Raw genomic sequence first — 56129 nt, forward strand, 5'->3', positions numbered from 1 at the left:
GCATCCAGCGCGCTCAATGACTCCGGGCCACCAACAGAAGGGAACCAAGCACATGAACACGCCAGCAATCGACGTCCGCGGGCTGCGGAAGTCCTACGGCGCAAAGGCCGTGCTCGACGACGTCGACCTCACCGTGGACGCGGGCACAGTCACCGCGCTGCTCGGCCCGAACGGCGCCGGCAAGACGACGACCGTGCACATCCTGTCCACCCTGGTGCGGCCCGACGGCGGCACGGCACTGGTGAACGGATGCGACGTCGTGCGCGACCCTGACGGCGTCCGCGCCGCGATCGGCCTCACCGGCCAGTTCTCCGCGGTGGACAAGCTGCTCACCGGCGAGGAGAACCTGCTGCTGATGGCCCGGCTGCGCCATCTTGGAGCGAAGCGCTCGAAGGCCCGGGTGGCCGAGCTGCTTGAGCAGTTCGACCTCGTGGAGGCCGCCCGTAAGCCGCTCGCCACCTACTCGGGTGGGATGCAGCGCCGCCTCGACCTCGCCATGACCCTCGTCTCGGCGCCCAGCGTCATCTTCCTGGACGAGCCCACCACGGGCCTGGACCCGCGCAGCCGCCACACCATGTGGGACATTGTCCGCAGCCTGGTCGCGGACGGCACCACCGTGCTGCTCACCACCCAGTACCTGGACGAGGCGGACGAACTCGCGGACCGCATTGCGGTGCTCGACGGCGGCCGGCTCGTCGCCGAGGGGACGCCGGACGAGCTCAAGCGCCTGGTGCCCGGCGGACATATCCGGCTCCGGTTCGCCGACGCCGGGCGGCTCGACGCCGCCTCCCGCCTGCTCGGCGAGTCCGCCCGCGACGACGCCGGGCTCTCGCTCACGGTGCCGAGCGACGGCGGTGTCGGCGCGCTGCGCACCGTGCTGGACCGCCTCGACACGGCCAACCTGGAGGTCGACGACCTCAGCATCCACACCCCGGACCTCGATGACGTGTTTTTCGCGCTCACCGGCCGGGTCGAGACGAAGGGAACCGAATCATGACCACCATCGCCGCCAAGCGCCGGACGGCCCCGGGCACCCGCCAGCAAGCGCACGTCATTGCCGACTCGGTGACGATGCTGCGCCGCAACCTGCTGCACATGCTGCGCTATCCGGGCCTGTCGGTGTTCACCATCGTGGGGCCGGTAGTCCTGCTGCTGTTTTTCGTGTTCGTGTTCGGCGGCACGCTCGGGGCCGGCCTGCCCGGCGCGGATCCGGCCGGCGGGCGCGAGGCGTATGTCGCCTACGTCATGCCGGGCATCCTGCTGTTGACCATCGCCGGCAGCGCAGGCGGCATCGCGACGACCGTGTCGATGGACATGACCGAGGGCATCACCGCGCGGTTCCGGACGATGGCGATCTCGCGGGCCGCGGTGCTCGCCGGGCACGTGCTTGGCAATACCATCCAGGCGATTATCGCCGTCGTGCTTGTGCTCGGCGTCGGCCTCCTGATTGGCTTCCGCCCGACCGCCGGGTTTGTCGAATGGATCTCCGCCGCAGGTCTGATCGTGCTCATCGCGTACGCGATCAGCTGGCTCGGGGTGGCCATGGGCATGCAGGCGAAGTCGGCCGAGACCGCCAGCAACCTGCCCCTCGTGCTGACCTTCCTGCCCTTCCTCAGCAGCGGCTTTGTGCCGACCGAGTCGATGCCGGAATGGCTGCAGTGGTTCGCGCAGTACCAGCCGTTCACGCCGTTCATCGAGGCCATCCGCGGGCTGCTGCTCGGTACCCCGCTCGGCTGGAGCCCGGTGCTGGCAATCGGGTGGTGCGTCGTGATTGTGGTCGCCGGGTACGCCTGGTCGATGGCGATCTACGAGCGCAAGTCGGTGCGCTGAGCCCAGGGTGCACCCGGTTTCTGCGGGCGGTCGCGAGCGCATCGCGGCCGCCCGTCCTGTGCTTCAGCCGAGGTGGCGTTCGGTAGTCCGGTCTCCTCGGCACACTCGGCATGGAGATCGAACACCCGGCGGATCCGCGGTGGCCATTCCAGGGCAGGCCAATAGGGCTCGACGACGAGCTGTCTCCGTACACCCCAAGTCGCAAAGTCATTCCAGGAACGTACCACCCCTCGCTTTACGTCTTTGGCGGCGGCACGGCCCGAAGCCCAGGCTGCGAACCGGCGAGCAAGCTGGGCCGGCAGTCGGGGCGGTGGCGCAATCGAAGTCGGCCGGGAATTTGGTCCAGGTCCGCATCGGCGAGAAGGCGATGGGGACTGCGGAGGCGCCAGCGAGCAGGGCCCAGATCCAGAGCACGGGTTGGACGCCAATCCATGTGGCCAGGGCGCCCCCGGTGAGGCTGGCGACCGGCATGACTCCGAGGGTAAAAAGTCTGTTGCTGGCCATGACTGTTCCGAGTCTGTGCGGCGGAGCGATGCGGGGGATGATGCCAGCCCCCGCAATGGAGATGACCACGATGAGGAAAGCCCAGCCGAATACGGACACGCCGAGCCAGAGAGCCGGGGACCAAGGCAGGACCGTGGCGAGAGGGTATATCGCGTCGGCCGCCACGCAGGCGATGCTGGCGAGAATTCTGGTCTTTCCGATGCCGAGCTGCGTCAGGATGGCCGGTGCCGCGACGGAGGCGACAAACCCTCCCGCCGCGGCGAAGCTGCTCAGGAGCGCAAAGACGGCGGGGCTGAGTCCCAGAACGTTGAGGGCGTACACGGCTGTGGCGGCGCTGCCGAACATGGTGGCTGCGTTGAGAATCATCCCGGAGAGGAAGAGACCCTTGAGCACCGGGTGGTGAATGGTGAAGGACAGCCCGGCCCGTGCTGCCGGCCAGAATCCCTCGTGCTCCAGGGGTGGCTTGATGTCTTCGCTGACGTTGATGCTCTTGAGGGTCAGTGCAGACACGGAGTAGGAGATTCCGGCTGTCAACAAGGCGAACGGCGCGGCCATGGCGCTGAGGAGCGCCCCCGTCAGGGCGGGGGAGCCGACGGCGACCGTGCTGGCGGCCGTTTGCAGCCGGGCGTGCGCATCACTAATCCGTTCCCGTCCGACGACGGACGGGACGAAAGCTCCGTGGGCGGTGGTGAACACGACGTCGGCGACGCCGATCAGCGCCACGCAGACCAGCAGGTGTCCCATCGTCATCGCGCCGGCGATGAAGGCCGCCGGAACGCTCAGGACCGCCAAAGCGCGGATCACGTCCGCGGTGATCATCAGCCGGCGCCGCCGCAGCCGGTCCACCCAGACGCCGATCGGGAGGCCCAGGACAAGGAACGCGCTCATGCCGATCGCATTTATGGCCCCCACTTCCAGAGTGCCGGCACCGAGCATCGAAACGGCAACGATCGGGATCACGACCCGGCTTGCTTCGTCGCCGATGCCCTCGAATGCGCTGGCAACCCACAGCTTCCGGAACGCCGCCAGCCGCCTCAGCGGCGTTTTGGTGGGTGGCCGGGCTCCGGTATCAGCCATTCGTTGTAAGGTCACGCCTGACAACCTGTCAGGATTCACCTGACAAGTCAACTATGCTGAACTCTGTCAACTGTTAGCCGCCAGGAGGATGCCGTGGAACTGGAACCGCCGTTGACCGGCCCGATGATGTGCAGCTTCTGCGCGAGACCAGCCAGGATCTCGGGGCATCTCGTGGCAGGTCCCGGCGTTGCCATTTGTCAGGACTGTGCCGAGGCGTCCATGAGGCTGTTCAGCAGTTCGGACGGCTCACGGAGCGAAACGCCTTGGTTGCAGATGACTGATGATGAGCTCCTGGCCCACCTGCCGGAAATCGCCGCCGTCGCCTCCCAGGTCGAAGAGCGACTGACCGCCTGGGTGGGGACCGCGCGTCAACGGCGCATCAGCTGGGCGCGCATTGGCGCGGCTCTGGGCATGACCCGGCAATCGGCGTGGGAACGCTTTCAGCCCCCGCCGCCCATTCCCCCCGGCGGCTGACGCACCTGAGGGTGAGGCCGCGTGCCAGCATCTCTTTCGCTCTGACCTGGTGGCTTCCGCCGCGTTGTTGTGGGATCGATGCCGTCCGAAATGGACCTCAGGTGCACACAGCGGTCCCGCAGTAGAGCGTCGACACCGCCGAAATTAACCGCGACTGCAGTGCCCGGGGAATCTGTCACGAGGGGTCAGCGCCAGCCGAGCTGCGGCGCCACATACTTCAGGATCGACTCGATGACGTGGGCGTTGTAGTCGACACCGAGCTGGTTCGGGACCGTGAGGAGCAGGGTGTCTGCCGCGGCGATCGCCTCGTCCTCGGCCAGCTTCGCGGCCAGCTCGTCCGGGGCACCGGCATAGGAGCGGCCAAAGACCGCGCGCGTCTTCTCGTCGATGTTGCCCACCTGGTCGGAGCTGTGGCGGTCGCGGGCGAAGTATTGCCAGTCGCGCTCGTCCGTTAGCGCGAAGATGCTGCGGCTGACCGAGACGCGCGGCTCCCGCTCGTGCCCCGCCTCCTTCCAGGCCTGCCGGTAGAGCTCGATCTGCTCGGCCTGCTGGACGTGGAAGGGCTTGCCGCTCTCATCATCCTTGAGCGTGGAGCTCTGCAGGTTCATGCCGAGCTTCGCCGCCCAGATGGCCGTGGCGTTCGAGCCGGAGCCCCACCAGATGCGCTCGCGCAGGCCCCTCGAGTGCGGCTCCACGCGCAGCAGGCCCGGAGGGTTCGGGAACATCGGGCGGGGGTTCGGCGCCGCAAAGCCCTTGCCAGTGAGCACCTCGAGCAGACGCTCGGCGTGCCTGCGGCCCATGTCGGCGTCCGACTCGCCCTCGGCGGGGGCGAAGCCGAAGTAACGCCATCCGTCGATGACCTGCTCGGGTGAACCCCTGCTGATGCCCAGCTGCAGCCGGCCGCCCGCGATCAGGTCGGCCGCGCCAGCGTCTTCCGCCATGTAGAGCGGGTTCTCGTAGCGCATGTCGATCACGCCGGTGCCGATCTCGATGCGGCTTGTCCGGGCCCCGATCGCGGCGAGCAGAGGGAACGGGGAGGCGTATTGCTGCGCGAAGTGGTGGACTCGGAAGTAGGCGCCGTCCGCACCCAGCTCCTCGGCCGCGACCGCGAGGTCGATCGCCTGCAACAGCGCGTCCGACGCGGTGCGCGTGCCGGAATCCGGGTGGTCGGTCCAATGGCCGAAGGACAGGAATCCGATGTTCTTCACACCGGAAACGAACATGGTGGCGGCGGTTCTTATTCCCACTTGATCGTGTCAGGTATTTCTGGCCCCCGGAAGGGCATGGCCTCATCCCGACAGGCGCCTGTGTGCGGTGTGGCCGTCAAGGACGAAGCGGATGAACGTCGCAATCTGGCCGGAGCCTGGCGCCCCTTAGGCGGGACCGGGGGATCAGCCGGCCGAGTAGGGGGTCCGGAAGAGGGTGATTCCCCATTCCGGGTTGTGCAGCACGATTCCAGTCTCCCGCTGTGCAAACTGAAACGGAGCCTGAAGGTATCGTTTCATCCGCGCCTGTTCCTGGTCCCACGGGAAGTTGCACGTGCCCAGGGAACTTTCCAGTGTCCCCACATCCGGCGTGATCGTTTCGCCGGCAATGCTGACCGTGACCGCATACGAAGCGCAGGGGATACGCACGGTCATCAACGTGCGGCCGCCAACGCTGCCGAACCGTATCGCGTAGTCGCCGGAGCTCATTCCCGGATCACGGGGCACAGAAGCCGGCGTAATGGAACCGGATGTGAAGTACTGGCACTCCAGCGCTCCATTGCCTACGACTTTCTCTGCACGCTGTGGCAGGCATTCATCTATACCGTGCCCGGGGGTAGGCGGAATCGGCGGAGCCGGGGTGAGGGTCATGCCTGGTGACAGTCCGGCGCCCGTCGATGGTGCGGCCGTGGCGGCGGGCGGTTTGGTGACCGTTTGCTCGCCGGCCGACGTGCTGAGTGGGGGAGTTGACGCGCAGGCCGCGGTTAGCGCGACGACGGCGAGGCATACTACGGACAGCAGTGTCGGCGTCGTGTGCATTCCATAACGAGCGGGTCCCCCGGGCGCGGCCATGATCCGAACCCTAGGGGTTCGGGGCTTGTCCGTGCAACAACCCCCAGGCTAGGGGACCGGGGCCGGTGAGCTCTGCTGCACGTGCTGGTCCAGGACGTCCCGGGCGGTGGTCCACCTCCGGCTCCCGTACCGGTCGTTGCTGACGTAGTTCAGGGTCGCGTCGCCGCTGAACATGCTGGCGAAGTACTGCATGCCCTGCCACGGCGGGAACGGCTTGTCAGAGGCCGGCATGAGGGCTTTGACGGCCCGGCTCATAGCAGTCAAGGAGCCGACGCTGCCCGCGTAGAGGAGCCCGAATTGCGTTCCGGTCAGGTCGGACATGGTGGCTGCCAGGGTCCTTGCCGTGACCTGGTCTCCGGCGATCTGAAGGACGCGGGGCGCCCGCTCGTCGAGGGCGGCGGCGGCGGCGTAGGAGGCAGTGTCATCCTTCGTGGTGAAGTCGAGCACCTGGTCGGCGTCGGACCAGAAGAGCACACGACGCCGGGAGAACAGGATCATGGGAGCCTGCCCGGAGAGCATGTCGGTGAAGGCGCCATTGAGGATGGAAGTGGCCCGGATTTCGGTGGCATCCAGCCGCTGTGCGAAGTCTCGGCGGAACTGCAAGTTCCGGTTGCTTCGGGGGCGGATTCCGCGGTAATCGATGGAGTAATCGGAAGGGATGAAACGCGGTACGCCCACCGCGGCCGCCGCCTCCAGCAAGCGCGATTGGGCGTCGAAAATTGCGCTGTCCACGCCGTTGATCGCGGAGACTACGCAGTCAACATCCGCGCAGGCCCTTCGGAGGGCCATCGGATCGTCGTAGCCCGCCTGGATCACGTCGACGCCTTGGGCGCGGAGCTGCGCAATGCGCTCCGTGCTGGTCCCAGGCCGTGTCAGGACCCGAACGGTGGCCCCCAGGGCGACCAAATTCTGCAGGATACGCCCGCCGAGATCGCCGGTGGCGCCGGCCAGAAGGACAGTGCCCGGAGTGGGAGTCGTCGGGATCATGGTTCGCACCTCAAGTGTCGGGCGGAAAGGGATGGTGGGCTAAAGACTACCAACGGCAGGGCAGCTGCGATTCCCGCGTGTGACTCAATGCATCCCGGGCCGGACTGATCAGCGGAACCGTTGGACGTCGGTTCGCGGGTCGGCCTCTACTGCCAGCGGTGGGATTCCAGCGCGCGAAACAGGGGAGCGCGGCCGCTTTTCAGATGGTCAACGGGGCGGGACCCGCCGAGTTCCCGGCAGGGTGTAACCATCCAGGCCGTGAAGTAGTTGTGCGGAACCTTCAGTTCTATGGCGCGCTGGAAGAGGTCGACGACGGTCGGGTGGAGGTGGCCGCCGGCGACGAATTGGAATCCCGGGCAGAACGTGCCGTCGTCGATGAAGACGCGGACGAGCTGCTGCATTACAGGGTCGGGGTCGTCCATCAGTTCGGCGAGGCGGCGGCGGACCTGTTCCAGGGCGGGCAGCGTGAATTCTTCCCTGATCCCCGCCCAGATCTGGTCGTTGATCGGCTGACGGTTCAGTGTCACCGTTGCCTAGCCGCCGTCGCTGATGTCGTCCAGGAGCCACTGGACGGAGCGTGGATTCCGGCGCAGCGTGAAGGTGCGCAGCGCTGAATTAGCCCCCAGCCGGGCCTCGACGCGCCAGTATTCGGTACCGGCCGGGTTGGCGCCAGCGGCGGCCGTGCATCGGGTGCCCCGCCCGGCGTCACCGTCGATCCAGTGCCGGGATTCGGTGGCCGGATCGACAAGCCAGATCCGTCCGTCGTGCCGGATGGCAAGGGGCTTGCCTGCCGGGTCGAGCCGGACTTGAAGGTCAAGGGTTCGTGTGGGGTTTTCGGTGCTGAGGGTCATGGGTGTGGTCTTTCGTGGTGCGGTGCTGCGGGGGCGTGTTGGCGTTAGGCGGCTTTGACGAGGGGGAGTTCGTCCCAATGGGTGGTGTAGCGGGGGGAGAGCATGTCCCGTTTCATGGTCCAGTCCGGCCCGCCCCGTATGCCGGCGTGGCCGAGGCCGATGGAGCCGCGCCCGTATCGGCGGGTCACATCTTCCAGGAGGGTTCCGATGTGGCGTTCCTCGTGCGGATTTTGGAACAGGGCCAGCGGTGCCTGGTTGCCGGTGGGCCGCAGGTCGGTGACCATGATGCCGGCCCGGGCGTATTTGATGCCTTCCTGGATGTGGGGCAGGAGGGCGTGGGCGGCCCGGGTGAGCAGGACGGGATCGGCGGTGGGCATCGGCAGCGGCACGCACACCGAGGGGTAGGAGGTGTCGTTCGGGTTGAAGTGCGAGGTGCCGGCGAAGGCGGTGAGGACCTTGGCCTGGAGGCTGTATTTGGCCAGCCGTGCCGATGCCTGCTGGCCGTAGACGGACAGGACCTGCCGCATGCCGGCGGCGGTGGTGATGGGGGTGGCGAAGGAGCGCGAGAAGATGAGCTGGTCCCGGCCGATCCGTTCTTCCTGCATCGGGATGCACGGCGTGCCCTGCAGCTCCAGGACGGTGCGCATCATGACCACGGAGAAGCGGTCCCGGATCATCACCGGGTCGGCCCGGGACAGGTCAAGGATGGACTGAAGCCCTAAGGCGTTGAGGCGTTTGGTCAGGCGCGTCGCGACGCCCCAGATTTCGATCACAGACAGCCGGCCCATCAGCGCTTCTCTGGTGGCGGCGGGCACGGAGTCCCAGTGGCAGACCCCGTCGAAGGCCGGGTTGTGCTTTGCCCATTTGTTGGCCAGTTTCGCGAGGGTCTTGGTCCCGGCGATCCCGACGCAGACCGGAACCCCCACGTTGCGCCGCACGGCTGCCTTCATGGTCTGGCCCAGGACCAACAGGTCCTCCGGCGCGCCTTTGACGCCCAGGAAGGCCTCGTCGATGCTGTAAACCTCCAACCAAGCGCTGTAGCGGCCCAGCAGTTCCATCACCCGGGCGCTGATGTCCCCGTAAAGCTCGTAGTTGCTCGAGAGGGCAACAAGTCCCCACTCTTTGGCCCGCGGGGCGAGTTTGAACCATGGTTCACCGAGGCCGATGCCGAGAGCCTTGGCTTCCGGGGACCGGGTGACGGCGCACCCGTCGTTGTTGGACAGTACGACGACGGGCCGGCCTTCGAGGGACGGGTCGAATGCCCGCTCGGCCGAGGCGTAGAAGCAGTTCACATCCACGTGCGCGATCTGCGGCATCCGCCGCATCGGGGAGGGCTTAGACATGGTGTGCCTCAAACATGGTGCAGGCAGCGGGTCGCGACGCCCCAGATGACCAGATCCGACAGGGACGGAACGCGGATGTCCGGGTAGGACGGATTCTCCGCCTGCAGCACGACGCCGGCGGCCGTGATCCGCAGCCGCTTGATGGTCAATTCTCCGTCCAGGACGGCTATGACTACGGACCCGTCCTTGGGTTCCACGGCCCGGTTGACGATCAGTTCATCCCCGTCGCTGATGCCGGCGCGTTCCATCGAGTCTCCGGAGACCCGCACGACGTACGTGCTGGTGATGTCCTTGATCAGATGCTCGTTCAGGTCAATCCGCCCATCAAAGTAGTCCTGCGCCGGCGATGGATACCCGGCCGCGACGGGGACCGGAGAGATCAGCACCGACAGCAACGACATGCCCGCGTCTATCACGCGGGGACCGACAACAACGCCCACAACACACCCTTATTCGAATATATGTTCGATACATTCAGTGTAGCCGGATGGGCCGACAAAAGTTGGACTCTGCCCATATCCCTCGGCTGCGTGGGCAGCGCGGTTTCTCCTCAACATCGCAACACCTGACTGAAGGGGTGCTGTATATGGGACGCTCGGCGCGTCGTCTGCGGAAGGTGGGGCCTGCGGGCTTGGTTGAGCGTAGGCGCTGTTATCGGCGTTTGGGCAGCCAACTTTTGACAGTTGAGCCGTGATTCCCTTAGAACAGCGGCCAGGGCACCGCCGACATCTCACCGCTCGGAGCCGGAAACCGCCCGGCCAAGCGCAACCGTGCGCAGCGCGCGGCGAGCGATGCGATTTCTTCGGCGCTGAGCAAGTCCGCCAGGTTTCGGCCCAGCCCACCGTGCAGTCCTTCGCTGACACGATCGATGCCGTCGCGTTCCTCGGCGGTCAGAGCGTCTCCCAGCCATCCCCACAGCACCGTGCGCAGCTTGTGGTCACGGTGAAAGGTGAGCCCATGGTCCACGCCGTGCCGGTGTCCGTCCGTCATGGCAAGAATGTGGTCGCCTTTGCGGTCGGCGTTGTTGACGACCATGTCGAACACCGCCATGCGTCTGAGCGCCGGCGAGTCTTCGTGCACGAGGGCGACCATCCTTCCGTTCTCATCCCGTCCCTCGAGAACGTGTTTCCAGCCCGTCTCCGGAACCTGGTCCGTCGCGACCAGGTTCACGGCGCTTTGGGCGGGGTCTTGCTCCTGCCAGAGCTGCACCATTCCTTCGCCCAAAGGACCATCGCGCAGCCAGGTGCGCGGCACCACGTCCCAGCCTAAGACTTGCGAGACCAGGTAGGCGGCCACCTCCCGGTGAGCCAGGGTGCCGTGGGGAAAATCCCACAGCGGACTTTCGCCTGCTATGGGCTTATAGACGACCACCACGTCGCCGATGCTGCCCAGAAATGTAGCGTTTGAAGCCGTCGTGATACGGCCGGTGAGCGTCAGCTCGGCGGTCACTAGGTCCGGCGCTGGCATCAGACCTCGGGAAGGGTGCAGATGTGCCCGTCGGCGTCTATGGGGTAACCGCAGAGCGGGCACGTCGGACGCCCGGCGCCGACGATCTCACGGGTGCGCTTGGCGAATGCGCGGGCGGTGCCGACCGGCATTCGCACCAGCAGCATTTCGGACTCGTTAGCGCCGCCCTCATCAAGCGGTTCCTCGTTGTCATCAGCATCGACATCGGCGATGGGGTAGGCCTCTATTACGACCTGGGCCGTGGTTGGGTCCCAACCTAAGCTCATGGCGCCGGTGCGAAACTGCTCCTGAACGGCCTCGAGCTGGTCATTGTCGACAAGTTCAATGGGAGTGCTCGTGGGAACGCTGAAGGGGTTGCCCTCGACGGTGATGAGCTGGTCGAGAATTTCGTCGATCTTCTCCGCGAGCAGAGCCGACTGCTGCTTCTCCAGGGCAATACTCACGATCTGCGTCCCTGCGCGCACCTGCAGGTAGAACGTGCGCGCCCCTGGAAGGCCAATGGTGCCGACGACGATTCGATCAGGCCAGGCAAACTCGTGAACACGTGTAGGCATGTCAGTATTTTAGGCACATGAGGTTCATGGCGCCTTTTGCCCTGCACCGCCGCCCACCGGCACATCGCCAGAGTGGATGCCGTTCGACAGCCACGACAGGTCACCCGCGTCGGTGTTGGTCGCGTAGACGCTCGGCCGACTAGCGCCGTAGCGCACGATCGATACGGAGGCGGGGCCTACGTTAATACGCTGGAACAGGTCAAGGTGCATGCCGAGCGCGTCGGCGAGGATTGACTTGATGATGTCACCGTGACTCACCGCCACCCACACGGCCCCTGGCCCGTACTCGGCTTCGAAGGCTGCATCGTGGCGTCGAATCGCTGCCACCGACCGAGCCTGCATCGCGGCCATGGATTCACCGCCGGGAAAGACGACGGCGGACGGTTGCGACTGCACAACCGGCCACAAATCCTCGGTCGCGAGATCACTGAGCGTGCGGCCCTGCCACTGGCCGTAATCGCACTCGGTGAGATCGAGATCGACCGGCGCGTACGGCGTGCCAGCCTGGCGATCGAGGATGAGCTGGGCGGTCTGCTGACAACGCTCAAGAGGGCTCGACACCACCCCGACTACGGGCACGGCCGCGAGCCGGTCTCCGGTCAGAGTCGCCTGGTCGCGCCCGATCTGGTCCAGGCTGACGCCGACGGCCCGACCGGCCAGCAGTCCAGTGGCATTGGCTGTGGTGCGGCCGTGCCGCACGAGAATAACTGTCGCCATCCACCCAGCCTAACCACCCGATCGACGGCGGTGTGCACCGTACCGGGTCGCGCGCCGAACAGGCAGATAAAGCCCTGGCGGAACTCTTCAGGCGCGCCGACGCGCTCAAAGCCGCCCAGACGGACTCGGCACGCAGTGAACAGCTCATGGCCGACGCAGCAAAACCGGCAGAACCGGGACAGCCAGAACCCCCGGCCGAAACCGCCCCCCGCATGGAGGACGTCCGGTACCCGCTCCGCGCCGGATCCAGTAGTTCCCGCCCTCTCAGAGTGGTTGCGCCAAGTAATTCTGGCCCCGGTAGGACGGTTATCGCTGGCCCCACTTCGTGCATGGAAAGACAGTTCCGGCAACGTCAAGTAGCGCGGTCAGATGGTTCGCGGTTCGACGGGGATGCTTCGTTGTCCGGACAGAATGCCGATCGTCAAATTTTGATGAGAAGCAGTCCTGGGACCATGGTGGCGCTTTGGTCAGGCCCACTTGGACAGGAGGGCCGCATTGGCTTCTCGCAGGAAGATTAGATCCTCTTGTGGTGGGGCTTGCGGAGGGGCTGCCCACCACTCGGTGAGGTTGTCCGCAGTCACTAGCCTCCGCCCAGCATCGAGAGGAGTTACACGCCAGCGGTCGGTGGGCTGGAGGTCTGGGTGGTCGGGTCCGAGGACCTGAATCGCGAAGATGCCGGGCACGGAGCTCTTCACGAATCCGTGGTCGGCGCTGAGCTCCAGGTCTCCGGGGCCGGGGACGAGTAGCGCGTGGTGACCGCGGATGTAATTGTCCGGTAGGTCGGGGCCCGGGGTTGCCCTTTGGAGCATCACACTCCCAGGGGTGACTAGTCCGAAGATGATTGGGGACATTTGGGCGTAGTCGTACAGAGAGGCCGAGTCGGCGAGGAGCCGCATCAGGGACGCCCCGGCGTCGTCCTTGCCCTTCTTGATCTCGGTGCCGGCGAGGATCCAACCTTCACCGGTGAACCGGACGTACCAGTCCCCGTTGACTGTGGGGAAGATCAGGTCCGCCCATCCGATGTCCTCGCAGCAGCGGGTCAAGACGCCGGCGACCTGGTGTGGTTCGCATTGGGTCATCGTGAAGTGGATTCCCGCGAGGATCGGTGCGGTCGCGTTGGCTGCTGCCCAGCCGGCGATCTGGTCAACAATGTTCTGGAAGGCGGGGCTGTCCACGGCCCATCGGTCCAGGTTCTTCTTCACGGGTCGAAAGAAGAGGGGCGTCTCGTTGTTGTCCAAGGCTGCGTCGACGGAGCAGATCGCGGCGCACAGTACGCGTAGCGCCCTGTGCGGGGTCTGGGGCCGGGGCGGTCGGCGCATGCCGTGATGGTTCCGGTGAATCCGAGGGGCGCGATTGCGTCGGCGATCATGGTCGCAATCTCTACGGCGTGTTTGGGCGTCATAACGGGGTGCACGTAGATTGCCGTCCCCTTGCTCACTTCAACCGCATGGAACCGTTGATCGAGGTGCTCCGGCATTCTGATTCCGGTGATAGCGCCGTCGATGTCATCAGCTGATGGCTGGTCCGATCCGCCGTCAGGCTTGCAGAGGAATCCCTGGGTGAACAGTGCGTCGGTGTTCACCCTGCGGATCTTGACCTCGTCGATGGTGATGCCTGTGCGATCACCCATTGAGAGCCCCCTTCAAGCTGTGTAGGCGCAGTAATCCTCGGAGACCTTGGCCCCGCTCGCGACCGAGGTGAGCTGCCTGGCTAGACCTAGATCAGGATTCTGTTCACGGGCGGCATTTTCTCAAGAAGTTATGGGCCAAGGCAACACAGTGGACACCGGCCTGAGGCCAGATCCTCCGCGGTTTCCCTGGCTCTGGCCGGCCCCTGCAGTGATCGTCATCGTCGGCACGGTCATAACAGGCGTGATCAGTTACCCGTCGGTGCCCGACGCGCTCGCGGTCCACCAGGGCGCGAACGGCGCGCCCAACCGGCTGGCAGCCAAGTCGGTGGGCTCCGCGTTCTCTCAGGTGTTCGTGCAACCCGGTGTGACCGGGTTGCTAGTGGGTCTCGTGGCGGCCACCTTCCACAGCCGGCCCGACCTCGACCCGGCGCGCCCGCTGGCCTCGGCGCGCTGGTACCGGCAGTACATGTCGCTGGGCGTCGAAGCGCTCTTCGGGCTGGTCGCGATGATCGACGTGGGGATGCTGGGCTCGTCGCCTTGATGTGGACCGGGACGGTCACGCCGTGGGCAGTGGGCGGGACTGGTGGTCGCGCTCCCGATCCCGGCCGCCGTCGTGGTCCTGGCCAGGAACAACCGCGAGCGCGATGAGGGTGAGAAGGACACAGTGCTGACCCACCGGGACGACGACAAGTACTGGCACGGTGGCCTGGTCTATATCAACCGCGAAGACCATGCGCTGATGGTTCCGCGACGGTTCGGCCTGATCGACGAAATTCGAGGCTTCGTCCATCCCGTGGTCCTCGGGCAGGCCGAGTGACCTCCGAGAACCAAGGGTCAGCCTGTCAGCGGATTACCCGATAGCGCACGTGGGTGACGAGGCGGGAACCGCTCACGTCCGTCGGCTCAAGCTTGAGGTCCGTCACGCCGTCCAGCAACCGCTCGCCCGCTCCCAAAACTATGGGCGCAATGTGGAGCCGCAGCTCGTCGATCAGCCCCGCCGAAAGGAATTGTCCGGCGGTCTGCGCTCCTCCGGCTATGGCCACGTCCTTGCTGCCAGCGGCCTTCCGCGCCTGGGCCAACGCCGATTCGATCCCATCGGCCACGAAGTTGAACGTTGTGCCGCCCTCCATCTCCAAGGGCTCGCGGGGGTGATGGGTGAGAACGAACACAGGTGCGTGATAGGGCGGGTCCTCACCCCACCATCCCCGCCACTGCTCATCCCATGCCCCGGGACCGGCGTACATGTTCCGGCCCATGATGTAGGCGCCAGCGGCGAGGATGCCTTCGTGCTCCGCAGCGTTGGACTCGGCTTCTTCGAACATCCACCTGTGGAGGAGTTCTCCGCCCCGGCCCAAAGGTTCCGTCATGCTTTGGTTTGGGCCCGCAACGAATCCGTCGAGGGAAATAGTCAGATCGCATGTGACTCTGCTCATGCGCCCATCATGCCAGCACTCGGCGGGGCCCTGACATATCAAGGCGCAGGCGTGCTAGCGGGTTTGGAGTTGGCGAATCAGCCGATCCGCTCGGCCAAGGACACGATAATCCCCTCCGGACCGCGCACATAGGCCATGCGCCAGATGTGCTCGTACTGGCCGATGTCGCCGACCAGCCCGTAGCCGTCCGCGGCCAGCCGGTCGACGACCGCCTGGAGGTCGTCGACCTCGAAGGCGACGTTGCGCAGCCCCAACTCATTTGCCATCGCCGCGGGCGATCCAGGCTGGTGGTCGGGCCGGACAAAGCTCGAAAGCTCCAGCCGGGTACCTCCGTCGGGCGGCCGGAGCATGACGATCTCCGTACGGGAGTCGGGGATGCCGATCACCGTGTCGAGGAACTTGCCCTCGACGAACATCGGCGCGCCCTCGACCTTGAGGCCCAGCCCGACGAAGAACGCCGTCACCTCTTTGAGATCGGCAACGGTGATACCAACATGATCGAAACGCCGTACCTGTGACATGAGATCAATCCTTCGTTGTTCATCTAGTCGATCCATCGGAATTGCTGAGCCGACGGGGATTCTCAGCACAATCATCGTCGAAATCCGTCAGCGCCCCGATTGAACAATCCCAAGGGTTGGCAGAGCGGGTCAACGTTGTCCCGGGTCGAGGAGGCCATCGACCATGTAGGGAATTCAGGTCCAGCGCCTCTTTGGCCGGCGGCCGTACGAGATCTTCGCCGCCGCATCGCCGTCGTCCTCTGCGATGAAGCACTGACCGTTGATGAGGCACTGACCGTTGATGAGGCACTGACCGTTGGGGAGGAAGCCGTCCAGGTAGCCGGGGTCCCGTTTCCACTCCGAGGGGAACATACTGGGGTGGTGAGCATCGACGCCCGGTCAGGGGCGGAGGGGAGGCGGCGGCCCGGGGCCGGCACGAGCCCGTATCCGCCGATCGCCGACTATGGGTTTTTGTCTGACTGTGAGGCCAACTGCTTGATTGCATCGAGCGGGCAGGTCGAGTGGATGTGCGTGCCGCGTCACGACTCACCGAGTGTGTTCTCCACTATCCTCGACCGCGCCGCGGGTGGCTTCAAGGTGGCACCCTACGGCGTCCGGGAGCCCACTGCGCGCCGCTATCTCCCCGGCAGCTTGATCTTGGAGACCACCTGGCAGACCAGGACGGGCTGGCTGATCGTGAGGGATGCCCTGGTGATGGGTCCGTGGCACCACACCGACGAGAGGGCCGGCCGGTACCGCCGCCCGCCGACGAACTACGAGGCCGAGCATTGCCTGCTGCGCACCGTCCGGTGCGTCAACGGTGCGGTTGAGCTGTCCGTGCTGTGCGAGCCGGTCTTCGGCTACGGCCAGCGCCGGGCACGGTGGGAGTTCTCCAGCCCCGCATACGGAGAGGCCGTGACCGTCAGCGGCGATGAGGGGGATCCGGTGCTGCATCTGACTACCGACCGCCGGCTGGGCATCGAGGACTCCATCGCGGTCATTCGCAGCCGGATGACCGAGGGCGAGCAGGCCTTTATCGCGCTCTCCTGGGGGTCGCTGCCCCCGCCGCGGACGTGGGAAGAAGCCACACGCAAGCAGTGGCAGACCACTGAATTCTGGAGGCAATGGATCACCGGGGGCGAGTTCCCGGACCACCCGTGGCGGGAGCAGCTGCAGCGCAGCGCGCTGACGTTGAAGGGCCTCACCTACGCGCCGACTGGAGCTCTGGTCGCGGCGCCCACCACCTCGCTGCCCGAGACACCCGGGGGAGAGCGGAACTGGGACTACCGGTACACATGGGTGCGCGATTCCACGTTCGCGCTCTGGGCCCTCTACACCCTCGGCCTGGACCGGGAAGCCGACGACTTCTTCGCTTTCATCCGCGACGTCGCCGCCGAGGACGACCTGCAGATCATGTACGGCATCGACGGCGAAAGGGACCTTCCCGAGGTTACTGTCGAGGGACTCGGCGGCTACGACGGCGCCCGCCCCGTCCGGATCGGCAACGCTGCCGCCCACCAGCGCCAGCTCGACGTCTGGGGCATGATGCTGGACTCCGTCTACCTCCACGCCAAATCCCGTGACCAGCTTCCCGAGCCGCTCTGGCCCGTCCTGCTCCGCCAGGTCGAGCAAGCCGCCGCCCACTGGCGGGACCCCGACCACGGGATCTGGGAGGTCCGTGGCGAACCGAAGCACTTCACCTCCTCAAAGCTCATGTGCTGGGTCGCACTGGATCGTGGTGCCCGGCTGGCGCGCCTGCACGGTCAGGCTGATTACGCCCGAAAGTGGGACGCCATCGCCACGGAGATTCATGAGGACATCTGCCGCAATGGTGTCGACGACCGAGGCGTGTTCGTCCAGTCCTACGGCACAACGAACCTCGATGCCTCGCTTCTCCTTGTTCCGCTTGTCCGATTCTTGCCCGTCAACGATCCTCGCGTGCGCGCCACGGTCGTGGCCATCGCCGATGAACTCACCCGGGACGGACTCGTCCTGCGCTACCGTCCCGAGCAGACCGACGACGGTCTCACCGGCGACGAAGGGACCTTCACGACCTGCTCGTTCTGGCTCGTCTCGGCCCTTGTCGAGATCGGGGAGGTGGTTCGCGCCAAGGCACTGTGCGAACGTCTGCTGTCCCTTGCCAGCCCCTTGGGCCTCTACGCTGAGGAGCTGGATCCGGTGAGCGGCCGTCACCTCGGCAACTTCCCACAGGCGTTCACCCACCTGGCCCTCATCAACGCGCTCGTGCACCTCATCCGCGCCGAAGAAACCAACCGCGCGGCGCAGTTCGCCCCGGCCCACCGCACGCCCTGAGACGCAGACGAAGGTCAAGGTACGGATTGCAACGACGGGCTCAAGCTTCCACGGGAAGCCGCCCTGACGCGGGTCCCGGAACCGGATGTTCTGCCCCGCCGCAGCCGTGCGGAGACGTGACCCATTCGGAGAGGCAAGGAGCAGCCCATGTGGAGTGACGTGCAGGAATCCGAGCCCTCAGCTTCCTGGCTGGACCTGCCCGAGAATGGCTGGGGGGCGCTGTCAATCCGAAGCAGCTGCGGCCGATCGTCGCGGCTATTCTCCGCGATTTCTATGCGAAGGACATTTGATCAATCAATACGGAGACCTGAGAACGGGTGGTGGGGGAGCTGGGCTGACAGGACCGGGAGCGATCTAGGGGAGTTCGCCCGGTCGTGAATCCGGCAGCCCAATGGTAGCCGTGCAGGGACCCTCCCGTGGATTCGGCGCCTATCCGGCAGCTCATTTGTCGCCGTCGGGGGCGTGCAGGGAAGCGGACCGCCCCGGGACGTCCGTAATGATCTCAAAACAGTGGTTACTCAGCTTGGAAGCTGAGCGTATTTATCCCGCTCGTCCAGGTCAAAGTGTCCTGCGTATAGGTCATTGAAATGGGACGTTTCAATAATTCATGAATCCAAGCTTGATGTTCACCGGAAGTGCCGATGCAGCCGCTGGCGCCAGTGGCGATTTTTCCGATGGTAAGGGTGTTTCCAGTAATTGTGACTGGCCCGCTGATGGGGGAGCAGTCCGTTTTCATGGCCAGCTGCAGGGTACCTTCGACGGAGCCCAGTCGAACCTTGATGGTCCCGGCCGCTGCCCAGGGTAGAGCCATACCGTTTGATGTTGCGGCGACGCTGCTGTAGGTGGAGCAAGGCGCGGTGGGCAGGAAAGCTGCGCACGTTTCCTGCGGCGGGCCTGAGGTGGCCGGGACGGGGCTGTTACCCACGGAGCTGGTCAGGGCCCCCGGTGATGTTGCTGCGATTCCGGAAGTGGTGGGCGTGGAGGCTGCTGATCCCGGCACCCCTGATGGGGTGGCTGCGCATGATGTCATGAGCAATGCCGCCAGAACCGAAATTCCTATTCGAAGGCGCCAGGCGCGATCCATTGTTCCCCCTTGAGAATGAACGCTGAACCCGAGCATAGGCTCCCAAACCTAGGTTGTCTTTGGCTTCTGCTGATGAATTTGACGGGCAAGATTCACGCCCATACCCCAGTCAAGGGACAAGAAATTGACATGGCGTTTCCCGAGGCGGCCCAGACGCCCGAAACGGAGGCTGACGCGGTGGCCATTTTCTTGCCATGAACCCTGGTTCGTCCTTACATACCGCCTACTGGCATCTCTGCGATCAAGTTCGGGCGTATTTGATATGGAATAGCGCCCAACTTCTGGGAATTTCGCACGTGGGCCGCGAGTATCTCCGCTAATGTCACGTTATGCAACATCTTCGTCGATTCCCGCCGGCTCTCTATGCCGAGGCTCTCGAGTCCTGGACGTTCCTCGATCTTGCCGACAAGCGTCCGCTTTTCACTTCGCCGTTCGGAGACGTGTTCTTGCAGACGGAGAGCGGATTCTGGTTCCTCGACGTCATCGCCTGTGAACTTACTCGGCTGTGGTCGAGCGAGGGTGACCTGATCGCGGTACTGAACTCTCGCGAGGGGCAAGCCGAGTACCTCATGGTCGGTTTGGCCGACCAGGCAGAGAACGCGGGCCTCCAACCGGGCGAGGCCGAAATCTACGGTTTTCGCATACCACCAGTTCTCGGAGGTCCAACCGAACTTAGCAACGTCGAGTTAGGCGAATTTGTCGTGACCCTGAACATTGCAGGCCAGATTCACGATCAGGTCCGAAGTCTTCCCCCCGGAACACCGATCAGCGGAATATCCCTGGCCTAAAGGCGATGCACTAAGACGCATTGGCTGCGTGGTCCGAATGGTCGGGGGAGAGGGGGCTGCCTGATGCATCTGATGAGATGCAGACTACAAGCGGGAAAGTGACCTACTGTTCTGAGTCCAGTTCGTCGGAGTTGGGTGGCTAGATCAGTCGGATGTTAGCGGCGAGAGGTCATGGGAATCCCATGCGGGCTGTTTCATGCCTTCCCCTGCCTAGCAGCGACAGGTACGCTCACGGTGAGAAACACTGGGGGAAAATTCCGCATGGACGTTGAGGGCACCGGCAAGGCTAGGTCCAGCAAGGCGACGTGGCAGTCCGTCTACTCCATGCTCGGGCCCTTGAAAATCGCCAATCTCACGATGCTGGTAGCCATCATCTTGGCCGTCGTGTTCCAACCCAAAGCTAATGATCCGAGCATCTACTGGGCAGCAGCTATGGTGGCCTTCGTTATGCTTGTGGCCGGCTTTTTCCTGGTTCGGGGAGGGCTCCGGTTGAAGCGCGTCCGGACATCGGCCGCGGAGGACCGGCGGCGTATCGCGGCGGGTCTTCCCCTGGACCCAGAAGACCCCGAAGACCAAATAGGCAGGGGCAGATAAGCCGCCCCCGGGGGAGAATCATATTCGTCGAACTCTTCCCCGGGTTTCGTTGCTCTGGGCGTGCCGGGCCCGGTTGAAGTCGGTGATGGTCTGGACGGGGGAGCGGCCGAACCCCTGGTGGCGGACCCGGTCCCATTCATAGACCGGATCGGTCAGGAGGTCTCAGAACACCTTCAGATGGGTCTGGTAGACGCAGATGGTGGCAAACGCCAGATTCAGGATCGAGCGCTCTGGGCGAAGAACTCGTCGGCATCATCGACGGTCCAGTTCTAGCTGCACGGTACCTCGAACCAGTTGACCTTTACACGCCCGGGCTGTTGCCCGGCGCGGCGCCGGACGGGCCCGGATCCCTGTAACGGCGAGGACTTCGGCGTCCAGTCAGTCGAAACCGGGGAGTGCGTATCACCGGGTTCTAATCTGCAGATTCTGCACTTGGATTGATTCAACTTGACATAATGTTGATTATCGGCACTTAAAGGAGGGTCGGAAAGTGGGGGTCATCTGGTTAGCCAGCGAAGGTGTCTGGGTCGTCCACAGTGGATAGGTCCGGCCGCGGGCCAGTACCCAGACTGTGGACACAAAGCGCTGGGCGAACCGAACGTCGTATCTGTCAGCTTGCCTGGCCGCAGCCTGACTGCTGCAGTCTCAGGTGGTCAGAACCGAGACTGCATAGGACGCATGGTCGACTTGTTGTTTTTCGTACAGGGATGGCCCGACGCTGCATATTCGCCCTGCAGGAGCTCCTGAGACTTTGCGGGATGTGGCGCCTGATAGTGTGATATCAGTTTCACCACTTTCACCACTTTCACCTACTTTCACCCTGGAGGTCCCGGTGCGGAACCCGTTCAAGCCCACCGCAGGAGCCACACCGCCGGACTTGATTGGGCGGGCCGGGCTCTTGGATGAATTCGAGTACGGCCTGCAGCAAGGCTCGGGAGCGCCCGGGCTTTTGACCATCATCACCGGATCCAGAGGCATCGGCAAGACAGTCATGCTGAGCGCCGCGGAACGGATCGCGGGGACTCACGGCTGGGCGGTTATCTCCCGAACAGCAAACCCCGGTTTCCTCGCCGGAATCGGCGACGACATGCTTCGGCTTGTCGAGGAGCTCGGAGACGGGCCCCCAACACGGAAAATCACAGCATTCTCGGCGGCAGGGTTCGGACTAACAACGCAACTCCCCCAGGAACGGAGTGCCGACTGGCGACGGACCGGGAACGACCTTCTGCGGCTGTTGGACGCAAAAGGTACAGGACTCGTTATCACCATCGACGAGATACATGCGGTCGACCGCACAGAAATATCCCAACTGGCCGCTGAAGTGCAGCATTTCATCCGCGACGGACTGCCCATCGGCCTCATCTTCGCCGGCCTGCCATCCGCCGTCTCCGACCTCCTCAATGAAGGAGTGGCGACCTTCCTGCGACGCGCCGACAGGATCAATCTCCATGAGGCAGCCATCGCCGAAGTCACCGCATCCTACAGCGAGCTCTTCAGTGAGGGAGGAATAGTCGTCTCCCCCGGCCTCGTCAGTGAAGCCGCGGAGGCTACCGAGGGCTACCCCTTCCTTATTCAGCTTGTGGGCTACTACCTCTGGCTGGAGGCGGGAAAGGCCAACTGGAACCTGGATGAGAGCAGCGTGCACAGCGCCATCACCGCCGCCCAAAGACGAAACACATTAGTAGTCGTCGAGTCAGCACTGTCGGATATCTCGGACAAGGACCGCGAGTTCCTCGACGCCATGGCCCTTCAGGATGGACCATCGGCAGCGGGCCTGATCGGAAACATCATGACAGCCAAGCCCAACGTGGTGTCCAAGTACCGAAAGAGACTCATCGCCGCGGGACTGATCGAGTCAGCCGGCTACGGCAGGGTGGACTTCGCAATCCCCGGGCTCCGCCAATACCTCCGCGAAACAGCGTCGGCCTGAAGCAGTGACATGACGTCAGCGGAGCTCCTCGACCAGCCCGATGATGATTCCGGCGGGGCCGCGGACGTAGCACAGCCTAGGGGACCGAGAATTCTTGCCGTTGACGAACACCGTGCGTCGACAACATCCAGGAATCGGCGGAAAGTCCGTACTGGATCATGACGGAAGAAGCTCCGGGCCGGCTCCTTGAAGAAGCCGGCCCGGAGCTCGTAACGGGTCACCCAAGGACGGCGCCCGGCCCTGAGCCCGGATTAGGCGGAAATCTTGTCCGCCATGCCGGAGTGTGCCGCGCGGGCCGCCGGCACGCCGTCGCCGCCCTGGCCGTACAGCCAGTCGTTGTACCGGAAATCGTTGTCCATCCGGCTCTTGAAGAGCAGGTTGCGCAGCGTCCGGGCCAGCCCGGAGACGTGCCAGGATTCGCCCCAGACGCGGGCGGTGCGCTGGACCCTGGCGGTGCGGCCGGCGCGGAGGTTGTTGAATTCCTTGATCGCGCCGTCCCAGGCTTCGGGGTGGACGCCGTCGGCGGTGAACACGGTGCCGGTGGTGACGTCCTGCAGCACTGCCGCGTCCTCGAGCGCCTGGCAGGCGCCCTGGGCCAGGTACTGCAGCATCGGGTGCGCGGCATCGCCCATCAGCACCATCCGGCCGGCCACCCAGTTTTCGATCGGATCGCGGTCGTACATGGGCCAGCGCATGCTGGTGCCCAGGTTTTTCAGCGCAGCCTGGACGGCGGGGACGCAGTCCTTGTACGCGGCCTCGAGCTCGTCGACTCCCCCGTACTGCTCCTCGCCGCGCTCAAAGGAGGCGGACTTGAAAACGGCCACGGTGTTCAGCAGCTCGCCCTTGCGCAGCGGGTACTGCACGAGGTGGCAGTCCGGTCCGAGGTAGACAATGACGTCCTCGAGGTCCGCCTTGGGTGTGTGTTCGGTAATGGGCACGGTGCCGCGGTAGGCGACGTAGGCCGAGGGGACCGGCTCGTCGCCGGCAACGAGCGGGCGCAGGGTGGACTTGAGCCCGTCGGCGCCGATGACGACGTCGGCCTCGTAGTCCACGCCGGCGGCCGTGTGGGCCACTCCCCTGCCGTTCACGGTCTCCACGCTCTCGACCATGACATCGTTGACCAGTTTCACGCCCGCCGCTTCGCAGCCCTCGAGCAGGACCCGGTGCAGGTCGCTGCGGTGGATCACCACGTAGGGCGCACCGTAGCGTTCCTCGAATTCCCCGCCGAGGCTCTGGCGCGTGAGCTCCTCGCCGGTGACGGCGTCGCGGAAGACCAGGTGCTTGGGCTGGACGCCAATCTCCAAGGCCTTGTCCAGCAGGCCCCAGCGTTTCAGGACGCGGGAGGCGTTGGGCGCCATCTGCAGCCCAGCGCCGACCTCGCCGAATTCGGGCGCCCGCTCCACGAGGGTGACGTCGGCGCCGCTTTCCCGCAGCGCGAGGGCTCCGGCCAATCCGGCCATTCCCCCTCCGATGACGAGGACATCGGTGGACCGGCCGTCGGTGGACAGGAAACTGGTGGACGGGACGTGCTCAGACATTGCTTGCTCCTGTTAGTGAAGGGGAGGTTGAGAGTTTTGATTTGAGTTTGAGCCCGACGGCGGCCAGCAGGACCGCTGCTATCGCGGCTGCACCGGCGAAGGCCAGGAAATTGGAATTGACGCCCAGTCCGGCAGCCAGCAGGAGGCCACCGATCTGGGGTGCGGCGACGGCGCCGATGCGGCCGGTCCCCAGTGCCCAGCCCAGCGCGGTCCCGCGCAGGTGCCCGGGATAGTGGCTCGCGACGGCGGCGATGATGAGGCACTGCGTGCCGTGGGTGCCGACGCCGGCGAGGACCAGCATGAGGTACACGACGGTGACCGGCGGTCCCGCAACCAGGACCACGAGAGCGCCGGCGGCGACGGCGGCCGCGGCGATCGCCGTCGGAATCGGACCGAAGCGGGTCCCGGCCCAGGCCGTGATCACCGAGCCGGCCACCGCACCCAGGTTGAGGGCCAGGGCGAAGGTCAGGGCGGAGCCCAGGTTGTAGCCGGCCAGCTGCATGAGGTTGGGCAGCCAGGTTCCCAGCCCGTACCAGGCGAACAGGGTAGCGATCGTCGCGAGGGCGAACAGCAGGCTCACCCCCAGGTAAGGGGCGCGGAGCAGGGACTTGAAGCCGATCAGTTCTTTGAGGTTGCGAGTTCCCCTGTCCGCGGCACTGACCGGGGCCAGCGTCTCGGGCAGGTATTTCAGTCCGAGAGGCACCACGATCATCAGTGCGAGCGCGGCCACGAGGAACATGGACTCCCAGCCGAAGGCAGGGATCAGCTGGATGCCGACGAGGGCGGCGATGGACCCGCCGATCGGGACGCCGGACATCATCAGGGTGGCGATGGTGGACCGCCACTTAGTGGGGACCAGTTCGGCAACGAGGGCGTTCGCCGAGGGCACCAGGCCACCGAGCCCGATGCCCGCCAAGAGCCGCAGCCCCCCGAAGGCGGCCGCATTGGGGGCGAAGGCGCAGAGGATGGTGAAAATCGAAAAGACGATGGCGCAACCCAGGATGGTGCGGCGGCGGCCCCACGAGTCGGCCATCCGGCCGGCGAAGATCGCCCCGATCATCATGCCGACGAAAGCCATGGAACCAATGGTCCCGGCGGTGGCCTTGGTCAGCCCCCATCCGGTCTCGGAGATCAGGGAGGACTGGACCGTGCCGTAGACGATCAGGTCGTAGCCATCGAAGACCACCAACAGCCAGCAGACCAGGACGGCGGCTGCCGAGCCTTTGGAGAACCGTGATGCGGGCCCACCAACGGTTGAGGGAGCAGGGGCCCCCGGCGAAGACCGTTGCGGCACTGCAACAGATTGTGTGTGATTCATGCCACTCACTGTCCTAGCCGCCGCAGGTGAACCACAATACAATTCTGATGTGCAGAACAACCCATCCGGCAGAGCGGCCCGCAAGCCCGTCCAGAAACGGCCCACCTATTCCATCGAGGCGGTGGACAACGCGCTGCAGCTCCTCCAGCTGCTCCGCGACGGCGGAGCACTCCGGCTCAAGGACGCCGCCGAGGAGCTGGGCGTGGCGCCGTCCACCGCCCACCGCCTGCTGGCGATGTTGGTCTACCGGGGATTCGCCGTGCAGGATGAAACGCGCCGCTATGTCCCCGGCCCGGCAATGGGCGTCGGGCCGGCCGGCCTGAGCTGGACCCGGCTGCTCCGATCCCTGGCCCAGCCGCACATGGAGCTTCTCTCTGCACGGCTCAACGAGACGGTGAACCTCATGGTGCGGGTGGGGACGAAAGTGCGCTTCCTGGCGACGGTGGAAGGGAGCAATGTGCTGCGGGTTGGTGACCGGCAGGGGACGGTGATGGCCGCCAACAAAACGTCCGGAGGCAAGGCCATGCTCGCCGAACTGGAACCGCCGATGATCGATCAGCTCTTTCGCAGCAACAATGCCGAGATTGGCGGGGACACCATTGCGGCCGCGGAGTACCCGGCGTTCCTGCGTGAGCTTGAATCCGTCCGCAGTAACGGATTCGCGGCCAATTTCGAAGGCACGGAAGAGGGCGTGAGCGCGCTCGGGATGGCCCTGCACAACCGGCACGGGCACGTGGTCGGCGCACTCAGCGTCGCCACCCCCGCGACCCGCTTCCGCCGCGTGTTTGACGCCGGGCTGGTTCCCGCCCTGCGGGAAACCTGCCGGCAGCTGGAGATCGACATCGCGGCCAACCCGGCCGAGCCGGACTGAGCACCGCGGCCGCCCGGTTCCGGGAATTCTGACCAGCAGAATATGTTGGGGGTCACACACCGGCATCCGTAGAGTCGAACTACGCCAACGAACTGTTCTGCCCTACCGAGGAGGCCCACGTGTCCATCAGCGCCGAGAACACGACTCACGAATCAGTGGCCGCGGGGCACACTGCTCCGGAGCCGACGCCCGAAGAAGCGGCCCAGCTCAAAGAGCTGTACCGGGATTTTGACCGCGAAAACCTGATCCCGCTGTGGACCGAGATCGCAGACCTCATGCCGATGGTCCCGACCCCCAAGGCGGTCCCCCACGTCTGGCGGTGGAGCGACCTGTACCCGCTGGCTGCCCGTGCCGGCGATCTGGTCCCTGTGGGCCGGGGCGGGGAGCGCCGGGCCATCGCCCTGGCCAATCCCGGCCTGGCCGGCACGCCGTACGCCACACCCACGCTGTGGGCAGCCATCCAGTACCTCGGCGCCCGCGAAACGGCGCCCGAACACCGTCACTCGCAGAACGCCTTCCGCTTCGTCGTCGAGGGCGAAGGGGTCTGGACTGTGGTGAACGGGGACCCGGTGCGGATGTCCCGCGGCGACTTCCTGCTGACGCCGGGCTGGAACTTCCACGGGCACCACAACGACACCGATGAGCCGATGGCCTGGATCGACGGCCTGGACATCCCGTTCGTGCACTACGCTGACGCCGGCTTCTTCGAATTCGGCACCGAGCGCGTCACCGACGAGGCCACCCCGGACATCTCCCGCTCCGAGCGGCTCTGGGCGCACCCGGGCTTGCGCCCGCTGACGGGCCTGGATGACACCACGAGCTCCCCCATCGCGGCCTACCGCTGGGAACACACGGACCGTGCCCTGTCCGAGCAGCTGCTGCTCGAGGACGAGGGCCATCCGGCCACTGTGTCCCAGGGCCACGCCGCCGTCCGCTACACCAACCCCACCACCGGTGGGGACGTGATGCCGACCATCCGCGCCGAATTCCACCGGCTCCGCGCCGGGGCCAGCACCGAAGCGGTCCGCGAGGTGGGCTCCAGCGTCTGGCAGGTCTTTGAAGGCTCCGGCTCGGTGGTCCTCAACGGCGAAACCCGGACCCTGGCCAAGGGCGACCTCTTCGTGGTCCCGTCCTGGCAGGAATGGTCGCTGCAGGCCGGAACCCAGTTTGATCTGTTCCGCTTCAGTGACGCCCCCATTTTTGAACGGCTGAACTTCAACCGCACCTACATCGAAGGACGCAACAAGTAATGAGACTTCTCACCCTCCGCACCCCTGTTGGAGACAAAACAGTTAATAAGGCTGTCCGCCAGGACGGCGACACCCTGACCGAGATCGACGGCTTTGCCGACGTCGGAGAACTGCTCCGCACCCAGGACTGGGAAGCAACCGCTAAGGCGGCGGCCGGCGCCACGCACCCTCTCGAGGGCGCCGACCTGGACGCCGTCGTGCCCTCCCCCGGCAAGATCATCTGCGTGGGCCACAACTACCGCAACCACATCAAGGAAATGGGCCGGGAAGTCCCCAAATTCCCCACCCTGTTCGCCAAGTACCAGGAATCCCTCATCGGCCCCAACGATGACCTGGCCCTGCCGCAGGAATCCGATGCCGTCGACTGGGAAGCCGAACTCGCCGTCGTGATCGGCAAAAAGGGCCGCCGGATCAGCGAAGCCGACGCCGCGGACCACATCGCCGGCTACGCCGTCCTGAACGACGTGTCCATGCGCGACTACCAGTTCCGCACCATCCAGTGGCTGCAGGGCAAGACCTGGGAGAAGTCCACCCCGTTCGGCCCCGCCCTGGTCACCAAGGACGAGTTCACCGCCGGGCCGCTGATGACCTCCGCGGTCGACGGCGAAATCCAGCAGAGCACCCCGACCGGTGACCTCGTGTTCACCCCGGAGTTCCTGGTGTCCTACATTTCCACGATCATCACGCTGAACCCGGGCGACGTGATCGCAACCGGCACCCCGGGCGGCGTGGGCCACGCCCAGGACCCGAAGCGCTACCTGCAGGAAGGCCAGATCCTGGTCACCACCATCGAGGGACTGGGCCAGCTGAAGAACCGCGTCATCAAGGAAGCCTGATGGTTGCCCGCCAGGACCAGACGACGGACCCGGAACTGCTCGCGGCGCTGCTGCAGGCACGGCGCGGCACGGCGTTCTTCGCCCGCAAGCTCAACGAGCTCTCCGACGCGGAACTCGACGGCGACTCGCTGCTGCCGGGCTGGACCCGCCGCCACATCACCGCGCACATCGGCTACAACGCCCGGGCGATCGCCCGGCTCATCGAATGGGCGGCCACCGGGGTGGAGACCCCGATGTACCCGTCTACGGAGGTCCGGGACCACGAGATCGACTTCGGCGCCACGCTGAGCCCGATCGCGCTCCGGCACCTCTTCGACCACTCCGCCGTGCACCTGAACGTCGAATGGCGCGACCTGCCGGGGGGCGCCTGGCACCACAAAGTCCGCACCATCCAGGGCCGGGAAGTGCCCGCCACGGAAACGGTGTGGATGCGCAGCCGCGAAGTCTGGATCCACGCCGTCGACCTCGCCAACGGCGCGAGCTTCGCCGACATCCCGGCACCGGTGCTGGAACGGCTCCTGACGGACATCACCGGCGCCTGGACGACCCGCGGCACCGACAAAGGACTCGTCGTCACGGTCACCGACCGCGGTCTGACCTTCGGGGACACGGCGTCGGCGACCCCCACCGTGGTCTCCGGACCGCTGGCCGCCGTCGTCGAATGGGCCGCCGGACGCGGCAATGGCGGGGTCACCGCCACCGGGCCCGGCACTGAAGCGAACGACGGGACGGTTCCAGCCGCCCCGAAGTGGATTTGAGCGCTGGCTAAACGGCCGTAAAAGCGGAAGGCCCCCTCGGCGAGGGGGCCTTCCGCTTTTCGTGCCTGGTTGGCTCAGCCCAGGTGCACGACTGGAGTGTCGCCAGCTGATCCGGTGAACGTCTCGCGGTCGATGTTGATGAGCAGGAGCGCTACCGGGGCAATCAGGATCGCGACGCCTGCGGCCCAGAGGAACACCATGGCATAGCCTGCAGAGAGGGCCGACAGCGTCGCGCCACCGGCCGTGGCTGCTGCGGCGATGGTGCCGAACAGGGCGATGCCGAGGGAGCCGCCGATCTGCTGCGAGGCGTTGACCAACGCACTGGCCACACCGGAGTCATCCTTGTCCACGCCGAACAGGGCGAGGTTCTGCATGGGCACGAACACCATGCCCAGCCCGATGCCAAGCAGAAGCAGGGCGGGAAGCATGTTGACGAAGTAGCTGCCCTGGGCGCTGACCTGTGTGAGCCACAGCATCGCAGCCGCCATGAAGACCGGCCCCGCGGCCGTCGGGATTTTGGCCCCCAGTTTCGGCAGGTTCTTCGCGACGAGCGCTGCCGTGATGATTACCGCAACGGTCATCGGCAGCGAAGCCAGCCCGGCGAGGAACGGAGCGAAGCCCAGCACGATCTGGATGTAGAAGTTGATGAACAGGATGCCGCCAATGAGGACAGCGCCGGAAAGGAACGACGCCAGGAAGGCGGCCGCGCGGTTTCGTTCGGTGGCCACGCGCAGCGGCAGGAGCGGATGCCTGACTTTGGTCTCGACCAGGACGAAGAGTGCCAGGAGAACTGCGCCGGCGGCAATGAAGACCCAGGCTTCGGGGGCATCCCAGCCGTGCTCGGCGTTGGTGAAGCCGTAGACAAGGGATCCCAAGCCGAGGGCTGCCAGAATGACCCCGGGCCAGTCGTACTTGGTGGACCCCTGGGCCTTGCTTTCACTGACCAGGGACCACACGCCGAAGAGGGCGATAGCGGCAATCGGCACATTCACGAAGAAGCACCAGCGCCAGTTCACGTGTTCGGTCAAAAACCCGCCCAGCAGGACACCGGCGGCCGCGCCGACGCCGGTGATGGAACCGAAAATCGCGAACGCCGTGCCGCGGTCCTTTCCGCCAGGGAAGGCGACGGTCAGGAGCGCCAAGGCTGCCGGGGCCAGCAGCGCAGCGAACACGCCCTGCAGCGCTCGGGCGCCGATCAGCTCCCAGGGCTGCTGCGCGATGCCGCCGACCAGGGACGCGGCGGCGAAGCCGACGGCGGCCACAAGGAACGTCCGCTTGCGGCCCCAGAAGTCTGCGATGCGTCCGCCGAGCAGCAGGAAGGCGCCGAAGGCCAGCGCGTAGGCCGTGACCACCCAGGAGCGGGTCGCATCGCTGATCCCCATCTCGAGCTGGAGGCGAGGAAGCGCCAGATTCACGATTGTGCCGTCCAGCACCACCATGAACTGCGCGAGGGCAAGGAACACCAGCGCCCACCAGCGTTTCCCTGGCCTGCTCCCCCGCCGGACGACTGCCTCTTCCAACTGCGTTGCCATACCCATGTCCCATCCTCCAAAGTAGTAATACTTATAAAAGTATAACTATCAAGGACGACGCGTCATGACCGTGACAGGGGGGATGTGGGTTACTCGGGTTCGGAGAGTATCGAGGCGAGGCGCTGGAGGGCCGGGAGGCTGGCGGCAATTTGCTCGCGCTCTTCAGGCAGCAGCCGGGAACTGGCCGACTCCAGCGCCTCCGCCCAGGCACCCTCGAGGAGCACCTTGATCCGCTGGGATTCGGCCGTGGGGTGGAGGGCGACGTAGCGCTTGTCCGCGGCGTCGCGGATCCGGGTGACGAGGCCGGCGGCGACCAGCTCACGCAGCTGGACGCTGACGTTGCTGAACTGCCGGCCCAGACGGGAAGCGACTTCCGCGACGGTGATGCCGGGGTGGCTTTCGATGACGCGGAGGATTTCCAGGACGCCGTTGGACAGCGGCCGGACGCCGGTGTCATTGTGCGACTTCCGCCGGACGTCGGCGGAGATGTCGATCACGGCGACGGCCAGGGCCCGGTGGTCGACTGCCTCGTCCAGCACTTCGCCTGCGCCAATACTTTCCATTCCATAAGCATAGGCGTCCGTCTGCGAGGGCAGGCTTAGCCCTCGTCGCAGAGCAGGTGATACCAGTTATCGGCGAGCACCTCGAGGGCATGTTCCCGGTTTGGTTCAAACTTCCGTCGGGTCCAGAGCGTGGCCACGTAGTCGAGCGAGGTGAAGGCAAGGGTGCCGCGAATGTGGTGCGTCTCCTCCGGGAAGCGCCCTGCCAGCTCCATTCCGCGCACGAGGTCCGAGATGACCTCCTCATGCCATCCCTCGACCAAGGCGCGCACTTCGCGATCGATGGCGGCTGCCTCCTCGAGCACGTCGAGGTACGGGCGGAAGACCGGCCAGAGCGCCGCCCGCGACTCCAGCCAGGCCAGGATGCCCGCCAGTTCGCCCGCACGCACGACGTCGACGAGCTCGGCCGCGGTCGATCCCCGTTCGGGGCCGGCCGCGCGGTCCAGTACGGCGTTGACGCGGGCCATGAAGTCCCGCATCAGGTCGCTGCGCGTGGGGTAGTAGGCGTAAAAAGTCACCCGGGTGGTACCGGCCGCAGYGGCGATCTCATCGATCGTCGTCGCGGCGTAGCCCTTCTCGGTGAAGAGCTCCAGCGCCCGTTCGACGATCACGTCGCGGGTCAGCTGCTTCTGGGCTTCTCGCAACGACGACATGGATCAATCCTAACGGTGTTGTGCGGCGTCAGGTTCGAGCGGGCGCGCCGCACGCAGCGCGGCCGGACCGGCGTCGGCGAACCGGCGCAGCTTGGGGACGGGGATCCGGTAGTTGAGCGCGGCGGCGGTGCCGGAACCGTCCGTGTTGTCCCAGCGAAGCAGCATCGAGTCCGCGCCCCCGCCGGGCTCGCAGTAGTCGGGAGGCCCGACAGCCGGCGCGAAGCCCGCCGACTTGAGCGAGAGGCCGAAGCCCTCCGTCCAGAAGTAGGGCTGGAAGTCGAACTCGGGCGCCGCGTCACCCTTCAGGAGGCCGACGCCGGCGACCCTGGCCTGGTCGATGGCGCTGGTCCACAGGGGCACCCGTTCCACCCCGCGGCGGGTCGGGAAGGACGCCACATCGCCGGCGGCGACGATGTCCGACCGGAGCCTGCCGCGCGAATCGACCCGCAGCTCTCCGTCGACGAGAAGGTTCGAGCCGGCGAGCCAGCCGATGTTCGGCTCATCGCCGATGGCGGTGACCACCAGGTCAGCCTCCAGCACGGTGCCGTCGGCCAGGACGACCTTTGCCCCGGCGCCGTGATCGACAAGCCGGGCCTTCCCGCCGCCAACCACGCGCAGTCCGCGCCGGATGGCGGCGGCGGTGAAGATGTCCGCCAGATGGTCGCCGAGCTGACGCGCCAGGGGCTTGCCGTCGGAGACGAGGGTGACCTCGCAGCCCACGTGCACGCAACCGGACGCGACCTCCATGCCCAGCGCTCCGCCGCCGATCACGATAACCGACGGGCGCGATGCGACGCGTTCCTTGAGGAGGATCGCATCCTCGATGGTGCGCAGGGTGAGTTCCCGGTGGGAGCCGTCCCGTTGCGGTCCGGCTGTTCCCTTCTTCTGCGTCTCTTGCGCACCCGCCCCGAGTCGCTTTGCCCGGGAACCCGAAGCGATGACGAGGCCGTCATACGGCAGCTCCCCTCCCCCGTCCAGGCGCACCAGCCGGGCCGCGACGTCCAGGCCCGTGGCGCTGACTCCGAGCAGCTCCGTTGCTTCGTGGGTCGGCTCGGGGAGCACATGGGGTTGGAGTCCGCCGTCGCTGTTCCCGTCGCTTTGCCCGTCGACAGCGTGCAGCAGCGCCTTGGAGAGGGCCGGCCGGCTGTAGGGCTGGTGGCGCTCCGCGCCCACAACGGTGAGCTCGCCGTCGAAGCCGGCCGAGCGCAGCGAGTCGCAGGCCGTGAGCCCGGCGATGCCGTTGCCGACCACCACGATCTTTCGCATCGTCATGCCGCGGCCAATCGCAGTGCGGCAACCGGGCAGACCCTTACCGCCGCCTTCGCGGCGTCCAGGTCAGCGCCTTGGACGTCCGGGACGTCGAGTAACAGCTCGCCGTCATCGTCGAGGTGCATCAGCCGGGGCGCGRCTTCTTCACAGAGGCCGTGGCCCTCGCAGCGCGGCCGGTCAAGTTCGATCCTCATGATGCCACCACCTTGGCGACCTGGAGCGACTCGAGGCTCCGCGTGATGTTGCTCGGCTCCCGGACCTCGTCGGAGATCGTCAGCGTTTTCACCCTGCGGGCAAGCGCCTCAATGATCGCATGCGCTTCCAGTTTCGCCAGGCCCTGGCCGGCGCAGCCGTGCGGTCCGTAGCCGAAGGACAGGTGGTCCACGGGGTTCCGCATCACGTCGAAGGTGTCGGGATCCCCGTAGTGCCGCGGGTCGCGGTTGCCGGCCCCAAAGAGGATGCCCACCTGCGCACCTGCGGGAATCGTGACGCCCTCGATCGCCACGTCGCGCATTGCCTTGCGGCCCCAGATGTGGACCGGGGCCCAGTAGCGCAGCACTTCGGCGAACGCTGCGGGGACCAGGTCCGGGTTCTTCCGAACCAGTTCGAACTGCTCCGGGTGGCGGCCGAACAGCGCAATGATGTTCCCGATTGACGCGATTGTCGTGTCAACGCCGGCTCCCAGGTACTGGTGGATGATGTGCCCCGCAGAACCCTGGGGAATGTCGCCGCGTGTCTCGGCATCGAAAATACCTCGGCCGATTGAGCCGGGTGTGAGGTCTTCTGCGGTGACCGACGAGCACCAGCCGTAGAGCTCGCCGGCGATCGGGAAGCTCTCCTGGGTGCGCTGGTTCAGCGGGCCGATAACCTGCATCGCGGCCTGGCCCCAGCGCAGCATGTTGTCCTTGACGTGTCCGCTGAAGCCAATGAGGTCGGCAACGATTTCGATCGGGAAGGCCCGGGCCAGGGAATCGATGGCCTCGAAGCTGCCGCTGGCGGCGAGTTCGGCGACGAGCTTGTCAGCCTTTTCGTCGATGACGACTTTCAGGCCGCGGAGCGCCCGGGGGGTGAGGTTTTGGGACAGCGTGGCGCGGAGCTGGGTGTGGACGGGCGGGTCGGAGGCAAGCGAGGTGCCCTGCAGCGCCTCGTTCACCATGGGGTTGAAACCGATGCTGGTGGATGAGAAGGTCTCCGGATCGCCGAGCGCGTCGCGGATGACGTCGTAGCGCGTCAGGACGTAGAGGTCGTTCTTGGGGAGGTGGACCACTGCGGCCTGCTCGCGGAGCGCGGTGTAGGTGGGGTAAGGGTCGACCAGGACGTCGTCGTCCCAGATGTCGATGCCGGATTCGGTGGGTGCAGTCACGGTGTTCTCCTTGCGGAAGGTAGGTGGTCAGGTCAGTGCCGGAGGCCGTCAGGCTTAGACGGCCGCCTCGGCGTTTACTTCGGTGGTCTCGGCGATGGCCTCGGGCGCGGGCGCCGAGGACCGGGCAGAGATGAAGAGGGTGAGAGTGGCGGAGAGGATCGCCGCGATGCCCGCGGTGAGGTATACAGCCTGGAACCCCTGGCCCAGTGAGGTCCCTGCCACGCCCTGGATTTGCGGCTGTGCGGCATTGAGGGCCTGGACCATACCGTCGACCGCCGGGGTGGGCGCGCCGCCTGCCAGTGCCTGGCCGGAGAACTGGGCGATGACCCCGTCCCAGCCGGCGAGGAAGCCCAGCGGCGGCACGTTCGCCAGCCCGCTGACGGCCTCTGCGGGCAGTCCCGCCCCGCCGAGGATCCCGGCAAGGGGACCCGCGAAGGCCGTGGCTCCGATGCCGAAGGCGATGGCTGAGCCGACAACGGGGCCGAGGGCGAAGCCGAGGTCGCGCAGGAGGTTCGTCGTCGCCGAAGCCATGCCGATCTGCTGGGGCGGGACGGTGTTGATGGCAACAGCGGTGACGGAACCGACGGTGAGCGCGAATCCGATACCCAACAGCAGGAGCGGCGGAATGAAGGCCGTCCAAGGGGTGCCGCCGAAGGCCTCCGGAGTGCCGAGGGCGAATGTCGAGAGCCAGAAACCGGAGACTGCCATGAGGACGAAGCCCGCGGTGAGCACCCAGCGCGGTGCTACGTGGTGGATGAGCCACCCCACCACCGGGATGAAGGCGAATGCCGGGCCCTGGATGAAGACGAACAGCACACCGACCTTCCAGGTCTCGGCCAGCGCGAGTCCACTGACGGCGACGCTGGTGCTGAAGCAGATCGCGAGGAAGGCGAACATGCCGGTGACCGCCACAATGCCGGTGATCGAGTAGGCGCTGTTCTTGAACAGCGACAGGTGAATCAGGGGCTGCGCGGTGCGTGATTCGATGACGACGAAGGAGACCAGGAGGATTCCGCCCGCGACGTAGCTTGCAATCACCTGGGCGCTGCCGAAGCCGGCATCAACCGCTGTCACCGTGGCGTAGAGGACGGCGATAAGTCCGAGCGCGAGCGTAATCTGGCCGGGGATGTCCAACTTGCGCCCCTCGGCTGCCGCGGAGTCCTTCGCCCGGAGCGCGACGAGGAGTACGAGCACGGCAATTGCGGCCGCAACCAGGTAGGCCGCCCGCCAGCCGCTGAACTCGTTCGGCGCACCCGGCGCAGCACCCGGCACGGTGAAGAACTGCGCGGTGAAGCCAGCGAGCACTGGGGAGATCACCGCGCCGAGGGACAGGAACCCGGCCCACGTGGCGATGACCTTCGCCCGTGCGCGGTGATCCGGGGTGATCGCGGCGATCATGGACAGCGAGATGGGGAACAGGATGCCCGCCCCAATGCCGCCGACGGCCTGGGCGGCGATCATCATCTCGGTTGTCGGCGCCAGCGCAGCCATGACGGAGCCGACGATGCTGACCCCGGCTCCGATGTACAGAAGCTTCTTGCGTCCGAACACGTCGCCCAGGAGGCCCCAGCTGAGTTCGAACACGACAATACCCATCAAGAACATGCCCGCGATCCAGGTCAGGCCCGCGCCTGAAGTATGGAATTCCGCGGCGAACGTGCCGCTGAGGGCGCCCGGCAGCGCGTTGGTGATCTGGGCCAGTGTGACCGCGCTGTAGGCGGCTATGAAAGTGGCTCGCACCGAGCCGCGGCTCGGTACCGAAATGGTCTGACTCATCGATGAAACTCCTTTGTTCCGGGTCGATCCTCCGGTGACGCGCCATGACTGGTGCCCTGCCGGAGCAAGAGCCGGCAGGCGGAGGTGGATGTGGCGCTCACCACAGTCTGATATCAATCTTTACGAGATGTCAAGAAAACATACTCAACGTTTGCTTCATGAACGCATCGACACCCAAAGGACGTGTACGGCTCGTCTGTTTTCTTGACACAATGTAAAGAAAGATGTGATGCTGGCTACACCGCAACGGGGCTACGGCACGGTCAGGCACCCCGGCGCCCCTGTATTCAGCACCCGATCTTCAAGGGAGAAGCCAGTGAGTCACACCACACCCGTCGATAGCGGGGACGCGTTCCACGCCCCCACCGGGCAAACCGTCAATACGGTATTGGGTCCCGTCCCTGCCTCGGAACTGGGCGTAGTCGCGCTCCATGAGGCCCTATTGTCAGTGGTCCCGGGCGCCCAGTACGCACCAGAGATCTCCATGGACAGGGCACAGATCTTCGAGGCCCTGGCGGCCAAGCTCGCGGACTTCCGCGAGCACGGCGGGCAGACGATCGTCGACAGCACGGGCATGTTCCACGGCCGCGACCTCAAGCTCTACGAGGCGTTGTCCCGCACCACCGGCGTCCACATCGTCGCCTCCACGGGCCTGGGCCCGGAGGAAGAACTCGGCGGATACTTCCTGACGCCGCAGACCAACCCGCCCACCCCGTGGCCGGCCGAAAAGTTCGCCGATCTCTTCGGCAAGGAGGTCACTGAGGGGATGGTGGTTCCCCGGGTCGAGCGCCGCGCCGCCGCCGGCATCGTCGCGACCATTGCCGACCGCGCCGGCATGACCCCGACCGAGGAAAGCCTGTTCCGCGGCTCCGCCCGCGCCGCCAGGAACACCGGCGTCCCGGTCTCTATCCGCTTTGGCGCCGATGTCCTGCACGATCTGGACATCGTCCTGGACGAGCAGCTCGGGGCCGACCGGGTGCTCGTCGGCGACCTCGACCGCAGGGACGCTGCCGGCTCCGCCATCGAGGTGGCCGGCCGGGGAGCCTTCGTCGGCATCGACCATGTGGGCCTGAACGACCACGCGGACTACCTCACCGACCATGGCCGCGCCGAACTGGTGTTCGGGCTCGTCAAGGCAGGCCATGCCGACCGGATCATCCTGTCGGGCAACTCGATCGGCGTTGCCAAAGGGCTGCCGGAGTACAACCTGCCCTACAGCCACGTCCTGACGACGTTCGTGCCGTACCTCAAGGCCCACGGCCTGAGCGACGAAGACGCCCGGCGCATCCTCGTGGATAACCCGCGCAACCTGCTGACCGTGCGCTAAGCGCCGCTCGGTCCACACACAACAAGCTTTCGAAACCCTGAGGTGAACGAATGACCAAGGTCAACACCGTGCTGGGAACCATCCCGGCCGAAGAACTGGAAATCGTGGCGGTCCACGAGCACATCGGCTACGGCATGCCCGGGTCCGAACTGGATACCAGGTGGTGGAAGTCGCCGGAGCAGGCTTACGAGGAAACCGTGCCGAAGCTGCGGAAGTTCCGCGAATACGGCGGCGGTACCTTCGTGGACGCCACGGGCATCTGCAACGGCCGCGACGTCGACTACTACAAGTCCCTGTCCCGGAAGACGGGCGTGCACATCGTTGCCTGCACCGGCTTCGTCGGCGGAGACACCGCCCTGCCGCACTTCTCCCGCGCGAGCGTGGACTACCTCACGAAGGTCTTCATCCACGAGATCACCGTCGGCATCGGCAACACGGGCGCCAAGGCCGGCGTCATCAAAGTCGGCGTGAGCCGCGGCGGACGCATGACGGATCTGGACAAGCGCATTTACCGGGCCGCGGCCCGCGCCGCCGTCGTCACCGGCGCTCCGGTCCTGACCCACCTGGCCATCGACCCGGAACCGGCAGTGAACATCTTCAACGAAGAAGGCCTCCCGCTGGACCGCGTGCTCTTCGGCCACGCCGACGACGGCCTGAACGCTCCGGTTACCCCGCACGATTGGATCTACGAGCAGGGCGGCCGCATCGGCTTCGACACTTTCGGCTACGACCTCGAGCTGCCTGATCCGCCGTTCTGGGGCCGCAAACGTGCCGAACGCATGGATCACTTCGTCAACCTCGTGAACAAGGGCTATGCGGACAAGCTCCTCGTATCGGCGGACGCAAACTGCAGTCCGCTGGGCTGGCCGGGCGTGAAGGGCCACACCATCAACTACATCTTCGAGGACATGATCCCCGACATGCGCGCGGCCGGTATCAACGACGCCACCCTCAAACTCCTGCTTGAGGACAACCCGGCCGACTTCCTGTCCCTTCACGCCTGACCCCGGACAGACCACCACAACTTGCCCGTTCCGCCAGACATGGCCCGGGCCCAGAAAGAGTCAAGAAAGAGATGAAACCATGAAGGCTGAAGACATCAAGAACCTCAAGATCGCCATCGTCGGCGCGGGGTACGGCGGCGCCGCGGCGGCCAAGGCCCTGAGCCTGCTCGGTGCCGACGTCAGCGTGTACGAACAGGCATCCCAGATGCGGGAGGTCGGCGCCGGCATCGGGCTGCGTCCTGCCACCATGCACCGGTTCAGCCAGTGGGGCATCTTCGACACGATCGCGAACGTAAGCTCCCCGAGCGACTACTTCGAAATCCTCACCGCCACGGGTGAGCCGATCATGAAGGACACCTGGCCGGAGTTCGGCGGGCAGAGCCAGACCCACCTCATCCACCGCGGCGACTTCATCGACGCACTCCTGAGCGTGCTGCCGCAGGGCATGGTGCACCTTGGCCACAAGCTGGAGACCATCGAGGACAAGGGCGGCCGCTCCGTCCTGACCTTCACCAACGGCACGACGGTCGAGGCGGACCTGGTGGTCGGCGCCGACGGCATCAAGTCAGTGGTGCGCGAGCAGCTCTTCAGCGACAAAGGCCCGGTGTTCTCCGGCGAACACGCCTACCGCGCTGTGATCTCCGCCGGCGACGCCCACGGCATGGTGGTGGACGACAACCTGCGGATGTACATGGGCAGGGGCACGAAGGTCTACCTGCTGCCGCTGCGCCACCGCAACCAGATGTCCTTCGATATCACCGCACTGTGCCCGGACAGCACCTGGGCCCCCACCATCACGAAGGATGACCTCGTGGCGACGGTGGAGGGCTTCGACGAGCGGATCGTCAACATCGCCCGCGGCCTCGACATGGACACCGTCAACATCCGCGCCGTCCACGACATCGACCCGGTCGACACGTGGCACACGGACTCCGTCGTGCTCATGGGCGATGCGGCCCACTCGATGCTGCACCACCAGGGCCAGGGCGCCAACTCGGCCATCGAGGATGCCGGTGCGCTCGCCGATGCCTTGGCCGAGGCCGGCTCTGTCAAGGATGCACTGGCCCTGTTCCAGGCAACCCGCAAGCCGGTAACGGACGAGCTGCAGCGCATCTCGCGTCAGGGGTGGACCGAGGACGAGGTCAATGACGTCTTCCCGGGGCAAAAGCCCACGTCCCAGAAGCCCGCCGCCGTCAACGCACCAGCAGAGTCGAAGGCCTGACCCATGACCATCCATCCCGAAATTGCCAAGATTCTCAGCACCCTGCCGGCGCCCGACGGCTCGCCGCTGAACCCGGGGGCCATGCGCGCCGGCGAGGCCGCGCAGGTTCCCGCATTGGAGGACCGTCTGCCGCTGCACTGCGTCGAGGACGCCACCGCAGTGACGCCATCGGGCGAGGTGCCCGTGCGGATCTACACGCCGGCCGGGTCCGACGCTCATGGGCTTCTGGTGTACCTCCACGGCGGGGCGTTCTTCCTCGGCAGCCTGGACACGCACGACCACGTTGCCCGGGCCCTGGCCAAGGAGACCGGTCATAAGGTCATCTCTGTCGGCTACCGCCTGGCGCCTGAGGCTGCTTTCCCTGCCGCCCTCGACGACTGCTACGGGGTGGTCCGTTGGGCCGCCGAGCAGGGTAAGAGCCTGGGCTGGGACGGCAAGAACCTCGCCATCGCCGGCGACAGTTCGGGCGGCAACTTCGTCGCTGCCGTCGCAGCGATGGCCCACGACGACGGGTTCGACCGGATCACGCATCAGGTCCTCTTCTACCCGTCCCTGGACCTGGACTTCGACGTCGACCGCTACGCCTCGCTGCGGGAGAACGCCGAAGGATTCGGGCTGGAGACGGCGGGCCTCAAGCCGTTCAACTCCTTTTACCTGGAGAGCGGGGCGGACCCGGCGGACCCGCTCGTCTCCCCCATCAAGCGCGATGACCTCACAGGCCTGCCGGCGGCGCTCGTCATCACCGCCGAGCACGACCCCCTTCGCGATGAGGGCGAACTTTACGGCCAGCGACTGGCGGAGGCCGGCGTCGTGGCGGCCGTCAGCCGCTACGCGGGGGCCAACCACGGCTTTGTCCAGAACTTTTCCTGGATCCCGGAGTTCTACCGGGCCTTCGAGGAAGCAGGCGACTTCCTGAACGCGGGGGCCGGGCAATGACGGGGCCAGTCGCTGTTCATCCCCTGGTCTCGCCGTRGGGCCGGTTCGGACTCTACAGCTTCTTCATCGACGCCCCCGAGCCCGCCATTGTCGACACCGGGATCGCGTCCTCCCCTGCCGAAGGCATGGTCCCGGCACTGGAGGCGATCGGCCGCCGGATCGAGGACGTGCGCTGGATCCTGCTGACCCACGGCCACATCGACCACCTCGGCGGTGCGCACGCCCTATGGGAGCTCACCGGACGGCGCGCGAAGGTCGTGATCCACGAGGCCGACGCGCCTCTGCTGCGCTCCCGGAGCGCGCACGTCGACCAGTACGTGGACGTGCGCCAGCAGTACATCGACAATCCGAATGCCATCGAGGAGCAGACGAAAGCCGCGAACCACGTCATCTCCGGCGAGATGGAGCCGACCATGCTGGTTAAGGGCGGCGAGACCCTCGCCCTGGGCGGGGACGTCACCGTCTCGGTCCACCACATCCCCGGCCACACGGCCGGGTCCGTCGCCTACGTCGTGGACGGGCAGCAGTCGGTCTTCGTCGGCGACGCCGTGCAGATCCACGGAGCGGCCAACGGCTTCCCCGGCTACGAGGATCCGGCCGCCTACCGCTCAAGCCTGCGGTACCTGCGCGACGACGTCCGCCCGCAACACCTGTACCTGGGCCACCCGTACCGGGACGCTGACGGCGTGCCGTACGGCGTTGAACTGGACCGTGAGGCGGCCCGGAATGCCCTGCAGGGAAGCCTGGACCTCGAGACCCGAATCGACGACGCCGCCCGCCGGTACCTTCGCGACGGCCTCCAGGAGACGGACTCGCCATACTCGCCCTTCGCCCGCGTCGCTGCAGAACTCGGCTACGCGGGCGACCCCAGCCTCGAGCCGTCCCCGTTCTTCACGACGCTCCACGGCTACCGCACGGCCTTTGACGGCCTGACCAAAGATGAGGAGCTTCGCACCCATGGATGACCTGAAGATGTTGGATGCCGGCGCGGAGAAAATCGCCGTCCGCAAGGACCTCCGGGTCCCGATGCGGGACGGCGTCGAGCTCGCCGCGGACGCCTATCACGGTACCGGGGACAAACCGCGCCCCGCCCTCGTAGCCCTGAGCCCCTACGGCAAAGAATTGCAGGCGCTGGCCCTCACAACCCCGCCACAGCGGCGCCCCAGCCCGATGTGGGACGGCTGCATCGAGGCCGGCGACATCGCCCGCATCGTCAAGGAGGACTACGTTCACGTCATTGGCGACCTGCGCGGCTCGGGTCACTCCGGCGGCGAACATATCGGCAATTACAACGCCGGTGGCGTGTCGCTTGGCCAGGACGCCTACGACTTCATCGAGTGGGTCGCCGCGCAGCCGTGGTGCGACGGCAACGTCGGCATGGTCGGCATCTCCTATTTCGGCTCCATGCAGGTGCTGGCAGCGGCCGAGCGGCCGCCGCACCTGAAGGCGATCTTTGTCTCCGGCGGCCACTACGACTTCTACGAGACCACCTACCATGGCGGCATCATGTGGTTCATGCCGCGTGCTGCACGCGAGGGCCGCGGCGGCGATTCCGGCTGGGCGTTCACGGACAACGTCAAGTCCCGCATGATCGAGAAGTACTCCCCCGGGGAATTGACGAAGCTGGTTGCCACGCGTCTTGCGGACCCGGACGTGGCCGCCTGGCCGAACCTGGTCCATGTCCTGAACTACCCGAAGAACCACGAGGCCTGGTTCGACATTGTGATGAACGAGCTCGACGGGGACTGGTACGAGGAGCGCAACCCCATCACGCTGGCCCCGAACATCGATATCCCGGTCTACCTGCAGATCGACCAGGGCCGCGGCTGGACGATGGACGGCACGATTGAGCTGTTCAAGGAGCTGAAGGGCCCCAAGAAGCTGGACATCGGCCCGTACCCGCCGATGCAGTCGCGTCCCTTCATCGAAGAACACGACAAGATGTTCCGGTGGTACGACTACTGGATCAAGGGCATCGACAACGGCGTCATGGACGAGCCGGCCGTGAGCGTCTTCGTGGAGGGCTCGCGTGAGCTGGTAACTGCGGAGGCGTGGCCGCCGAAGGACGTCGAGTACAAGTCCCTCTATCTGCGCCCGCGGCACAAACTGTCGACCGAGCCCGAGCTGATGGGCGCGGAGTACGCCGCCCCGGACGGCTTCTACCAGGCGCCGCTGACAGTGACCGACAAGGTGGAGATCATCAGCTGGTCCACGCCTGCCTTCGAGGAGGACACGGAGATGATCGGCACCGGTGCCGCGCACATCTTCGCCGAGATCGACCAGCCGGACACCAACTTCATCCTCCGCCTGTGGGATTACGCGCCCACCGGCGCGCGCCAGCTGATCACCAGCGGATACCTGAAGGCCTCGCACCGCGAACTTGACGACCGCAGCACCGAGGGCAACCCGATCCACCCGCACACCCGCAGTGTGCCGGTGGAGCCGGGGACGATCGAGGAGTACGTCCTGCGCCTCTATCCGTTCGCGAACACTTTCAAGCCGGGCCACAAGCTCATCGCAGAGCTCTCGAACGGCGAGCCGCTGGCCGACGAGCACAACGCGCTGCTGCCGCCGGATGCCTTCCATCTGCCGGTGGGTCGGCCCGTCACCCACAAGATCTACCGCGACGCCGCCCACCAGTCCAGGCTGGTCCTGCCGTTCACCTCCCGCCAACCGGCGGAGGGCCAGCCGGCGGTCGTCCAGGCGCGCTGATGCCATGCGGCAGCTGACAACACCAGGGCGCAGCCAACAGGCTGCGCCCTGGTGTTGCCTGCTCACTCAGCCAGCAGGAAGCACCAGTTCTCGACCATCAGATCCAGTGAAGTATCGCGGTCCACGGTCCAGCCGAGCCGCATCCAGCGCCGGGAAAAGAACTCCAGCTCGCCGAAGGCCAGCGCGCAGCGGACCCGGCGGCTGGCCGGGGCAAAACGCCCGGCGCTGTCGAGGCCCGCCTGCATGTCGTCGATCGCCGTGTCGAACCACTGGTCCAAAGCCGCCTGGATGTCCGGTTCGCTGGCCGCGGCCTGGTGAGCCGCCACAACATAGGGGCGGATGTCGGCCCACTGGTCAAATTTCCGGGCCAGCCAGACCCTGATCAGCTCGCGGTCTCCGGACTCCACCACCGAATGCAGCGGCGGGACATCGGCCTCCGTCAGCATCTCGTTGGACCGCTCGACGAGCGAGCGCATGAGCTGGGCTTTGGACGGAAAATGCGAATAGAAGGTTGCCCTGGTGGTGCCCACGGCAGCGGAGATGTCATCCACCGTGGTGGCGGCGAACCCTTTCTCCTCGAAAAGCTCCAGCCCCTTGTCGAGGAAAAGCCGGCGGGTCATCTGCTTTTGAGCGTCTCGAATGCTTGCCACGCCCCCAGATTAGTCCCCCGATTCACCGCATTCGTTCACTTGATGCTGTTTTCAGCCACTGAACCGACGTAAGCCGCGAGGTGCTCGCCGGTGAGGGTGGAGCGGGCGGCCACAAGGCTGCCGGGCGTGCCCTCGAAAACGATCCGGCCGCCGTCGTGCCCGGCGCCGGGACCAAGGTCGATGATCCAGTCGGCGTGCGCCATGACCGCCTGGTGGTGCTCGATGACGATGACCGATTTGCCGGAGTCGACGAGCCGGTCCAGGAGTCCCAAAAGGTTCTGGACGTCGGCGAGATGCAGGCCGGTGGTGGGCTCGTCGAGGACGTAGACATCACCCTTCTCCGCCATCTGGGTGGCGAGCTTGACGCGCTGCCGCTCGCCACCGGACAGCGTGGTGAGCGGCTGGCCCAGGGTGAGGTAGCCCAGCCCGACGTCGACGAGCCGGTCGAGGATCTTGTGGGCCGCCGGGGTGCGGGCCTCCCCTTCGCTGAAGAACACCGCGGCTTCGGTCATCGACATGGCCAGCACCTCGGCAATATTCCGGCCACCCAACGTGTACTCCAGAACTGCTGCCTGGAACCGCCGGCCCTCGCAGTCCTCACAGGTGGATTCGACCGTGGCCATGACACCGAGCTCGGTGAAGATGACACCCGCGCCGTTACAGGTGGGGCAGGCACCCTCCGAATTGGAGCTGAACAGCGCCGGCTTCACGCCGTTGGCCTTCGCGAACGCCTTGCGGATCGGCTCGAGGAGGCCCGTGTACGTCGCAGGGTTGCTGCGCCGCGAACCCTTGATGGCGCCCTGGTCAATCACCACCACACCGGCCCGGCCGTCCACCGAGCCGTCGATCAGCGAGCTCTTGCCCGAACCTGCAACACCCGTGACGACGCAGAGCACGCCGAGCGGGACGTCGACGTCCACGTCCTTGAGGTTGTGCGTCGAGGCGCCCCGCACCTCGAGCGTGCCGGACGGGGTACGCACGGAGTCCTTCAACCTGGCCCGGTCGTCGAGGTGCCGCCCGGTGATGGTGTCGCTCGCCCGCAGGCCCTCCACGGTTCCCTCGAAGCACACGCTGCCGCCCGCCGTACCCGCGCCGGGGCCAAGGTCAATGACGTGGTCGGCGATGGCGATGGTCTCCGGCTTGTGCTCGACGACGAGCACGGTGTTGCCCTTGTCCCGCAGCTGCAGCAGCAGCTGGTTCATCCGTTCGATGTCATGCGGGTGCAGGCCGATCGTCGGCTCGTCAAAGACGTAGGTGATGTCGGTAAGGGACGAGCCCAGGTGCCGGATCATTTTGGTGCGCTGGGCCTCGCCGCCGGACAGGGTGCCCGCCGGACGGTCCAGCGAGAGGTAACCCAGCCCGATTTCGGCGAACGAGTCGAGCAGGTGCTGCAGGCCTTTCAGCAGGGGTGCGACGGAAGGGGCGTCAAGCTCGCGGATCCATGCGGCGAGGTCGCTGATCTGCATCTCGCAGAGGTCCGCGATGTTCTTGCCCTGGATCTTCGCGGACCTGGCCTCCGGGCTCAGCCGGGTGCCGTCGCACTCGGGGCAGGCCTGGAACGTGATGGCGCGTTCCACGAAGGCCCGGATGTGCGGCTGCATGGCGTCGACGTCCTTGGAGAGCATCGACTTCTGGATCTTCGGGATCACGCCCTCGTAGGTCAGATTGATGCCCTCGACCTTGATCTTGGTGGGCTCCTTGTAGAGGAGGTCGTGCATTTCCTTCTTGGTGAACTTCGCGATCGGCTTGTCCATGTCGAAGCCGGCGCCGCTGAAGATCCGGCCGTACCAGCCGTCCATGCTGTAGCCGGGGATCGTCAGGGCACCCTCCCTGAGCGATTTGCTGTCGTCGTACAACGCGGTGAGGTCGAAGTCCGAAACCGAGCCCATCCCCTCGCAGCGTGCGCACATGCCGCCCAGGTAGACCACATCGCGCACCACGCTCCGCTCGACCCGGCCGCCGGCTTTCTCGGTACTCATCACCCCGCTCGCCTTGCGCGTCGGGACGTTGAAGGAGAAGGCAGTGGGTGGCCCGATGCGGGGCATGCCCAGACGGCTGAAGAGGATCCGGAGCATGGCGTTCGCGTCGGTGGCGGTGCCGACGGTGGACCGGGGGTTGGCGCCCATCCGCTCCTGGTCAACGATGATCGCCGTCGTCAGCCCCTCCAGGTGGTCCACCTCGGGCCGCGCCAGGTTGGGCATGAAGCCCTGCACAAACGCGCTATAGGTCTCGTTGATCATCCGCTGCGACTCGGCGGCGATGGTGGCGAAAACCAGCGAGCTCTTGCCCGAGCCGGACACGCCGGTGAACACCGTCAAGCGGCGCTTCGGGATCTCGACGCTGATGTCCTTGAGGTTGTTCTCCCGTGCGCCCTGCACGCGGATCAGGTCGTGGCTGTCCGCTTCATGCAGCGCGGGCGGCTGCGTGTCCGTGCTCGTGGCAATGCTCATCGTGTCTCCATCTGTTGGGCGGGGCAGCCCCAAGCGTCCCCGTCGTCGTCGACTGGCTCTATCTAACCAGCTGGCGGCTGGTCCGGCGGTGGCCGGCGGGCACCTTAGATCGGCTGCTGGATGCGGATCAGGTTGCCCGCGGGATCGCGGAAGGCGCAGTCGCGCACCCCATAGGCCTGCTCTGTCGGTTCCTGGACCACCTCGGCGCCGCTGGCCTGCAGCCGCTCGAAGGTGGCGTCGACGTCCTTGGTGGCCAGGAGGATGCGCGCATAGGTGCCCTTGGCCATCATCTCGTCGATGGTGCCGCGCTCTTCGTCGGTGACGCCGGGATCGGCGGCCGGCGGTTCCAGGACGATGGATGTGTCCGGCTGGCCGGCCGGGCCGACCGTGATCCAGCGCATCCCGCCGTAGCCGACGTCGTTGCGGACCTCGAAGCCGAGGGTGTCCCGGTAGAAGGCCAAGGCGGCGTCGGGATCGTTGTGTGGGAGGAAACTCGCGTGAATGTTGATGTCCATGGACTTCATGCTAGTTGCGGTTCGGGGGCCGGGACTTCTCGATTCCTGACCGGTCTGGTGACCTGTTTCGCGACGCATGAGGGCATCCCTGCGGTTGCCCTGGCAGCCTCGCGCCGGTAGACGCTGGGCGGCACGCCAACCAGTTCGGTGAAGCGGGTGCTGAAGGTGCCCAGCGACGAGCAGCCGACCGTAAAGCAGACCTCGGTGACGCTCAGGTCGCCGCGGCGCAGCAGGGCCATCGCGCGTTCTATGCGCCGTGTCATGAGATAGCTGTACGGCGACTCGCCGTACGCCAGGCGGAACTCGCGGCTGAGGTGCCCCGCGGACATGTGGGCGCCGCGGGCGAGGGCCTCGACATCCAGCGGCTGTGCGTATTCCCGGTCCATTCGGTCGCGGACGCGGCGTAACAGCGCGAGGTCGCGCAAGCGCTGCGCCCGGTCGGGTTTGCTGGTCACAAGTGCGATCGTGCTACGTCGTGCCGGAGTTGTCCAGCCCGGAGGTGTTCCTGAATCTCCGGCCGTTCCATTGTCTTTGGCGGCAGGCTCGCTGAGAATGAACCATGACGGTCTACCTGAGGTCTCTGGAAACTGCAGTCCCGCCAACCATTCTGGTCCAGCCCGAGGCCAGGGCCGTGTTCGCCGCCCAGCCGGGCCTCACCCGGCTCGGATCCCGGCTCGTCAACACGTGCTTTGACTCTGCAGCCATCGACACGCGGCACACGGCGGTGGAGGAACTCACCGCGGACAGCAAGGCGGAAAACCCCCAGTTCTTCGACCCCGCCACCGGCCTGGTGCTCAGCCCCAGCACCAAGACCCGGAACGGCATTTTCGCCACGGAAGCGACCAAGCTTTTCATTGAAGCAGCCCAGAAAGCCCTCGATGCCTGCCCGGGCGTCGAGGAGCGGGACATCACCCACCTGATCACGGTTTCCTGCACCGGATTCTTCAATCCCGGCCCGGACTACAAGATTGTCCGGGCCCTCGGCCTGAATCCGGCTGTCCAGCGGTACCACCTCGGCTTTATGGGCTGCTATGCAGCCTTCCCGGCGATGCGGGCGGCGAAGTCCTTTTGCGAGGCGGATCCGCAGGCGACGGTGCTGGTGGTCTGCGCCGAACTCTGTTCCCTTCACGTCCGGACCTCCAATGATCCGGACACCATCATGGGGTCGGCGTTGTTCGCCGACGGCGCTGCCGCGGCCATCATCACAGCGCGGGACATCCCCGGGGAAACGCCCCTGCTGCGGCTGGACCACTTCGAAACCGTCCTGACGCCCGTCGGGGAGGACTCGATGGCCTGGAACATCGGTGACGAGGGCTTCGAGATGGTGCTGGGCAACTATGTCCCGCACATCATCGATGATCACATCATTGGCGCGCTGGAACCGCTCCTGTCCCGCGACGGCTCGCTGAAGGGGCTCCCCTACCGGGAGATCGAGCACTGGGGCATCCACCCGGGCGGCCGGAGCATTCTGGACAAGGTCCAGTCCAGGCTGGAGCTCAGCGACGAGCAGCTGGTCCCGGCCCGCGAAACCCTCCGGAACTTCGGCAACATGAGCAGCGCCACCGTCCTGTTCGTCCTCAAGCACATCCTCGAACTGCCGGCAGCGGACGATGCGGCAGACGATGCCGGGGCCGGCCCGGGTGCGGAACGGATCTGCTCCATGGCCTTCGGTCCGGGCCTGACGGTCGAGACGGCGCTCTTCACCCGGGTGGCGGCCCCGCGGCCCGCCGCAGCTTTGCGGCAGGAGCCAACTGCGGAACCAGCACAGTCCGTAGCGGTGCGGGTCTGAAAGCGGCCACGCTGAAACCGTTCAGCGCGAAGCGGGGCACGGAACACCTTCGGGCGGCCCTCCTGCGGGACCGCGCATCCGACGCCGTCGAGGAAATGGACCTGCCGGGCTGCGACCCCGGCCGCCTGGAGCGCACGTATGCCCAGTTTGCGCTTGTCAACCGTGCCGTCGCCGGCTGGCGCGGCATCTACCGGTCCCGGATCAGGCCCCGGCTGTCCACTGCTTCCGTCACGTCCCTGCTGGATATCGGGTGCGGCGGGGGCGACGTTTCCGTGCTGTTGGCCCGGTGGGCGGCCCGGGACGGACTGCCTCTCGAGGTCACCGCTATTGACCCGGATCCGCGGGCGATCCTGTTCGCCCGCGCCCGCCACGCGACGGCGGACGTGACGTTCCGCCAGGCGGCCAGCGCGGAGCTGCTCGAAGAGGGCCACCGGTACGACCTCGTGGTATCCAACCATGTCCTGCACCACCTTGACGGGCTGGAAGCGTTTCTCGCCGAGTCGGCCCGGTTGTCCCGCGGCACAGTGGTCCACAACGACATCCGCCGCAGCCCCGCCGCCTACGCGCTGTTCTCTGCCGGCTCCTGGGTGCTCACCGGCTCCTACATCCGGCAGGACGGGCTGACCTCGATCCGCCGAAGCTACACCGCCGCGGAGCTGGCCGCCGCCGCTCCCCCGGGCTGGACCGTCGCCCGCCACGCCCCCTTCCGGAACCTGCTGCTGCACGGCACTCCCGGCGGCGGCTACCAGTCAGGGTCCGGCGCCAGTGGCTGAGGTTCTGATCATCGGTGCCGGTCCGGTGGGGCTGTTCATGGCCGCGCTGCTGCTGCAGGACGGCGTGGATGTGCAGGTGCTGGAACAGCGGGGCGCACCGGAGCCGCAGTCGCGCGCCATCGGCATCCATCCGCCGGCGCTGGCCGCGCTCGCGGGAACCGGAGTTGCCGAGGCCATGATTGCCGAGGGGGTCCAGATCCGCCGAGGTATGGCACTGGCCGGCGGAAAATGCCTCGCCCGGATGTCTTTTGCCGGCGTCTCGGACCGCTTTCCGTTCGTCCTGTCCCTGCCCCAGGCCCGTACTGAGGCGCACCTGGAACGGCGGGTCAACGAGCTCGGCGACGGCGCCCTGCACCGCGGCGTCCGCCTCACCGGACTGTCCGACGACGGCGGCCGGGTCAGCGTGGAAGCCGACTCCAAGAGTGGCACCCTGCGCTATTCGGCGCCGCTGGTCATTGCCGCCGACGGCGTGCGTTCCACGGTGCGGGCGCTGCAGGGCGCCGACGTGCGCGTGAAAGAGTACCCGGACAGTTACCTGATGGGTGACTTCGCGGACGGCACCGGGTTCGGTCCGGACGCGGCACTGTTCCTCTCCGGCGCCGGCATCGTGGAGTCGTTCCCCTTGCCCGGCCAGCTCCGCCGCTGGGTGGTCCGGCTCGGCACCGGCGACTCCCCGGCCGGCGATTCCCCGCCCGGTGGACCAGCAGCCGGCGGACCCGGCGCGGACGCCCGGTGGCTCATGGGCTGCGTGCGCGAACGGACGGGGCTCGCCATCGACGCCGGGACCAACAGCATGCTCAGCCGCTTCGGCGTCCGCACGCGCCTGGCCCCCCGGATGGTGGCCGGCCGGGTGGTGATGATCGGGGATGCGGCCCACGAGGTGAGCCCCATCGGCGGGCAGGGCATGAACCTCGGCTGGCTGGACGCGGCGGCGCTGGCACCGATCGTCTCGGCGGCCGTGCGCGGCCAGGATGTCGCGGATCGCCTCCAGACCTTTGAGCGGACCCGGTTGAGGGCGGCGGCGAGGGCCGCACGCCAGGCGGAAATCAACATGGCCCTGGGCCGGCCCCTCACGGACCGTCTCCTGGCGCTGCGGAACTGTGGCATCGCAGGCGTCGCCGCAGTTCCGCCGGTGAATTCCCTGATCGCCCGCCGTTTTACGATGCACTAGGCAACGCATTGGCACAGGTTTGCCCCGGAATAGACTGTGCGCATGGACGGACTTCCCGGGATGCGCGGCGCCGCATCGTATTGGGCGTTGCGGGCAGCGGCCGCCACGGTGCTGCTCGGCGCGGCGGCGTCATGCAGCTCCGGAACGGCCGGCGGCACCGCCTCCCCGGCAAGCGCGACGGCGTCGGCGACCCCGATCCCCGCAGGACCCGTGACCGCGGAAATCAGCCAGTTCCGCGACAACTACAGCAAGCAGATCATCGAAATCCAGCTCACGAACACCACCGGCCATGCCCTGACGGTCCTCGGCGCGGAACTGACCAGCCCTCTCTTCGCGGCCCCGATCATCTGGTCCGCCCGCACCGGCGGGATCGAGCTTCCGCCCGGACAGCCCAAGAGCCTGCCGGCGCCGCTGCCCGCCCCGGATTGCGGCAGCCCGGCCGGGCCGGGAGCCACCTCCGGGGCTGCGGGCGACGCCCGTGTATCCCTGCGGCTGGCCACGCCGGAAGGTGCCGTGCCGGTCCCGGCCATGGCCCCGGCACCAGACCCGTTCGGCGTCCTGGCGCGGAACAATTCGGAGCTGTGCCTGGCCCGGGAAGCCTCGGCCGTCGCCACGATCGCGCTGGATCCCGAGCTTGAGGTCGCCGCGGACGGTCGGACCGCCGTGGTGCGTCTGCTGCTGCAACCGCGCGCCGCCGGTGCCGGTGAACTGGTGATAGACCGGATCGAGGAAACCACGCTGCTGGCGGAGGCCTCACAAGCCCCGTGGCCCCGGTCGGTGACGGTCCGCGCCGGCGGGACCCCGGCCCAAGTGCGCCTCGGCATCAGGCCCTCCCGCTGCGATCCCCATGCAGTGGCCGAAGACAAGGTGGGCACCCTCCTGCCCCTGCAGGTCAGGGTGGCGGGCCGCGAGGGAATCCTGAAGATCGACGCCGGCAGCCAACTTCGCGCCCGCATCTACGACTTTGTTACAAAGGCGTGCGGGCGCCAGTAGTGTGGGGGCATGCCCTTCGACGCCAGGCCCACCGACTACAGCGCCGCCCGGATAAGCGAGACCGTCCAGGAAATCCTGAGCGCCGGCATCCTCCCGCCGATTGTCCAGGCCGGACACCCGGTGCTCCGGCACGTGGCGGCGCCGTACGATGGCCAGTTGACTGATGCCGAGCTCGGTCACCTCATCGACCTCATGCGCAGCGTGATGCACAAGGCCCCAGGCGTGGGCCTGGCGGCCCCACAGCTGGGGATTCCGCTGCAGATCGCTGTCCTGGAGGACCAGTTCGACGTCGATCCCGACGTCGCTGCCGTCCGCGGGCGGGAGGCGCTGCCGTTCTTTGCCATGCTGAACCCGGGCTATCGTCCCCTGGGCGCGAAGTCCGCGGCGTTCTACGAAGGCTGCCTCTCCATTGGCGGCCTGCAGGCGGCGGTCGTGCGGCCGGAATCAGTCCAGCTCGATTTCACGGCGCCGGACGGCACGAAACTCCAGCAGACTTTCTCCGGCTGGCAGGCCCGGATTGTCCAGCATGAAACCGACCACCTCCACGGGATCCTCTTCCTGGACCGGGCCGAGCTGCGCTCCATCAGCAACAATGCCGAATACGCCGCCCGCTGGGCCCAGCCGGACATCAGCCGCGCCCGGCAGGAACTCGGGTTCCTGCCGGACCCGGCCGCGGACTAAGCCTGCGGGCCAGGGCTAGGGCTGCGGCGCCGGATTCGATGCGGACGGCAGGTAGCGGGCCCACCACTTCAGGATTTCATCGAACCGCTGCTTCCGGTGGTGCGGGGTGCCGGAGCGGGACAGCTCATGGTTCTCGCCGGGGAAGACCAGGAATCCGGTCTCGACCCCCTGTTGCTTGAGGGCGGTGAAGTACCGCTGGCCCTGCTCCACGGGACACCGGAGGTCCTCCTCGCTGTGGATCACCAGCGACGGCGTCCGTACATGCTGCACGCGCGCCATGGGACTCTGGGCCTCCATTTGCTCCGCCGCCGGGCCGGTGTACTCGCCACCGAAGAACCAGCCGATGTCGGACGAACCGGTGAAGCTCACGGGATCCAGGAAACCACGCTCGACTATGGCGGCCCGGAAACGGTGGTCGTGGCTGATGGTCCACGCCGTCAGGTAGCCGCCGTAGGATCCGCCCATGATGCCGACATTGGCGGAGTCCAGATCCTCGAACTTCCCCACTGCCCCGTCCAGGAACGCCAGGACGTCCTGCATGTCCACGGTTCCCATCCGCTCCTTGATGGACCGGCCATGTGCCTGGCCGTAACCGGCAGAACCCCGCGGATTGCACATGAGCACGGCGTAACCGGCCCCTGCATAGACCTGCGCTTCGTCGAACAACGCCACTCCGAACTGGGCAAACGGGCCGCCATGGATGTTCAGCAGCACCGGGTGCGGGCCAGGGCCCGCCGGCTTCACGAGCCAGCCATGGACCGGGTACCCGTCGGCCGAGGCCAATGTCAGTTCCTGCGGCTCGCTGATCCCCGCCACGCTCCGCAGCTGGGCGGAAAAGTCCGTCAGGCGGCGCACCTGCCCGCGCTCGAGCACGGCAACATCACCGGCCGTCGTCGAATCGCTGAAACTCACCACGAGCGTTCCGCCACCCTCCGCGGCGCCGGTCACCACCCGGTTGCCTTCCAGGAGGACGGTGTGGCCGCCCGTCGCAACGAATTCGTGCAGCTCGACGGTTCCCCGCGCATTGTTCAGCACCAGGGCGCCCGCGCCGCCGCGCAGCTCCAGCCGGCTGCCGCCGGACAGGTCCAGCGCCTCGGCATCGCTGAGCGCCGTGGCGTGTCCGCCGTCGGCAGGCATCGCATAGAGGACGGTGTTCCTGGCCACGAAGTCCAGCCCGGATGCGCCCAGATCCTGGGCCAGGAAGAAGAGCCACAGCCCATCGGCGGATTGGCGCACGGCGCTGATGCTCTGCCGTCCGGCGTTGGCCGGCACCACAGCCTGCGGCTGCCCTCCGGCAACAGGCAGCGCGTAGATTCCACTGACGAGGTCAGTGTCCCGCTCATCGTGCAGGGCGGCGGTGAAGAAGATGGTGCCGCCGTCGGCGCTGAAGCCGGCGCCGTTGTGGTCCGCTGGTGCGGTGGTGAGTTGTTTGGCGGCCGGCAGCAGCCCGGCAGCATTCTCCGCGGGATCGGCCGCGGTGCCGAGGGCCTTCAGGGCGCGTCCGGCCGGCGCCACCTTCGGTTCGGCGTCAAGCTGCGGCACCTCGAGGATGAACAGCTGAAGCGGCTTGTCAGCGATGTAGCCAACACCGTTCATCCGGTACTGGAAATCCGTGATCAGCCGGGCGTCCTCGCTGCCCGCACTCACGCCGTCGACGCTGCCATACCGGCCCTCGTCAGGCGTCCTGGCGCTGAAGAGAATGCTGCGGGAATCAGGCGACCACGTGAAGGAGCTGACCCCCAGTGGGGCCGCCGTCAACAGCTGGGGTTCGCCGCCGGCGGCTTCCACCACGAACAGCTGCGGCTTTCCGTCCGCTGCCGCACGCAGGAACCCAAGGGCACGGCCGTCAGGTGAAAAGTCCGGTGCTGTGTCACGGAAGCCCCGGGTCAGCCGGCGTGGCCTCTGGTCCGGGTCGTTGAAGTCCGGGTGGGTCGGGTCCTGGCCCAGGGGCACGGTCCACAGCTGGCCCACGTAGGCATCGGCATCGAAGTCCGGGCGGAGCACGGAGACCACGGCGCGGGAACCGTCGGGGTGCACGGCAGGAGCGGACACGGAATTGAGCAGCGGAAGATGTTCAGATTTCACGATTGCGAGCCTAGCCCGTGGCGTGCCCGCTGTGAAACACCTCACGTTGCGCCGGTGCGGCGAGGCACGCCGCGGCGTTCCCGGTGCCCGGCGCCCCTGTAGCCAATGTCCCGTCCGCGCGGCGGGCCTGCGATCCGCGCATAGGATGAAAGCTATGCCCGCCGCCGATCTCCCCCTCCTGTGCCCGGTGTGCCGCCAGGGCCTCCACTTCACTGGCGGCGCCCGCACCCTGGTGTGCGGAGCCGGCCACAGCTTTGACGCGGCCAGACAGGGCTACTTCAACTTCCTGGTCGGCAAGGGGACGGTTTTTGAAGCCGACAGCGCAGAAATGGTGGCGGCCCGCTTCGACTTCCTCTCCGCGGGGCATTACCAGCCGCTGGCCGATGCCGTGGCCGGGCTCGCCACACCGGCGCTCCGGGAGGCCCCCGCCGGCCGGCCCCTCGTGCTCGACGCCGGAACGGGCACCGGCCACTACCTCAGGGCCGTGCTGGACCGGGCCGCAAACAGTGGTCCGGCCGCGGCAATCGGCCTGGACATTTCCAAGTTCGCCCTGCGTCGCGCAGCCAGGCTGAACCCCGAGGCTTTGAACGTCGTCGGGGACGTCTGGCAGCCGTTGCCGGTCGCGGAGAACGCCGTCGACGTCGTCACCGTGGTCTTTGCGCCGCGCAACGCGCCCGAGTTCGCCCGGGTCCTCCGCCCCGGCGGCCGCCTTGTCGTGGTCACACCGCGGCCCGGCCACCTGGCGGAGGTTGCCGGGCCGGCCGGGATGCTGGGGATCGAGCCGGCCAAAGACGAGCGGCTCGCCGCGTCCCTGGGCCAGCACTTCGCGCCCGTCGCAGCATCTGATCTGGACCTGGCATTAACCCTTGGCCCGCGCGACGTCGCCAACCTGGCCTACATGGGACCGGCCGGCCACCACCTGGACCGCGCCGCACTGGTAGCCCTCGAGGCCGCGCTTCCGGAGCGGACCTCCGTCTCGGCCCGCTTCCGGATCAGCGTCTTTCAACCCATCCGCTGACCATTCCCGCTCCCGCCGCTTCGCGGGTGCCGTCAGGTACGCCCTGAAACCACCCCCGGGAGGGGACGGGGGCGGAAGGCCAGGCCGGGGAATCGACCCGCGAAATAACGACTTGGCCACTTTGGCCATCAATTCCCCACCGCCGGTCCCAGCTATTGCCTTTCCGCTTAGGATGGAATCACAGTTACTGGGGACCTGTGCCTGCAGCTCCCGGAACTCTAGGGGGAATTGATGTCTGAATGGCTGATCGAGAATTGGTGGGCGTTGTGGCTCACGCTCTTTCTCCTGTTTGCCGTGGTCGAGATGATCACACTCGATCTGTTCTTCATCATGCTCGGCGGCGGCGCCCTCGCCGGGCTTGTGGCGGACTTCGCCGGCGCCGATCCGTGGCTGCAGATCATCGCCTTCTGCGTCGTGTCCCTGCTCATGATCGGCTTCGTCCGGCCGGTGGCCCTCAAGCATCTCCACCGGGGACCGGCGGATCAGCGCACCAACATTGAACGCCTCATCGGCGAATCCGCCGTCGTCATGGAGGCTGTGAGCGAAAACGGCGGGCTCGTCAAGATTGGCGGGGACGTCTGGAGTGCGCGGTCCGAATCGGGAGTGCTGGCGCCCGGACAGCAGGCTGTGGTCAGTGCCATCGAAGGGGCCACCGCGATCGTGGCCCCGCAACCGGAATCCGCCGTCCAATAAGGGGCGCTGTCCGGCGGGCACTGCTGTCCGGCCGGTGCGGCGCTGCCGGCGCGAGACTAAACAAAACAACTGGGGAATAGGTGATGTATGAATATCGCAGTCGCAATTGTGCTGCTGGTACTAATTGTGTTTGTAATTATTGTGCTGGTCCGGTCGGTCCGGATCATTCCACAGGCCCGTGCCGGCGTCGTTGAACGGCTGGGTAAATACCAACGCACCCTGAATCCCGGACTTACCCTGCTGATCCCGTTTG

Annotated in this window: 59 protein-coding genes (2 of these 59 running past the window's edge); 28 read left to right on the top strand and 31 right to left on the bottom strand. The window is 66.4% G+C overall.

Translation table 11 applies throughout. The features are described 5' to 3' along the window. The 3 genes in view from AC1D1A_RS16050 to AC1D1A_RS16060 are tightly spaced (at most 32 nt apart) and all read left to right on the top strand, a layout consistent with a single transcriptional unit that may run on beyond the window. Window positions 1–20, top strand: partial view of a DUF4097 family beta strand repeat-containing protein gene (locus AC1D1A_RS16050; protein ID WP_476855831.1) — the final stretch only. It extends 826 nt beyond the left edge of the window; only the last 20 of its 846 coding nucleotides appear in the window; its start codon lies beyond the left edge, outside the window; its stop codon occupies window positions 18–20. Between the two features lie 32 nt (window positions 21–52). Further along, complete coding sequence (locus tag AC1D1A_RS16055) at window positions 53–997, top strand: ATP-binding cassette domain-containing protein (protein WP_476855832.1); 945 nt, start codon at window positions 53–55, stop codon at window positions 995–997. Beyond that, a complete protein-coding gene (locus tag AC1D1A_RS16060) occupies window positions 994–1830 on the top strand; it encodes an ABC transporter permease (protein ID WP_476858500.1) in 837 nt (278 codons plus the stop codon). Before AC1D1A_RS16055 ends, AC1D1A_RS16060 begins: the two co-directional genes overlap by 4 nt. Window positions 1831–2037: 207 nt before the next feature. Here AC1D1A_RS16060 and AC1D1A_RS16065 read toward each other — a convergent pair whose 3' ends face one another. Then, a complete protein-coding gene (locus AC1D1A_RS16065; RefSeq protein ID WP_476948144.1) occupies window positions 2038–3411 on the bottom strand; it encodes an MFS transporter in 1374 nt (457 codons plus the stop codon). A 93-nt stretch (window positions 3412–3504) separates the two neighbouring features. On the opposite strand from AC1D1A_RS16065, the gene AC1D1A_RS16070 reads away from it, so the two are divergent. After that, complete coding sequence (locus tag AC1D1A_RS16070; RefSeq protein ID WP_476948145.1) at window positions 3505–3885, top strand: ClpX C4-type zinc finger protein; 381 nt, start codon at window positions 3505–3507, stop codon at window positions 3883–3885. A gap of 185 nt (window positions 3886–4070) precedes the next feature. Here the strand turns inward: AC1D1A_RS16070 and AC1D1A_RS16075 are convergent, their stop codons facing one another. The 12 genes from AC1D1A_RS16075 to AC1D1A_RS16130 all read right to left on the bottom strand — a co-directional run bounded on the left by AC1D1A_RS16075 (window position 4071) and on the right by AC1D1A_RS16130 (window position 13491). Next, window positions 4071–5093: an LLM class flavin-dependent oxidoreductase gene (locus AC1D1A_RS16075; protein WP_028276305.1), complete on the bottom strand. Its 1023-nt coding sequence runs from the start codon at window positions 5091–5093 to the stop codon at window positions 4071–4073. Between the two features lie 183 nt (window positions 5094–5276). Then, window positions 5277–5579, bottom strand: coding sequence for a hypothetical protein (locus AC1D1A_RS16080; RefSeq protein ID WP_476858503.1), 303 nt, complete (start codon window positions 5577–5579; stop codon window positions 5277–5279). 411 nt (window positions 5580–5990) lie between these two features. Then, a complete protein-coding gene (locus AC1D1A_RS16085) occupies window positions 5991–6929 on the bottom strand; it encodes an NmrA family NAD(P)-binding protein (RefSeq protein ID WP_476948146.1) in 939 nt (312 codons plus the stop codon). A 146-nt stretch (window positions 6930–7075) separates the two neighbouring features. Next, entirely contained in the window at window positions 7076–7456 is a 381-nt protein-coding gene (locus AC1D1A_RS16090) for a hypothetical protein (protein WP_476855836.1), read from the bottom strand. A gap of 6 nt (window positions 7457–7462) precedes the next feature. Then, window positions 7463–7780 carry a hypothetical protein gene (locus AC1D1A_RS16095; protein ID WP_476948147.1) on the bottom strand — a complete coding sequence of 106 codons (318 nt, stop codon included), beginning with the start codon at window positions 7778–7780 and terminating at the stop codon, window positions 7463–7465. 44 nt (window positions 7781–7824) lie between these two features. Then, window positions 7825–9123, bottom strand: a complete 1299-nt coding sequence (locus AC1D1A_RS16100; RefSeq protein WP_476948148.1) for a Y-family DNA polymerase — start codon at window positions 9121–9123, stop codon at window positions 7825–7827. 8 nt (window positions 9124–9131) lie between these two features. Next, a complete protein-coding gene (locus AC1D1A_RS16105; RefSeq protein WP_476855837.1) occupies window positions 9132–9563 on the bottom strand; it encodes a LexA family protein in 432 nt (143 codons plus the stop codon). A 259-nt stretch (window positions 9564–9822) separates the two neighbouring features. Next, window positions 9823–10590 (bottom strand): SCO1664 family protein, encoded by a 768-nt coding sequence (locus AC1D1A_RS16110; protein ID WP_476855838.1) that lies wholly within the window; start codon window positions 10588–10590, stop codon window positions 9823–9825. Further along, window positions 10590–11144 carry a DUF3090 domain-containing protein gene (locus AC1D1A_RS16115; RefSeq protein WP_476858506.1) on the bottom strand — a complete coding sequence of 185 codons (555 nt, stop codon included), beginning with the start codon at window positions 11142–11144 and terminating at the stop codon, window positions 10590–10592. The genes AC1D1A_RS16110 and AC1D1A_RS16115 overlap by 1 nt, the downstream gene beginning before the upstream one ends. A 24-nt stretch (window positions 11145–11168) precedes the next feature. Beyond that, complete coding sequence (locus tag AC1D1A_RS16120; RefSeq protein WP_476948149.1) at window positions 11169–11861, bottom strand: histidine phosphatase family protein; 693 nt, start codon at window positions 11859–11861, stop codon at window positions 11169–11171. Window positions 11862–12328: 467 nt separating this feature from the next. Beyond that, window positions 12329–13063 (bottom strand): hypothetical protein, encoded by a 735-nt coding sequence (locus tag AC1D1A_RS16125; protein ID WP_476948150.1) that lies wholly within the window; start codon window positions 13061–13063, stop codon window positions 12329–12331. After that, entirely contained in the window at window positions 13060–13491 is a 432-nt protein-coding gene (locus tag AC1D1A_RS16130) for a hypothetical protein (RefSeq protein WP_476948151.1), read from the bottom strand. The genes AC1D1A_RS16125 and AC1D1A_RS16130 overlap by 4 nt, the downstream gene beginning before the upstream one ends. Window positions 13492–13699: 208 nt before the next feature. Here AC1D1A_RS16130 and AC1D1A_RS16135 point away from each other — a divergent pair, with 208 nt between their 5' ends. Both AC1D1A_RS16135 and AC1D1A_RS16140 read left to right on the top strand, forming a co-directional pair. Continuing rightward, window positions 13700–14032 (top strand): DUF1648 domain-containing protein, encoded by a 333-nt coding sequence (locus AC1D1A_RS16135; RefSeq protein ID WP_476948152.1) that lies wholly within the window; start codon window positions 13700–13702, stop codon window positions 14030–14032. Window positions 14033–14074: 42 nt separating this feature from the next. Next, a complete protein-coding gene (locus tag AC1D1A_RS16140) occupies window positions 14075–14308 on the top strand; it encodes a hypothetical protein (protein ID WP_476948153.1) in 234 nt (77 codons plus the stop codon). A 25-nt stretch (window positions 14309–14333) separates the two neighbouring features. On the opposite strand, the gene AC1D1A_RS16145 is transcribed toward AC1D1A_RS16140, so the two are convergent. The 3 genes from AC1D1A_RS16145 to AC1D1A_RS16155 all read right to left on the bottom strand — a co-directional run bounded on the left by AC1D1A_RS16145 (window position 14334) and on the right by AC1D1A_RS16155 (window position 15796). Next, window positions 14334–14924 carry a dihydrofolate reductase family protein gene (locus AC1D1A_RS16145; RefSeq protein WP_476948154.1) on the bottom strand — a complete coding sequence of 197 codons (591 nt, stop codon included), beginning with the start codon at window positions 14922–14924 and terminating at the stop codon, window positions 14334–14336. A gap of 77 nt (window positions 14925–15001) precedes the next feature. Continuing rightward, entirely contained in the window at window positions 15002–15445 is a 444-nt protein-coding gene (locus tag AC1D1A_RS16150) for a VOC family protein (RefSeq protein ID WP_476948155.1), read from the bottom strand. 174 nt (window positions 15446–15619) lie between these two features. Further along, entirely contained in the window at window positions 15620–15796 is a 177-nt protein-coding gene (locus AC1D1A_RS16155) for a hypothetical protein (protein WP_476930979.1), read from the bottom strand. Between the two features lie 9 nt (window positions 15797–15805). On the opposite strand from AC1D1A_RS16155, the gene AC1D1A_RS16160 reads away from it, so the two are divergent. Then, on the top strand, window positions 15806–17737 hold the full coding sequence (locus tag AC1D1A_RS16160) for a glycoside hydrolase family 15 protein (RefSeq protein WP_476855842.1): 1932 nt from the start codon (window positions 15806–15808) through the stop codon (window positions 17735–17737). Between the two features lie 514 nt (window positions 17738–18251). Here the strand turns inward: AC1D1A_RS16160 and AC1D1A_RS16165 are convergent. Next, window positions 18252–18821 carry an META domain-containing protein gene (locus tag AC1D1A_RS16165; RefSeq protein ID WP_476948156.1) on the bottom strand — a complete coding sequence of 190 codons (570 nt, stop codon included), beginning with the start codon at window positions 18819–18821 and terminating at the stop codon, window positions 18252–18254. Between the two features lie 329 nt (window positions 18822–19150). Here AC1D1A_RS16165 and AC1D1A_RS16170 point away from each other — a divergent pair, with 329 nt between their 5' ends. The 3 genes from AC1D1A_RS16170 to AC1D1A_RS16180 all read left to right on the top strand — a co-directional run bounded on the left by AC1D1A_RS16170 (window position 19151) and on the right by AC1D1A_RS16180 (window position 22133). Next, a complete protein-coding gene (locus AC1D1A_RS16170; protein ID WP_476948157.1) occupies window positions 19151–19609 on the top strand; it encodes a T6SS immunity protein Tdi1 domain-containing protein in 459 nt (152 codons plus the stop codon). A 261-nt stretch (window positions 19610–19870) separates the two neighbouring features. Beyond that, complete coding sequence (locus AC1D1A_RS16175; RefSeq protein WP_476948158.1) at window positions 19871–20203, top strand: hypothetical protein; 333 nt, start codon at window positions 19871–19873, stop codon at window positions 20201–20203. A gap of 832 nt (window positions 20204–21035) precedes the next feature. Beyond that, complete coding sequence (locus AC1D1A_RS16180) at window positions 21036–22133, top strand: AAA family ATPase (RefSeq protein WP_476948184.1); 1098 nt, start codon at window positions 21036–21038, stop codon at window positions 22131–22133. 251 nt (window positions 22134–22384) lie between these two features. Here the strand turns inward: AC1D1A_RS16180 and AC1D1A_RS16185 are convergent, their stop codons facing one another. Together AC1D1A_RS16185 and AC1D1A_RS16190 are read right to left on the bottom strand one after the other, a co-directional pair. Then, window positions 22385–23671, bottom strand: a complete 1287-nt coding sequence (locus AC1D1A_RS16185) for an FAD-dependent oxidoreductase (protein ID WP_476948159.1) — start codon at window positions 23669–23671, stop codon at window positions 22385–22387. Then, entirely contained in the window at window positions 23664–24989 is a 1326-nt protein-coding gene (locus AC1D1A_RS16190) for an MFS transporter (RefSeq protein ID WP_476948160.1), read from the bottom strand. Before AC1D1A_RS16190 ends, AC1D1A_RS16185 begins: the two co-directional genes overlap by 8 nt. 49 nt (window positions 24990–25038) lie before the next feature. On the opposite strand from AC1D1A_RS16190, the gene AC1D1A_RS16195 reads away from it, so the two are divergent. From AC1D1A_RS16195 to AC1D1A_RS16210, 4 genes are all read left to right on the top strand, one after another. Further along, window positions 25039–25860 (top strand): IclR family transcriptional regulator, encoded by an 822-nt coding sequence (locus tag AC1D1A_RS16195; RefSeq protein WP_476855849.1) that lies wholly within the window; start codon window positions 25039–25041, stop codon window positions 25858–25860. 119 nt (window positions 25861–25979) lie between these two features. Then, window positions 25980–27110: a cupin domain-containing protein gene (locus AC1D1A_RS16200; RefSeq protein WP_476948161.1), complete on the top strand. Its 1131-nt coding sequence runs from the start codon at window positions 25980–25982 to the stop codon at window positions 27108–27110. Then, a complete protein-coding gene (locus AC1D1A_RS16205; RefSeq protein WP_476948162.1) occupies window positions 27110–27946 on the top strand; it encodes a fumarylacetoacetate hydrolase family protein in 837 nt (278 codons plus the stop codon). Before AC1D1A_RS16200 ends, AC1D1A_RS16205 begins: the two co-directional genes overlap by 1 nt. Next, window positions 27946–28704 (top strand): maleylpyruvate isomerase family mycothiol-dependent enzyme, encoded by a 759-nt coding sequence (locus AC1D1A_RS16210; protein WP_476948163.1) that lies wholly within the window; start codon window positions 27946–27948, stop codon window positions 28702–28704. The genes AC1D1A_RS16205 and AC1D1A_RS16210 overlap by 1 nt, the downstream gene beginning before the upstream one ends. A gap of 74 nt (window positions 28705–28778) precedes the next feature. Here the strand turns inward: AC1D1A_RS16210 and AC1D1A_RS16215 are convergent, their stop codons facing one another. From AC1D1A_RS16215 to AC1D1A_RS16245, 7 genes are all read right to left on the bottom strand, one after another. Next, complete coding sequence (locus tag AC1D1A_RS16215) at window positions 28779–30242, bottom strand: MFS transporter (protein ID WP_476948164.1); 1464 nt, start codon at window positions 30240–30242, stop codon at window positions 28779–28781. Between the two features lie 83 nt (window positions 30243–30325). Next, window positions 30326–30799 carry a MarR family winged helix-turn-helix transcriptional regulator gene (locus AC1D1A_RS16220; protein ID WP_476930992.1) on the bottom strand — a complete coding sequence of 158 codons (474 nt, stop codon included), beginning with the start codon at window positions 30797–30799 and terminating at the stop codon, window positions 30326–30328. Between the two features lie 35 nt (window positions 30800–30834). Beyond that, entirely contained in the window at window positions 30835–31449 is a 615-nt protein-coding gene (locus tag AC1D1A_RS16225) for a TetR/AcrR family transcriptional regulator (protein ID WP_476948165.1), read from the bottom strand. A 9-nt stretch (window positions 31450–31458) separates the two neighbouring features. Beyond that, complete coding sequence (locus AC1D1A_RS16230) at window positions 31459–32721, bottom strand: NAD(P)/FAD-dependent oxidoreductase (RefSeq protein WP_476870814.1); 1263 nt, start codon at window positions 32719–32721, stop codon at window positions 31459–31461. Then, a complete protein-coding gene (locus tag AC1D1A_RS16235; protein WP_476948166.1) occupies window positions 32718–32912 on the bottom strand; it encodes a ferredoxin in 195 nt (64 codons plus the stop codon). The genes AC1D1A_RS16230 and AC1D1A_RS16235 overlap by 4 nt, the downstream gene beginning before the upstream one ends. Beyond that, the gene (locus AC1D1A_RS16240) at window positions 32909–34081 is read right to left on the bottom strand and encodes a cytochrome P450 (protein WP_476948167.1); all 1173 of its coding nucleotides are present in this window, start codon (window positions 34079–34081) and stop codon (window positions 32909–32911) included. The genes AC1D1A_RS16235 and AC1D1A_RS16240 overlap by 4 nt, the downstream gene beginning before the upstream one ends. Before the next feature lie 54 nt (window positions 34082–34135). After that, a complete protein-coding gene (locus AC1D1A_RS16245; protein WP_476886541.1) occupies window positions 34136–35857 on the bottom strand; it encodes an MFS transporter in 1722 nt (573 codons plus the stop codon). A gap of 316 nt (window positions 35858–36173) precedes the next feature. Here AC1D1A_RS16245 and AC1D1A_RS16250 point away from each other — a divergent pair, with 316 nt between their 5' ends. The 6 genes from AC1D1A_RS16250 (at window position 36174) to AC1D1A_RS16275 (ending at window position 43058) form a co-directional block, all read left to right on the top strand. Further along, entirely contained in the window at window positions 36174–37184 is a 1011-nt protein-coding gene (locus AC1D1A_RS16250; RefSeq protein ID WP_476948168.1) for a phosphotriesterase family protein, read from the top strand. 50 nt (window positions 37185–37234) lie between these two features. Continuing rightward, complete coding sequence (locus AC1D1A_RS16255) at window positions 37235–38188, top strand: phosphotriesterase family protein (RefSeq protein WP_476948169.1); 954 nt, start codon at window positions 37235–37237, stop codon at window positions 38186–38188. Between the two features lie 79 nt (window positions 38189–38267). Continuing rightward, window positions 38268–39410 (top strand): FAD-dependent monooxygenase, encoded by a 1143-nt coding sequence (locus AC1D1A_RS16260; RefSeq protein WP_476948170.1) that lies wholly within the window; start codon window positions 38268–38270, stop codon window positions 39408–39410. Between the two features lie 3 nt (window positions 39411–39413). Beyond that, window positions 39414–40346 (top strand): alpha/beta hydrolase, encoded by a 933-nt coding sequence (locus AC1D1A_RS16265; RefSeq protein WP_476948171.1) that lies wholly within the window; start codon window positions 39414–39416, stop codon window positions 40344–40346. Beyond that, window positions 40343–41311 (top strand): MBL fold metallo-hydrolase, encoded by a 969-nt coding sequence (locus AC1D1A_RS16270; RefSeq protein ID WP_476948172.1) that lies wholly within the window; start codon window positions 40343–40345, stop codon window positions 41309–41311. The genes AC1D1A_RS16265 and AC1D1A_RS16270 overlap by 4 nt, the downstream gene beginning before the upstream one ends. Further along, window positions 41304–43058: a CocE/NonD family hydrolase gene (locus tag AC1D1A_RS16275; RefSeq protein WP_476948173.1), complete on the top strand. Its 1755-nt coding sequence runs from the start codon at window positions 41304–41306 to the stop codon at window positions 43056–43058. Before AC1D1A_RS16270 ends, AC1D1A_RS16275 begins: the two co-directional genes overlap by 8 nt. A gap of 62 nt (window positions 43059–43120) precedes the next feature. Here AC1D1A_RS16275 and AC1D1A_RS16280 read toward each other — a convergent pair whose 3' ends face one another. The 4 genes from AC1D1A_RS16280 to AC1D1A_RS16295 form a co-directional block, all read right to left on the bottom strand. Beyond that, entirely contained in the window at window positions 43121–43708 is a 588-nt protein-coding gene (locus AC1D1A_RS16280; RefSeq protein WP_476858548.1) for a TetR/AcrR family transcriptional regulator, read from the bottom strand. 35 nt (window positions 43709–43743) lie between these two features. Next, window positions 43744–46158, bottom strand: a complete 2415-nt coding sequence (locus tag AC1D1A_RS16285) for an ATP-binding cassette domain-containing protein (RefSeq protein ID WP_476948174.1) — start codon at window positions 46156–46158, stop codon at window positions 43744–43746. A 104-nt stretch (window positions 46159–46262) separates the two neighbouring features. Continuing rightward, a complete protein-coding gene (locus AC1D1A_RS16290) occupies window positions 46263–46682 on the bottom strand; it encodes a VOC family protein (RefSeq protein WP_223916337.1) in 420 nt (139 codons plus the stop codon). Continuing rightward, window positions 46679–47128, bottom strand: a complete 450-nt coding sequence (locus AC1D1A_RS16295) for a helix-turn-helix transcriptional regulator (RefSeq protein WP_223916339.1) — start codon at window positions 47126–47128, stop codon at window positions 46679–46681. The genes AC1D1A_RS16290 and AC1D1A_RS16295 overlap by 4 nt, the downstream gene beginning before the upstream one ends. A 104-nt stretch (window positions 47129–47232) precedes the next feature. Between AC1D1A_RS16295 and AC1D1A_RS16300 the strand changes: the two genes are divergently transcribed. From AC1D1A_RS16300 to AC1D1A_RS16320, 5 genes are all read left to right on the top strand, one after another. Beyond that, complete coding sequence (locus AC1D1A_RS16300) at window positions 47233–48462, top strand: type III polyketide synthase (protein WP_476948175.1); 1230 nt, start codon at window positions 47233–47235, stop codon at window positions 48460–48462. Between the two features lie 62 nt (window positions 48463–48524). Then, window positions 48525–49235, top strand: coding sequence for a class I SAM-dependent methyltransferase (locus AC1D1A_RS16305; protein ID WP_476948185.1), 711 nt, complete (start codon window positions 48525–48527; stop codon window positions 49233–49235). Further along, a complete protein-coding gene (locus AC1D1A_RS16310) occupies window positions 49228–50406 on the top strand; it encodes an FAD-dependent oxidoreductase (RefSeq protein ID WP_476948176.1) in 1179 nt (392 codons plus the stop codon). Before AC1D1A_RS16305 ends, AC1D1A_RS16310 begins: the two co-directional genes overlap by 8 nt. 42 nt (window positions 50407–50448) lie before the next feature. After that, window positions 50449–51399 carry a hypothetical protein gene (locus AC1D1A_RS16315; protein ID WP_476948177.1) on the top strand — a complete coding sequence of 317 codons (951 nt, stop codon included), beginning with the start codon at window positions 50449–50451 and terminating at the stop codon, window positions 51397–51399. Between the two features lie 9 nt (window positions 51400–51408). Continuing rightward, a complete protein-coding gene (locus tag AC1D1A_RS16320) occupies window positions 51409–52080 on the top strand; it encodes a peptide deformylase (RefSeq protein ID WP_476948178.1) in 672 nt (223 codons plus the stop codon). Between the two features lie 15 nt (window positions 52081–52095). On the opposite strand, the gene AC1D1A_RS16325 is transcribed toward AC1D1A_RS16320, so the two are convergent. Next, complete coding sequence (locus AC1D1A_RS16325; RefSeq protein WP_476948179.1) at window positions 52096–54165, bottom strand: S9 family peptidase; 2070 nt, start codon at window positions 54163–54165, stop codon at window positions 52096–52098. A gap of 154 nt (window positions 54166–54319) precedes the next feature. Between AC1D1A_RS16325 and AC1D1A_RS16330 the strand changes: the two genes are divergently transcribed. The 3 genes from AC1D1A_RS16330 to AC1D1A_RS16340 form a co-directional block, all read left to right on the top strand. Next, window positions 54320–55183, top strand: a complete 864-nt coding sequence (locus AC1D1A_RS16330) for a methyltransferase domain-containing protein (protein ID WP_476948180.1) — start codon at window positions 54320–54322, stop codon at window positions 55181–55183. A gap of 231 nt (window positions 55184–55414) precedes the next feature. Next, complete coding sequence (locus AC1D1A_RS16335; RefSeq protein ID WP_028276336.1) at window positions 55415–55876, top strand: NfeD family protein; 462 nt, start codon at window positions 55415–55417, stop codon at window positions 55874–55876. Window positions 55877–55963: 87 nt separating this feature from the next. After that, window positions 55964–56129 carry the beginning of an SPFH domain-containing protein gene (locus AC1D1A_RS16340; protein ID WP_028276337.1) on the top strand. The gene runs 791 nt beyond the window's last position, so the window shows 166 of its 957 coding nt (coding positions 1–166); the start codon lies at window positions 55964–55966; its stop codon lies off the right edge, out of view.

Source organism: Arthrobacter sp. P1_B9 (genome assembly GCF_056406495.1).

Coding starts and splice junctions, on each gene's coding strand:
- AC1D1A_RS16055 (WP_476855832.1), top strand. CDS start 53: ATGAACACGCCAGCAATCGACGTCCGCGGGCTGCGGAAGTCCTACGGC.
- AC1D1A_RS16060 (WP_476858500.1), top strand. CDS start 994: ATGACCACCATCGCCGCCAAGCGCCGGACGGCCCCGGGCACCCGCCAG.
- AC1D1A_RS16065 (WP_476948144.1), bottom strand. CDS start 3,411: ATGGCTGATACCGGAGCCCGGCCACCCACCAAAACGCCGCTGAGGCGG.
- AC1D1A_RS16080 (WP_476858503.1), bottom strand. CDS start 5,579: ATGAGCTCCGGCGACTACGCGATACGGTTCGGCAGCGTTGGCGGCCGC.
- AC1D1A_RS16085 (WP_476948146.1), bottom strand. CDS start 6,929: ATGATCCCGACGACTCCCACTCCGGGCACTGTCCTTCTGGCCGGCGCC.
- AC1D1A_RS16095 (WP_476948147.1), bottom strand. CDS start 7,780: ATGACCCTCAGCACCGAAAACCCCACACGAACCCTTGACCTTCAAGTC.
- AC1D1A_RS16100 (WP_476948148.1), bottom strand. CDS start 9,123: ATGTCTAAGCCCTCCCCGATGCGGCGGATGCCGCAGATCGCGCACGTG.
- AC1D1A_RS16110 (WP_476855838.1), bottom strand. CDS start 10,590: ATGCCAGCGCCGGACCTAGTGACCGCCGAGCTGACGCTCACCGGCCGT.
- AC1D1A_RS16115 (WP_476858506.1), bottom strand. CDS start 11,144: ATGCCTACACGTGTTCACGAGTTTGCCTGGCCTGATCGAATCGTCGTC.
- AC1D1A_RS16120 (WP_476948149.1), bottom strand. CDS start 11,861: ATGGCGACAGTTATTCTCGTGCGGCACGGCCGCACCACAGCCAATGCC.
- AC1D1A_RS16130 (WP_476948151.1), bottom strand. CDS start 13,491: ATGGGTGATCGCACAGGCATCACCATCGACGAGGTCAAGATCCGCAGG.
- AC1D1A_RS16145 (WP_476948154.1), bottom strand. CDS start 14,924: ATGAGCAGAGTCACATGCGATCTGACTATTTCCCTCGACGGATTCGTT.
- AC1D1A_RS16150 (WP_476948155.1), bottom strand. CDS start 15,445: ATGTCACAGGTACGGCGTTTCGATCATGTTGGTATCACCGTTGCCGAT.
- AC1D1A_RS16155 (WP_476930979.1), bottom strand. CDS start 15,796: ATGTTCCCCTCGGAGTGGAAACGGGACCCCGGCTACCTGGACGGCTTC.
- AC1D1A_RS16165 (WP_476948156.1), bottom strand. CDS start 18,821: ATGGATCGCGCCTGGCGCCTTCGAATAGGAATTTCGGTTCTGGCGGCA.
- AC1D1A_RS16170 (WP_476948157.1), top strand. CDS start 19,151: ATGCAACATCTTCGTCGATTCCCGCCGGCTCTCTATGCCGAGGCTCTC.
- AC1D1A_RS16175 (WP_476948158.1), top strand. CDS start 19,871: ATGGACGTTGAGGGCACCGGCAAGGCTAGGTCCAGCAAGGCGACGTGG.
- AC1D1A_RS16185 (WP_476948159.1), bottom strand. CDS start 23,671: ATGTCTGAGCACGTCCCGTCCACCAGTTTCCTGTCCACCGACGGCCGG.
- AC1D1A_RS16190 (WP_476948160.1), bottom strand. CDS start 24,989: ATGAATCACACACAATCTGTTGCAGTGCCGCAACGGTCTTCGCCGGGG.
- AC1D1A_RS16205 (WP_476948162.1), top strand. CDS start 27,110: ATGAGACTTCTCACCCTCCGCACCCCTGTTGGAGACAAAACAGTTAAT.
- AC1D1A_RS16210 (WP_476948163.1), top strand. CDS start 27,946: ATGGTTGCCCGCCAGGACCAGACGACGGACCCGGAACTGCTCGCGGCG.
- AC1D1A_RS16215 (WP_476948164.1), bottom strand. CDS start 30,242: ATGGGTATGGCAACGCAGTTGGAAGAGGCAGTCGTCCGGCGGGGGAGC.
- AC1D1A_RS16220 (WP_476930992.1), bottom strand. CDS start 30,799: ATGGAAAGTATTGGCGCAGGCGAAGTGCTGGACGAGGCAGTCGACCAC.
- AC1D1A_RS16230 (WP_476870814.1), bottom strand. CDS start 32,721: ATGACGATGCGAAAGATCGTGGTGGTCGGCAACGGCATCGCCGGGCTC.
- AC1D1A_RS16245 (WP_476886541.1), bottom strand. CDS start 35,857: ATGAGTCAGACCATTTCGGTACCGAGCCGCGGCTCGGTGCGAGCCACT.
- AC1D1A_RS16255 (WP_476948169.1), top strand. CDS start 37,235: ATGACCAAGGTCAACACCGTGCTGGGAACCATCCCGGCCGAAGAACTG.
- AC1D1A_RS16260 (WP_476948170.1), top strand. CDS start 38,268: ATGAAGGCTGAAGACATCAAGAACCTCAAGATCGCCATCGTCGGCGCG.
- AC1D1A_RS16265 (WP_476948171.1), top strand. CDS start 39,414: ATGACCATCCATCCCGAAATTGCCAAGATTCTCAGCACCCTGCCGGCG.
- AC1D1A_RS16275 (WP_476948173.1), top strand. CDS start 41,304: ATGGATGACCTGAAGATGTTGGATGCCGGCGCGGAGAAAATCGCCGTC.
- AC1D1A_RS16285 (WP_476948174.1), bottom strand. CDS start 46,158: ATGAGCATTGCCACGAGCACGGACACGCAGCCGCCCGCGCTGCATGAA.
- AC1D1A_RS16290 (WP_223916337.1), bottom strand. CDS start 46,682: ATGAAGTCCATGGACATCAACATTCACGCGAGTTTCCTCCCACACAAC.
- AC1D1A_RS16300 (WP_476948175.1), top strand. CDS start 47,233: ATGACGGTCTACCTGAGGTCTCTGGAAACTGCAGTCCCGCCAACCATT.
- AC1D1A_RS16315 (WP_476948177.1), top strand. CDS start 50,449: ATGGACGGACTTCCCGGGATGCGCGGCGCCGCATCGTATTGGGCGTTG.
- AC1D1A_RS16320 (WP_476948178.1), top strand. CDS start 51,409: ATGCCCTTCGACGCCAGGCCCACCGACTACAGCGCCGCCCGGATAAGC.
- AC1D1A_RS16330 (WP_476948180.1), top strand. CDS start 54,320: ATGCCCGCCGCCGATCTCCCCCTCCTGTGCCCGGTGTGCCGCCAGGGC.
- AC1D1A_RS16335 (WP_028276336.1), top strand. CDS start 55,415: ATGTCTGAATGGCTGATCGAGAATTGGTGGGCGTTGTGGCTCACGCTC.